Below are 57,396 nucleotides of genomic sequence, written 5' to 3'. Positions count from 1 at the left end.
CTGGCGGCCTTCCCACCAGCGGTCATACGCACTATTGGTCCGGAATACCAGCAAAATGGACAGCACAATGCCCAATAGGGAAAACACGCTGCTATCAATTTTCCAAGGGGGAAGTTGGAGAACATCTAAGGTGAGAAAGGCAATGACGGCCGTGATAGCACCCATGACCAGCGTGTGCTGCATGATGCGTTTCATGGTGTAACTCACCGATAGGTGCCGGACATCCCGCAGCCAGCTTTTATTCGCCTCATAAACAATCATAAGGCAGGCATGAACAACTGATCCTCGTAGCACCAGGCCCAGCTCTCGCCGGGTTGCGCCGAGGTGATGACGGGGTGCTTCGTTTCCAGGTAGTGTTTGGTGGCGTGCCGGTTGGGAGAGGAGTCGCAGCAGTGGGTTTCACCACAGGTCTGGCAGAGGCGTAGGTGCACCCAGGTGCTACCCATGGCCACGCATTTGGCGCATACGTGAGAATTGGCCGGCTTCAGGTTCTCCGGGGAAGGCAGGTGCTCACAAACTTTGGTTTCCATCATCAGAATGAATCTTAGGTTTCGGCGAGGTATTCGTGCACGTACTTGATGGCCATGGCGCCTTCGCCTACCGCCGAGGCCACGCGGTTCATGGCGCCCGCCCGTACATCGCCGGCGGCGAAAATACCGGGCACACAGGTCTCCAGCAGGTACGGGTCGCGGGGCAGTTTCCAGGTCTTCTGGAAAAGCGGGTACTTCTGCAGGTCGCGGCCGGTTTCCACGCAGCCTTTGGAGTTTTTGATGATGTCCAGCTTGATCCAGTCGGTGAAGGGTTTGGATCCGATGAAGATGAACAGGGCATCGGCGGGAACGGTCTTCGTGGTGTTATCCTGGTCGTTGCGCAGCACCAGGCAGGTCAGCCGTTGGTCGCCGCGGGCCTCCGCTACCTCAGTGAAAGGCAGCAATTGGATGTTGGCCGTCCCCTTAATCTGGTCTATGAGGTACTGCGACATGGTGGAGCTCAGATCTGGTTTCCGGATGATGATGTACACCTGGGCCGCGTACTTGGACAGATACATGGCGGCCTGCCCCGCCGAGTTTCCGCCGCCCACAATGTAGACCTGTTTCCCTTTGAACGCGTGGGCCTCACTCATGGCGGCGCCGTAATAAATACCCGCCCCTGTGAATTCCTCTACGCCCGGGGCCTCCAGTTTTCGGTAATCCACCCCGGTGGTAATGATGATGCTTCGGCTGCTGATCTCGCTGCCGTTGGACAGCCGTACAATCTTGTACTGGTCCTGTAACCGGATCTCCACCACCTCCTGCGGCGACAGGAACTCGGTGCCCAGGCGGGTGGCCTGCACAATGGCCCGGTGCGCCAGATCACTGCCGCTGAGGCCGTTGGGGAAACCTAGGTAATTCTCAATGCGGGAGCTGGTGCCTGCCTGCCCGCCGGGTGCTTTTTTGTCTATCAGCAAGGTCTTTAGGCCCTCCGAGGCGCCGTATACCGCGCCCGCCAATCCGGCCGGACCGGCCCCAATCAAGACCACATCATACAGAGAGTTCGTCGCGTTGGATTTCAGGCCCAGTTTCTGCGCGATAGACGGAATCTCGGGCTGGCAGAGGTAGGAGCCGTCCTCAAAGAAAACCACCGGTAGCTGGCTCTCATTCAGGTTGTTTAGGCGCAGCAGCTCCATGGCCTGGTTTGGTTCGTCCACGTTCAGCCACTGGAAGGGGAACAGGTTGGCGCCCAGAAAATCCTTGAGTTGGTGCGATTTGGGTGACCATTGATTACCGATGACCCGCAGGCCGGTATACTCGGGAATAAAGGTGGCCTGCCACTCGTCCAGCAAATCTTGAATGACCGGGTACAGCCTTTCTTCGGGCGGGTCCCAGGGTTTGAGCAGGTAGTAGTGGAGGCCCACCGCGTTGATGGCCTTGATGGCGGCCTCGGTGTCTGAGTAGGCGGTGAGCAGCACGCGCTTGGCATCCGGGAAGATCTTGATGGCCTGCTCCATGAAATCTACGCCGGGCATCTCGGGCATGCGCTGGTCGCAGATGAAAAGGGCGATGGTCTCGCTTTGGTTTTTGAGCGTTTTCAGGCTTTCCAGGGCTTCCAGGGCCGAGGTGGTGCTCAGGACTTTGTACTCTTTCCGGAACTGTTGCCGGACATCGCGCACCAGGGCCTTGAGCACCTGCGGATCATCGTCTAACGCGAAAATGATGGGCTGTTTCATGAATGGTTTCTGAAAAGGAGGATGAAAACGGAGGGCCTTACAGTGGCAGTTGCACGGTGAAGGTGGTCTGGCCGGGAACCGAGGTCACGGTGATCTCCGCCCCGTGGTGTTGGATGATCTTGCGCACGATGTCCAGGCCTAAGCCGCTGCCTTTGCCCATGGGCTTGGTGGTGAAGAACGGGTCAAAGATGCGGCCCATGATGTCCGGGGCTATGCCGGGGCCGTTGTCCGTGATGCTTACTTTGACGGTTTTCCCCTCGGGCCAGGCCTTGATTTCTATGATCCCCTGGTCTGGGGCGGCGTCAATGGCGTTGTCCAGCAGATTGGTCCAGACCTGGTTCAACTCGCCGGCGTAGACCGTGACTTTGGGCAGGTCCGGGGCATAGGTTTCCTGCACCTGGATGCGCTTTTCCTTGAGCTTGTGGCCCAGCATGGTGAGGGTGCTCTGGATTTCCTTGGGCAAGGTGACCGGCTGTTTGTCCTGCGCCTGGTCCATGTGCGAGTAGGTTTTCACGGCGCTCACCAGGTCAAAGATCCGTTTGGAGGCTACCTGGATATCATTGATCACGCGCTCGGTGGTTAGGGCGTTGGCCACCCATTCTAGGACCTCGTCCAGGTGCTTCCCGTCTAGGATCTTTTCCACCAGGTTCAGGTCGTCCAGATCCAGGCCGGTCTCCACGAAAATATCGGCCAGGGGGTAGGGGTCTTCCAACTGACGGTTTTCCATCCATTCCAGCAACTCGTCTTCCTGCCGGCTTTTTTCCAGCATGGTGTGGGTGCTCAGTTTGCAGTTCTGAATTTTGGCGAAGGTGAATTCCACTACCTGGTCCACTTGCTCGGGCGTGAGCTGCATCATCATCACGCGCTTGAATTTCTGGGGAACGTTGTGGTGGATGCGCAGCAGCTCGGCGGAGCTCCGCACGATGGCCGCCGACGGGTTGTTGAGTTCGTGGGCCAGGCCCGCCGAGAGCTTGCCCAGGGCCAAAAGCTTCTCGTTGAACTGCTGCATCTGCGTGAAATCGCGCACCCTGTCGGCCATGAGGCTGACCAGCACCTGCAGCAGATCGGGGTTGTTTCGCTCCAGCTCGGGAAAGTGGCGCTTGTGCAGCACCAGCAGGAGGGTAGGCTTCACTGCCTGGCCCACGCCCTTGGTATGGGTAAGCCGGGAAAAAGGCATCACACCGGTGATTTCCCCTTTATGGAAGGTAAAGACCTGTTTTAAGAGCCCGCTTTCCTCCAGCCGCACGTCTATCTGGCCTTCCAGCACCACGTACATGTTCTCGGCGGGTTCTCCCTTCTGGAAAAGCGTTTGGCCGGGCATAAGCTCCAGAAAAGTGGAATGCTCCAGCATCCAGGAGAGTTGCTCCAAAGGAACCTGTTTGAAAAGGGCCAGGTCCTGAAGTTCGGCGGCTTCGGTTGTTTTCATGGCTCAGGTGTATGGATGATCCTGATTCAATTTAAAGAAAATCAGGATGTAATGGCTTTTCTTCTATATTAAATTTAGATGTCCTCTTTGGAAGTACACGAAGAACAAGCAGTCTTTGAATTGAAGAAGTACATCCTTTCCGTCATTTCGATATGAAAGCAAAACCCTGCAAAACAAAACGCCCCGCTACCAAAAGGCAACGGGGCGTTTTAGGGCCGTTATTTAGAAAACAGGCTTAAAGCACCACTTTGCTGTCTTTGTCCTTGAACACGCTGAGGGCCGCCGACTGCACTTTCTGCTTGTAGCCAGCCCATACGGTGGAGAAGAAGGTGTTCACCTTGCCTACCGCTTCCTGGGTGAGGGTCTCTGCCTGCTCTACCAATTGCGTCTCAGTTTGGGTGATAGGCTCAGAGCGGCCCGTCACGTAAGAGCGGGCTTCCTGCAGTTTGGAAACTGCCGTAAGCTGGGCCGGACGGCCGTACCCCTGGCGGGAGAGGCCCTGCCCCTGGATCATCTCGCGGTAAGTCTTGATAGAGTCCTGCATGGCCTTGGTGGAGCGCTGCAACTCAGCTTTTTCTTTGCCGCTGGCCAGTTTCAGTTGGGTGTTGATGGCCTCAGTGGCCTCAGAGGCTTCCTGCAGGCGGTCCAGCACCTCGGTGAGTTGCTGGGTCTGCTTGTTCAGGCGCTCGCCCAGCTGCCGGCGGGCGATCACGTTCTCCTTCTGGAACGGGAAGCGCGGGTCTGCTTTCACGGTCACGAACGTGGAGTCTTTGCTGCCGGCATATTGCATCACCAGCTTGTAAGTGCCGGGCAACACCGGGTTCCCCGATGGCTCTCCGCCGCCGCCCCGCTGGCCACGGCCACCGCTAGGCTGCCGGATACCGCGCTCGGTCAGGTTCCAGGTCATCCGCTGGAAACCTAAGGTAGAGTCTGGCTTCTGGCGAAGGGTTCTGATGAGCTTGTTGTCGGCGTCGAAGATGCGGAGCTGCAGGGAGTCTGCCTTCACGCGGGCCACGGCCGGCACCGAGGCGCTGTCGCGGGCGGGCAGGGAAGTGGCCATGCGTTCGCCGGTTTCCTTGTTCAGCTCCGTGGCGGGCTTCTTCTTTTTAGGCGCGACTTTTTTGCCGCTGGCCGGAGCTGGGGTATTAGCTTTGGGTTTGATGTAATAGGTTACCGTAGCACCGGCTGGCTTATTGGCCGCCTGGTACAGGTTGTCGGCCTCGGAGCCGTAGCCGGGGGCCGAGGCGTAGGAGGCCAAGTAGGCTTCTGATGGTTCAAACACGGCCAAAGGTTTTTGGAGTGTTTTTCCATTATCAGCCGCTAACTGGCGCAACGGCTTGATGTTGTCCAGCACGTACACGGCGCGCCCGAATGTCCCGATAACTAAGTCTGCTTCGCGCTCCTGAATGGCCAGGTCCATGACCGGAACGGATGGCAAGCCCTGGGTCCACTGGGTCCAGTCTTTGCCCCCGTTGATGCTCACCCACAGGCCGTGCTCGGTGCCGGTGAACATCAGGTTTGGCTGGGTAGGGTCCTGCAAAAAGGAGAGGGCGTAGCCACGCACTTTCTTGTCATCTACCAGGCGCGTCCAGGTTTTCCCGAAATCGGTGGTGCGATACACGTAAGCGCTGAAATCCTTCCCGAAACGGTAATGGTTGGCCACCACAAACGCTTCACCGGCGCGGTGGCGGGAGGCGGTGATCTGCGGAATCCAGGCCTCGGCGGGCAGACCGGGCAGGCGGTCGCGCAGGTTCGTCCAGGTCTTGCCGCCGTCGCGGGTGAGCTGGACGTGGCCGTCATCGGTACCTACCCAGATCACGCCTTTCTCCAGCGTGCTGGGCGCGATGGTGAGGATGGTGTTGTGGTTCTCGGCGGAGGTGATGTCCAGGCTCAGGCCGCCGCTTTCCATCTGTTTCTGCTGGGCGGGGTTGTTGCGGGTAAGGTCCGGCGAGATGGTTTTCCAGCTCAGGCCTTTGTCTGCGGATTGGTGCAGGAATTGGCTCGCGTAGAAAATGCCGCCTTTGTTGAAGGGGTCCAGCGCGATGGCCGCGTTCCAGTTAAAGCGCAGCTTGGTTTTGAGGTCCGGCGAGGTAGGTTTGGCGATGTAGGAGTTGCCGGTTTCTTTGTCGTAGCGCGCCAGGCTGCCGCCCTGCGACATGGCGTAGCCAAAGCGGGCATCCTCGGGGTCTGGCACAACGTCAAAGCCGTCGCCGCCCTGCACGGTTTGCCAGTAGTAATTGCGAAGGCCCCCGCGGGTAAAGGTATAGGCCGGTCCGGTCCAGGAGCCGTTGTCCTGCAGGCCGCCATAAACGTTGTAAGGCACCTCGTTGTCTACGTTGATGTGGTAGAACTGCCCGAAAGGAAGTGCCTCCGGGAAGCTCCAGGTCTTGCCCCGGTCCCGGCTGATGGCCAGGCCGCCGTCGTTCCCGTCCAGAATCAGGTTGGGGTTCTCTGGGTGGATCCAGAATGCCTGGTGGTCGGCGTGCACCGCGTCCATGGAGGCCGTCACGTTGAACGTCTTGCCGCCGTCTTCGCTCACCGACACCGGCTGGTACAGCATGTAAATGCGGTTCTCGTTCTTAGGATCCACGTAGATCTCGTTGAAGTAGAACGCGCGGTTCGTCACGATGGAAGGGTCTTCGGTCACCTTCGTCCATTTCTCGCCGCCATCGTCTGAGCGGTACAGCCCGTTTTTGGTAGCCTCCACCATGGCATAGATGCGGCTAGGCATGCTGCGGCTCTGCGCCAAGCCTAACCGTCCGAAATCCCCGGCCGGCAGCCCATCAGGAGCCCCTTTCTTCTTCCAGGTTTTTCCGCCATCGTAAGTGATGTACAACCCAGAGCCAGGTCCGCCCGAGGTGAAATCCCAGCCCGTGCGGCGGTGTTCCCACATGGCCACGATCAGTTTGTTGGGGTTGCTGGGGTCCATGACCATTTCGGCCACGCCCGATTTCTCATTGGTGAACAGCACGCGCTCCCAAGTCTGGCCGCCATTGGTAGTCTTGTACAAGCCGCGCTCCGGATGGTCCCCGAAAGGCAACCCGATCACCCCCGCGTACACCACGTCTGGGTTGGAAGGGTCAATGATGATGCGGTGGATGTTGAAGGTCTTGTCCAGGCCCATGTGTTTCCAGGTGCGGCCGCCGTCAATGCTTTTGTAGATGCCGTTGCCCATGTTCACCGAGTTGCGCGGGTTACCCTCGCCGGTACCGGCCCACACCACGCTGGGGTTGCTCTGTTGGATAGCCAGTGACCCGATGTTGATGTTGGGCTGCTCATCAAAGACCGGGGTGAAGGTGGTGCCGCCGTTCTCGCTTTTCCAGACGCCGCCCGAGGCCGCGCCCACGTACATGATGTCTGGGTTGCTCACCACCGCGTCAATGGCCGTCACGCGGCCGCTCATCACGCCGGGGCCAATGCTTCGGGCCTTCATCTGGTTGAACTGCGCCATGGTCAACGTTTGCGCCTGCGCCTGCCCCAGAGCCAGTAAAGACAGGCAGAAGAGCTTGGGTAAATGTTTAATCATAAAGGGGAAGTAGTTTGTGTAGGTTGGTTTGTGCCTCTAAATGTAAGGAACTAAGCGCAGGATTGGAAGCAGGGTGGGAAACGTGCCGTTTAGAGCCTGTTTTAAAGAAACCGGCCCCTAAACGTACGGGGCAAAAAGCAGGGGCAGTGGGGTAACTTTCTGTACGGCTGCCTCTTGGCGCAGGATAAACCAAGAGCGGCTAATTTTCCTTATCTTACAGGTCTATTGATTAGACAAAACAACATGAAAAAGCTTTTGATACTTCTGGGTCTCGGCGCCCTGGCCATCACGCAGCCGGCCGTAGCCCAGGTTTATAAACCTCAGGAGCCGCTGGCTCACACCTATTCCATTGTGGCCCGCGACCCTAAAACCGGCGAGATGGCAGTAGCGGTGCAAAGCCATTGGTTCTCCGTGGGCACCTCCGTGAGTTGGGGCGAGGCCGGCGTTGGCGTAGTAGCTACCCAGTCGTTCACAAACAAGTCCTTCGGGTTGCGCGGACTGGCTTTGATGAAACAAGGGAAAACCGCCGAGGAGACCCTGAAACTATTGCTTGCCAATGATCCGGGCCGCGAGGTGCGCCAGGTGGCCATCCTGGATGCCAAAGGCGGCGTGGCTACCCATACCGGTAAAAAATGCATCACCTACGCCGGGCACATTACGGGCAAAGACTTCTCGGTACAGGCTAACATGATGCTGAACGAAACTGTGTGGCCCGCCATGGCCAAAGCCTTTGAGCAGAACTCGCACCTGCCGTTGGCCGAGCGGATGCTGGCCGTGCTGGACGCCGCTGAAGCCCAGGGCGGGGACATCAGGGGGAGGCAATCGGCCGCGCTGTTGGTAGTGCCGGGTAAAAGCAAAAAAGAGCCCTGGAATGAACGCTTGGTGGACCTGCGGGTAGACGACCACGAACTGCCTTTGCGCGAGCTTCGTCGCTTGCTCACCGTGCAGCGCGCCTATGAGCACATGAATAACGGCGACCTTGCCGTGGAGAAAAACGACATGGCGCTGGCTATGAAGGAATACGGCGCCGCCGAAAAACTGCAGCCCAACAACCTGGAGATGCAGTACTGGCACGGCATCACGCTGGCCAACACCGGCAAAGTAGACGAGGCTATCAAAATCCTGGAACCCGTTTTCAAAGCCGAGCCTAACTGGCGCACCCTCACCGAGCGTCTCCCGCCGGTAGGCCTGCTCACCGTTTCAGCCGAGGATTTGAAAAAGATCCTCGGAACGAAGTAAGCTTTAAACTACCTATTTGGTGCTTCCCCTTGCCCTCCTAAAATGAAGGCAAGGGTTGATTCGCTTATGATGAAACAAGCCCTGCTGCTCATTTTTTGTTCTTTCCTGATTAGCTGCTCCAAGACGAGTGAGGCAACATCATCACAAGAAAAAACAGAACCCTCTTCTGTTTCAGCTATTGACACTATCCCCAATACGATGCAGCGAAGGGCCTCATCGGCATCAGGTATTCAAGAAGATGTAGAGGAACCCGAAGTGGAGGAGTGTGTTTTTGATACCAGTACTTATCACTTCACCACAGAAGCGATAAAGAAGTATGACAAAAACCAAGATTTCCATTGGGACAAACAGTCTTCCAGTGCGCTTGTGAAGCTTAATGCCACTGACAGTTTGATTTTAAGCATTGGAGGCTGCAACCATTTTACCTACAGTGCCACCTATGTTACTGACAAGGCAAAATTCAGTGATAGAAAATTTCTAATTCAGAAAGCCAAATGGCTAGCTAAGAGCTTCTTTTCCCAAGGATTTGATGAAAAGTATGTCTACAGTATAGAAAACAACCTTTACCGGTTAGAAGAGACCCAACGGGATGATTTCTTGTGGTACACTATCATTGACAAAGATACCGCCGAGACAAACTACACTTATGAGGGATGGACAATTGAGAAGGTTGGCGGTAAAGTAAGGTTGAACTTAATTGGTTCTATTAATTAGAAATATCGGGGCCGGAGAGGCCCTAAAAATTTTAAGATTATTTCCCAATTATCCATTTCCCTTTCTGACTTCTGCGTTGTAAATCGCAGCTCAGAAAAACACCTACACCAAACAACAAGCATGCTTCGCTCCCTTAAACAGATTACCCTGGCCGCCGCCCTCAGTTTGCCTTTGGCAGCTAGTGCCCAGAACCAAGATTCCGTGCACATCCGCAGGATTTATGATGTGGCGCTTACCCAAGGTCAGAGTTATGACCAACTGCGTTACCTCACCAGCCGCATCGGCGCACGCCTGAGCGGATCTCCGCAGGCCGCCGCTGCCGTGGAGTGGGCCCGCCAGGAGATGGAGAAAATGGGGCTGGACCGGGTGTATTTGCAGGAAGTAATGGTGCCGCATTGGGTTCGGGGCGAGAAGGAATACGCGGCCATCGTGAACTCCAAGATCACGCCTACCCGCGAGGTGAACGTGCTGGCCCTTGGTGGTTCTGTCGCTACCCCCGCTACCGGGCTCACCGCCGAGGTGATAGAGGTAAACGGCCTGGACGAGCTGAAGAAGCTGGGCAAGAAAAAGGTGCAGGGCAAGATTGTGTTCTTCAACCGGGGCTTTGACCAAACGCACATCGTTACCGGACACGCGTACCGGGGCGCGGTGGACCAGCGTTCCAGCGGACCCTCTGAAGCCGGACGCCTGGGTGCCGTGGGGGTGGTAGTGCGTTCTATGGCCTCTAACAACGATGACTTTCCGCATACCGGTGGCCTGCGCTACGCCGAGGACGCCCCCAAAATTCCGGCCGTGGCCATCAGTACCAAAGGCGCTGATTTATTGAGCAAATTGCTCAAAGAAGACCAGAAACTGCAATTCCACCTCCGCATGAACCCGCAGTGGCTGCCCGATGTGCTCAGCTACAACGTCATTGGCGAGATCAAAGGCACCGAGAAACCCGAGGAGATCATTGTAGTAGGCGGCCACCTGGATAGCTGGGACATCGGGGAAGGCGCCCACGATGACGGAACCGGTTGCGTTCAGTCTATGGAAGTGCTGCGCCTGATGCGCGCCATGGGCTACAAACCCAAACGCACCATCAGGGCGGTGATGTACATGAACGAGGAAAACGGCCTGCGCGGCGGCACCAAGTACGCCGAGGTCGCCAAAAAGCAGGGCGAGAAACACCTTGCCGCCATTGAATCAGATGCCGGCGGCTTCACGCCCCGTGGTTTCGGGATTGCGACGACCACCGAGGCGGCTTACCAGAAAGCCTTCGCTTGGCGCCAATTGCTGGCTCCCTACGGTCTGCATGACATTGACCGCGAAGGCGGCGGAGCCGATATCGGTCCGCTGAAAGATGACCGCGTGGCCCTCATCGGTTTCCGGCCAGATTCCCAGCGCTACTTTGACATCCACCACACTGCCAACGACACCTTTGACAAAGTAAACCGCCGCGAACTGGAACTAGGCGGCGCCTCTATGGCCGCATTGGTGTATTTGCTGGATAAATACGGTCTGTAAGAAATTATGCCTTTAGAAGGAAAGCCTGCGGCGAGAGTTGCAGGCTTTTTTGATGTTTTTTCAAAAAAGGGCTCTAAAACAGAATGGCAATGTACTTTATCTAAGGCGCGGATTTACTTCCGTGACATGCAGAAGTAATTAGTGCTCGAATGAACTCGCAGTGTCTTTAAGCTGTGTCTTAGGCGCTGCTTTATGGAAAACCTGGCAATAGAGCATCAGAGTTAAGAAACCTTGCGGAACAATAAAAGGACATTCTATGAATAAAGCCCTACAAGTATTTCTCATCATTGCTTTTGTGGTTACTACTATGGTAAGATCCTATGCATGTAGTTGCTTATCAAAGAATGAAGATAATTGGCTACCTGTTTCTAAAAGTCAGTTGGGACATTATCCTGTTATCATTTTAGGTGAAGTCTTGTCTGTAGATATGGACAAAGACAGCTATTCAGTTTTTGTTTTAGATGCTTTCAAGGGAAATATAAAAGTATATGATTCTCTCATCATTCAGGTCGAAAACAGTTGCTGGATACGGTTTGATTTGGGGATAGGAATTTTCTACGCAGACCTGGATAAGAACGGAACCTTAAACGTAAGTGAATGTAGTATTTCAAGGAATCTTGATTTTTTATCAACTGAAAAGCCTTTAGTTCTTAAAAATGCGATGGGCAAGCCCGCTAAAGAAGAGGAGGAGTTAAAACGCCGAACCCTCCTCCTCAAAAACTGGATGAACGAGTACGCTCTCCTCAACGCTTACCGCAACAGTCACCAGAAAGTAGAGGAGCCTCAAACCAGCAAGTCAGACTATCTATCTTACCTGGCGGTGGCACTTTCAGTGGTTGCCGTTTTGGTGGCCTTTTTCAGAAAACTGGGCTAAAACGGAAGGTGACTAAGACCGCTACTTCCATCCGCGGGAAATCTGCCGCAAGACCTGTACCTTTGCCGATGGGTTAAACTGACTGCGCTTGAAAAAAATCCTCATCATCCGGTTCTCTTCCATTGGCGATATTGTGCTCACTACGCCGGTTATCCGGTGCGTGAAAGAGCAGGTGCCAGGGGCGGAAGTTCATTTCTGCACCAAGGCCTCCTTCCGGAATATCATTGCCAGCAACCCGTATGTAGACAAGGTGTTTTGCCTGGAGAATTCCCTAAAGGATTTGCTGCAACAGTTGAAAGCCGAGCGGTATGACCTCATCCTGGACCTGCACAACAATCTGCGTACCCGCGTACTGAAATCCCGCCTGGGTCGCCCGGCCCGCAGTTTTGATAAGCTCAATTATCAGAAGTGGCTTTTGGTGAAGTTCAAGATCAACCGGATGCCGGATGTGCACATCGTGGACCGTTACCTGGCCACGGCGGCTCCTTTAGGCGTGCAGAACGACGGAAAAGGCCTGGACTATTTTATCCCCGAGAAAGATGAGGTAGACCTGAGCACCTTGCCGGTGACTCACCAGAAAGGCTACTACGCGATAGCCATCGGGGCGCAGCACTATACCAAGCGCCTGCCCGTAGACCGCCTGATTGAACTGTGCGAGAAGATCAACGGCCCCATTGTGCTGCTGGGAGGAAAAGAAGACGTGCCGATTGCACGCATGATTGAGGTCTTTTTCACCTCAGAGCCCTATTTCTCCCGCGAATCTCCAAATCCCGCCAACCGAACCATTATCTACAACGCCTGCGGAAAATACAACCTCAACGGCTCAGCCTCGTTGGTGCGGCAAGCCCAAGCGGTTTTCAGTCACGATACCGGCTTGATGCACATCGCGGCGGCCTTCCAGAAGAAGATCTACAGCATTTGGGGGAACACGGTTCCTGCCTTCGGGATGTACCCGTACACCCAGGACTTTGAGGTGCTGGAAGTGAAAAACCTGTACTGCCGTCCCTGCTCTAAGATAGGTTACACCAAATGCCCCGAGCGCCACTTCCGGTGCATGCGCGAAATCAACTTTGATTTCCAGTTGCCTGTGGTGGAGCGTGCTTTATAGTTTACTTAGCAAAGGGTGTTTTTAGCCTGATTTCCGGAAAAGACGTAGAAAATGGCAAACCAACTCTCTTTGTTATGGCCGCCAAACCCATTCTGTACGGTGCCGATTGGTGCAAGAAAACCATTGCTATCCAAGACTACTTCAAAACGCATGACGTGTCTTATGACTACATCAACGTAGAGCAAAGCGACGAAGCCATGCAAGCCATCAAAGACATGAACCGCGGTAAAGTGCGTTTCCCCATGGTAGTGGTAGGAGAGCAAACCCCCATGAAAAACCCTTCCCCGGAAGAGTTGGATGCTGCTTTGGCGGGTAACGGGTAGAGTGTAGTGGAGATCGTGCAGAGTACAGGACAACCACAAAGGATTGCCCCTACGAAATTTGCCAAGGGAATGAGTGTTCGGCAGGTGTAAACACCCCCTACGCCCCCCTCAAGAGGGGCTACATTTTCTAGTAATAAACCTGTCCTCGTCCAATTGTATCCTCACGGCAGTTGCAAACTGCCGGTCATTTTAGGTCCAAGTCACAGACTTGAACCATGTCAAATATAGAAGACACTCGCAGGACCTCCGGACGCTGCGAGGTCTGAGGCGTTCCTACCATATTCCCAATCCCAGCCTTTCGGTGGAGCGCCTTTGTTTTAGACCTGGTGCCGCAGGCAGGCCAACCGGCCAAGGCTAAAACAGCAGCGCGAGGCCGGAAGGCGGGGCCTCGCGGCCGTGAGCGCTCGGAGCCCAGCGATGCAACAATCAAGCTTATGCACCCACGCAAACAGCGCTGCTACGCCAGCAAAAGCGGACTACGCAATAGAAAATCAGCCTCAAAAAGCTAAGTGGAAAAGCCGCGAAATCAAGTCACACCAACAAGAATAAGGAGCACTTTGCAAACACTTGCACTTTCCATGCACGTTGCTAACATCAGCAAAAGCCTCCTTTCAAACCCCAATAAAATCAAAAAGCATTTCAAACCTGTTTTTCCTAAAACAAGCCTGAAACGCTTTTCAAAATCAAGAAGAAATATCCTCAGGAAGAACTTCTTTATTTGGTGATCATCTCAAATCCGGTGAAAGCCTGCAAGGCTTTCGGTATTCTGATTCCTTCTGGGGTTTGGTTGTTCTCCAGCAGGGCAGCTACAATGCGGGGCAGGGCCAGGGCGCTGCCATTCAACGTGTGCAGCAGCTGAGGTTTACCGCCTTCGGTGCGCTGGCGCAGTTTCAGGCGGTTGGCCTGGTAGGTTTCAAAGTTGGAGACAGAGCTTACTTCCAGCCAGCGGCCCTGGGCAGCGGAATACACTTCCATGTCATAGGTGAGGGCAGAGGTGAAGCCCATGTCGCCGCCGCATAGACGGAGCACGCGGTAAGGCAGTTCCAATTTCTGCAGCAGACCCTGGATGTACTGGCTCATCTCCTCCAGCGCCTGGTAGGATTTTTCCGGTGCCTGAATCTGCACGATCTCCACTTTGTCAAACTGGTGCAGGCGGTTGAGGCCGCGTACATCGGCGCCCCAGGAACCGGCCTCGCGGCGGAAGCAAGGCGTGTAGCCCACGTTCTTGATGGGCAGCTTGCCTTCAGGAATGATCTCATCGCGGTACAGGTTGGTGATGGGCACCTCGGCGGTGGGGATCAGGTAGAGATTGTCGGCGGTGGCGTGGTACATCTGGCCTTCTTTATCAGGAAGTTGGCCGGTGCCGTAGCCCGAGGCTTCGTTCACCACAATAGGAGGCTGTACCTCGGTGTAGCCGGCTTTGAGGGCTTCATCTAAGAAGAAATTGATGAGCGCACGCTGCAGACGGGCTCCCTGGCCTTTGTATACCGGGAAACCGGCTCCGGTAATCTTAATACCCAATTCAAAGTCAATAATGTCATACTGCTTGATCAGGTCCCAGTGCGGCTGAGCGTTCTGGGGCAAAGTTGGGATAGTACCATGTTCCAACACCACCTCATTGTCCTCGGCAGAACGACCGGCGGGCACGCTGCTGTGCGGGATGTTGGGCAGTTTATAAAGCGCCTGCTGCAGGGCCTGCTCCAGGTTCTGTACTTCCTCGTCCAGAGACTTGGTGCGCAGTTTCAGGTCGGCGGTTTCGGTTTTGAGGGCTTCGGCCTGTTCCTTCTGGCCGCTTTTCATAAGACCGCCAATTTCTTTGGCCAGGGCATTGGCGCGGCCCAGGAGCTCATCGCGCTCGGTTTGCAGGGACCGGCGTTTCTGGTCCAGGTCCAGCAAAGCCTGCACTTCCTGGGCGGCATTTGGATAGTTTCTTTTCTGCAAGCCAGCAAGAACAAGATCGGTTTGCTCGCGTAAAACGGGTATCTGTAACATGGTGCGTCTGGTTATCTGTACGCAAAAATAGAATATTTTGGATAGGCTGCGGCAAAGGGCACTTTTTTATGAAAATTTGTGTAACTTTATATATTAATTTTCTCGTACTGCTTGTAAAATAGAACAAGGCTGTCTAACATTGCAGTACATTTTCTGAACGACCGTCATCCGGGTTCTTCATTACCTTACACACCAAGTTTTTTCCTGTTTTTATCCGTCTGCCCGTTGCGCTCTGCAACTGCTATGCATTTAAACCGAATAGCTAATTAATTCAATTTATGTACAACATTGACGAGTTGAAAGATTCTCTTCTTTCAGAACTCAAAGAAATTGCTGAGAACCTCGGCGTCACGAACTTCAAGAAGCTCAGCAAGCAAGATCTGATCTATAAAATCCTGGATCAGCAAGCCGTTACCCCCCTTGAGAATCTCCCCAAAAAATATAAAAAATCTTCGCGCAAGGCAGACGAACTCACCGATGCCCCGGTGGCCGTAGCAGAAGCTGCTGCCCCTGAGGCCCTGGTAGCCGACGCGCCCGCCCCAACGCCTGCCCCTGCGGCAGAGACCCCGGTTTTAGCTGCGGTTGAAGAAGCACCTGCCCCAGCACCTGCCCGCCGCCCGGCCAGAACCGCCCCTGAGCGTCCGGCCAGAGCAGAGCGCGCACCGGCCACGGCCCGGGAAGAGCGTGTGCGCACGCCTAACACCCTGCGGGAAGAGACTCGCGAGCCAGCCGCGCGCCCAGAGCCCCGCGAGAACCGCGATCCGCGTGAGAACAGTGCCTCTAGGGAAAACCGCCCTGAGCCGCGTGAGAGCCGTATGCAGCCCCGTGAGTTCCAGCCGCGCGATGCCCGTGAACAAAGAGAGCCAAGAGAAGGGAGAGAGAACAACGCGCCGCGTGAGCCCCGGGAAAGAGAACAGCGCGAGCCAAGAGAATTCCAGGCCCGCGAGCCAAGGGAAAATACCGCCAGAGAACCACGTGAGCAACGCGAACCTAGAGAGAACGGGAACGTGAGCCGCGAGCCGCGCGAGAACAACAACCGCGACAACAATAACAACAATAATAATCCTAACTGGCAGAACCGCCGCGAGCCGAACCAAAACCAGAACCGGCCGCAGCAGAACAACGCCAATAACCTCAATTACCGCGAGTTTGACGGCGTTATCGCCAACGAAGGCGTGCTGGAGTTGATGCAGGATGGTTATGGTTTCCTGCGCTCAGCGCACTACCACTACCTGGCCAGCCCAGATGATATCTACGTGTCTCCGTCGCAGATCAAGTTATTCGGTCTGAAGACCGGTGACAGCGTGAAAGGTACCGTACGGGCCCCTAAAGAAGGCGAAAAGTATTTCGCGTTGCTGAAGGTGGATTCCGTGAACGGCCGTACCACCGAAGAAATCAGAGACCGGATTCCGTTCCAGCATTTAACGCCTCTTTTCCCGGAAGAGCGTTTAAAACTGACTACCCGCTCCAGCCAGTACTCAACCCGTATCATGGACCTGTTCGCCCCCATCGGGAAAGGACAGCGTGGTTTGATCGTGGCGCAGCCGAAAACCGGTAAAACGGTATTGCTGAAGGAGATCGCGAACGCCATCACTGAGAACCACCCCGAGGTTTACTTGATGATCCTGTTGATTGACGAGCGTCCAGAGGAGGTAACCGATATGGCCCGCAGCGTGAAAGCCGAGGTAATTGCCTCTACCTTTGACGAGCAGGCCGAGCGCCACGTGAAGATCTCCAGCATTGTGTTGGACAAAGCCAAACGCATGGTAGAGTGCGGACACGATGTGGTTATTCTACTGGATTCCATCACTCGTCTGGCCCGGGCTTATAACACCGTGGTTCCGTCTTCCGGTAAAATCCTATCTGGTGGGGTGGATGCCAACGCGTTGCACAAACCTAAGCGTTTCTTCGGGGCGGCCCGTAACGTGGAGAACGGCGGCTCACTGACCATCATCGCTACCGCTTTGATTGACACCGGCTCTAAAATGGACGAGGTGATCTTTGAAGAATTCAAAGGAACCGGTAACATGGAACTCCAGCTGGACCGCAAGCTTGCCAACAAGCGGGTGTACCCAGCCATCGACGTGCCGGCTTCCGGTACCCGCCGCGAGGACCTGCTCATGGACCGCGACGAACTCAGCCGTGTTTGGATCCTGCGCAAGTTTATGTCAGACATGAATTCCGTGGAGGCCATGGAGTTCCTGAAAGACCGCATGAAAGGCACCAAAGACAACGACGAGTTCCTGATCTCCATGAACAGCTAGGCTTAAGCATATTTTATAACAGGAAGGCCCCGCAGATTTCTCTGCGGGGCCTTCCTGTTTTTAAGTGTTTTCAGAGAAATGGGCCTTAAAACAGCTAATGGCGCAGACGCTCGCAGGACCTCCGGACGCCGCGAGGTCTTTTGAGCAAAAGGTATAGCGCAGGCATCCAGAAACTCCCCTCCTGACTCAGGAGGGGTGCCCGCCGGGCGGGGTGGTCAACAACCCTCCGGCTTACCCACCGAAACTGCCGTAACGCACGGCTTTCTTCTGGGCGGAGTCATAGACCAGCAGGCGGCCGTCTTCTTTGCCCAGCATGTACTTAAACCCGATGGCTTTGGGGTTGGCCTGGATGCGTTTCCAGGTGGTTTCGTTCACAAAAGAGGCTTGTACCGGAGCATTGGGCGCTATGGCGGGCTCCACGAAGTCAGCGTTTTCTACAAAGCCTTCCATGCGTTTGATGATGTAGTCCTCGCGCTCGGCCTGGGTGGCAGAGGAGTTTTCCATTTCATAGACCATGCTGGCCTCCAGATCGGCTGCGGGGAAATTCTCCTCGTAAATGGTGGTGCCGTCTTGGGTAGTGATGGTGAATTCCACTTCGCCTTTGGCGATGGAGTTGCCGTGCAGGGCCAGTCGGAAGTAGTCTGGCTTCTCTGGAGAAGAGAACGGATGGGTGCGCTGTACAATATGTTGCACCGGTTGCGCGGAATCGCTGGTGGCGGATTTCTTTGCAGGGGTGCCGGAAGGGCCAGTTGAGGTGGAAGTGGCAGTTTCTTCTGATGGTGAAGATTGGCAACTGAACATAAAGGCCAGTACCGCTACCCAATAGATTTTCAGCATGATTTCAGAGATTTGGCCTAAAAACGATGTACGTGCCGCGCAGGCCATAGTTCCCTTCATTTAGCCTCGCCAGAGCTGCCAGAGCAAAATAATGAAGAAAGAGAAGCTCATGCACAGAGAAGATACTTTGTTCATGCGCATGGTGTTCTCAAAGTTGGCCGCCGCGGGGTTCTGCCTCACTTGCCATAGCCACCGGCTGAAAACCATCAATACCGGTCCCGTGCCCAAGAGGAAAAACAGAATGTGCCAGGTTTCCTCACGGCGCCAATACGTGTAGAAGAGCACCCCCGAGGCCACTAGCAGGCTGACGGCCGCAAAGATGAAAGTGCCCCACAAACCCAGTTTCAGACTCAGGGTCTCATCGCCACGGCAGGCGTCTTCCTCGTGCTGGTACACTTGCGTGAGGGGGTAAGAGCCGCAAAGAAACAGGGAGCTAACCAGCGCCAGCAGCAGATTGTTTGTGCTTAAAATCTGTTCATCAGCTACGCCGCTGCCTACCTGCACCATGGCAAACGTAAAGGCCCCTTGGAAAACCACTACCACTAGCGTGCTTAGGATTGGATATTTTTTGAGCCGGATACCTTCATAACTATAGGCTTTAGACACCAATAGGTACACAAGCACCATGGCGGCAAAAAGCCAGGAAAGCAGCGCGGAGAAGGCTACCGCCAGCGCATCGAAGATCAGCACGAGCCAGTACAGCGTCTGCGTGACTTTAGGCGGGTGTTTCAGGCCGCCGATGCTGCCCTCATCCCGGTCATAGTAGGAATTGTAGCCGTTGCTGGCCGGATATACCAACAGGTGCAGGATAAGGAAGACGGCCACCGCCCGTATTGCAGACACCTCCGGCACGGCGCTCAGCGCGAACCAGAAAATAGGCATCAGGAACAAAGAAAACGGGATGCGGAGGAGACGCCAGGCATCGGACCAGGAGGAGTTCATACGGGTAGTTTACGATGGATAGCCAACTAAATACAAGACGCCGGTGCCACTCCAGTGCCGGGCCCTCCCGATGTGCCAGGTATAGTGTGGCGCGTGGATGGAGGCCACCATCTTCTCCAGGTGTGCCGGCGTGTACAGGCGCAGCAAAGAAACCGTGCCGTCCCAGATGGTGCCCAGCGGAATCAACGGGATGATGTAGGTGAAGAAAAGGCGGCGCCAGGTAAATGGCCGGATAAAGGGCGTAAAGAGCAGAATGGCCCAGGGAAACACAAACCAAACTAGCAGCATCTCATGCCAGCGCTTGCCCGCTCCCTCAAATACGCCAATTCCCTGGTTCTGCCGCACTGCATCCGCTAGAATAGCCCTGGCTGTTTCAGGCCTGAAATGGTGGAAAGCCGAGAAAACCGTCCGGAAACCTGCCAATGAGGCGGGAACGGCAGTGGCGTCTACCGGCTGCGGCTCAAAGCGCAGGCCGCCATCGGTTTGGGCCGCCAGAAAGGCGTAGGCCTCCAGGTTGGGGTATTTGTCGGTGAGGGTGATGGTGAACCGCTGCCCGGCTTGCTTCTCCAGTTCCTCCCAGACTTGTTGGATGCCGCCGCCCGCGCCAGAGCACAGGTCCACCAGTTGGGTTTGCCCAGTGTGGGCTAGGGCTTTTCGCAGCAGCGGCACCACGGGTTTGTAGATGCCAAGCGCCGTGATCATGAACCGCAGCACGTCCATCATGCCCTGGCGTACCACATGCGGAAACCAGCTTTGGTCTTCCAGTTCAAACAGGTGCAGGCGGAATTTCATGTAGGGCAGCGTTGGCGTCTGGGTTCTTGCGTTAATGATACGTTTTTGAAAATTGGGGCGCAAATCAGCTTAGAGAATTCCCAGGCTTTGGCTTACCAAGAGGCAAAAAAGAGCCCGCCCAAACGCATTTGGGCGGGCAGGAACTATAAACCGAAAAGCTTTATTCAGCTTTCAAGGTAAGCGTGGAGCCATCGGGGGCCTGGAGTTTCATGTCATCGTCGTCCAGCTCAGCCACAGTGAAGTTCTCGCTTACGTTGTTGTTGGCGTAAGTCAGGCTCAGGGTCTTGTTAGGCGCGCTGTAGGTCCAGGTACCGTTCGCCGACTGGCTTTCTGAGGTCTGGGTGAAGTTGCCGTTGGCGAAGAACTGGATCTGCTCCTGTTTCTCAGCGGAGGTGAGTTTGTCTTTATCGCCGGAGGCGGTGGTTTCTTTGCTGGCTTTCCAGATTTTGCTGGTGGTGCCCGAGATCATCTGAGAGTTGCCGCCTTCGGCCTCCTTTTTGTTACAGCTAAAGGAGAAAGCGCTAAGCCAGACCAGGCAAACCAGAGTGAACAGGCGGGTAGCCGAAGAAGTGATTGTCATTTTCATAGTTTTAAGTTTAGGTTCAGGGTTATACGTATTTGCCGTGGGGCAAACACGTTTTTCATACGTGCGTTTTTGTACACAGTTCTATGAAAATAAACAAACCAATCTAAATATGGTCCGTAAGAATTAGCCTGTATACCAGTTGGATACCGTAAATAGAATCTGACCACAAATCGAAAAATACAACTATGGGACTGTTTGATTTTCTTAAAAAAGGGGAGGAGAAGCCGGTACAAAAGCCAGTTGCTCAGCCTGCTGCCCGGCCAGTTGCTCCGGCGGCCCCTGCCGCTGCACAACCTGCTGCGGCTGCCCAACCTGCATTTGATACCTACACGGTGAAAAGCGGGGACTCTCTCTCAAAAATCGCCAAGAACTTCTACGGCGATGCTTCCCAGTGGCATAAAATACACCAGGCTAACTTAGATAAGATCAAAGACCCTAACCTCATTGACGTGGGCTGGACCTTGAAAATACCTAAATCCTGAGCAAAGATCTAAGGTTTGTTTGTAGAGAGAAGAGTCTGTGCCCCGGCACAGGCTCTTTTTCATTTACGGGCTGTTTCAGGTAAAACAGGCCACAAACAGAAACGGCAAGCCTTGCGCTTGCCGTTTCTGTTTGTACCAAATGGTGTATATGCAGGGCCGCCAAAGTAAACGGCGGCAGCGTGGAAATTACAGCGGATTCCTTTCCAGGTATTTGGCCACCGCCGGACAGGAGGCGCGAACCTGCAGGCCTTTGGACACCGCGTAGTCAATGCCGTGCTTGATGAGTTTATCGGCGTAGCCTTTATTCCTATGTTCTTCCTCAATGTAGGTGTGCTGGAAGTCAATGGTCTCAGCATCGGGAAGGGCATAGGCCAACTCCCCAATGTCTTCTTTTTCCAGCAGAGCGGTGAATTGCTGGCCTTCTTTATCGTGTTGGATATCTAAGCTCATGGTTTCTCTTGTTAGTTTTCAAGCAAGGGCTCTACAGCAAAGCCCCTTTTCATTACCCCATCCCCGGGTAAAAGGTTGAGGCTATATGCTTTCCCTCGGAAACAACGCTGTAGCGTATTTGTTTTCAAGCCGATTTTCATAAAACAGACCTAAAGCGGCGGACATAAAAAAGGGGGCTATAAAGCCCCCTGGATAATCTCGTCTACCACCGGTGGGTCCAGCAACGTGCTGGTATCACCTAAGTTGGAGGTATCGCCCTCGGCCACTTTCCTGAGGATGCGGCGCATGATCTTGCCAGACCGGGTTTTGGGCAGGCCGCTCACGATCTGGATCTTGTCTGGCTTCGCGATTTTGCCTATCTGTTCCACCACCGTTTCAATGACCTCGGCGCGGAGGTGCTCCGGACTGGTTGGCGCTTCCTCGCCGCACACCACAAACGCGTAAATGCCCTGTCCTTTCACGTCGTGCGGGTAGCCCACCACGGCGCTCTCCACAATGTGCCTGTTCTGGTTGATGGCGTTCTCAATCTCGGCGGTGCCGAAACGGTGCCCCGATACGTTGATCACGTCATCTACTCGCCCAATGATGCGCCAGAGGCCGTTGGCATCACGCTTAGCGCCGTCGCCGGTGAAATAGAGGCCCTTGTAGGCACTGAAATAGCTTTGGCGGCAGCGTTCGTGGTCGCCGTAGGTGGTTCTGATGATGCCGGGCCACGGGAATTTCATGCAGAGGTAGCCTTCCACCTCGTTCTCGGTGATCTCCTCGCCGTGCTGGTCCAGCAGCAAAGGCTGCACGCCCGGCATAGGAAAGCCCGCGTGGCTCGGTTTCATGGGCGTCACGCCGGCCAGCGACGAGAGCATGATGCCAGCCGTCTCGGTTTGCCACCAGGTGTCTACCACCGGACAGCGCTCTTTGCCCACGTGGATGTGATACCAGTGCCAGGCTTCCTCGTTGATAGGTTCCCCCACCGATCCCAGCACCCTTAGGGAATCCAGGCTGTAAGAAAGTACGTGGTCCAGGCCAGCGGCCATGAGCGAGCGGATGGCGGTAGGCGCGGTATAGAAAATGTTCACCCCGAATTTGTCAATCACCTGCCAGAAACGGCCCGGATCCGGGAACGAAGGCACGCCCTCGAACATCAGTGTGGTGGCACCGGACAAAAGCGGACCATACAACAGATAGGAGTGACCCGTAATCCAGCCGATGTCCGCGGTGCACCAGTAGATGTCGCTCTCGTCGTACTGGAACACGTTCCGGAAGGTATAATCGGTGTAGACCATGTAGCCTCCTATGGTGTGCACCACGCCTTTGGGTTGGCCGGTAGAGCCGGAGGTGTAGAGGATGAAGAGCATGTCTTCGGCGTCCATTTCCTCGGCGGGGCAGGTTTTGTCTACGTGCTGCAGTTCCTCGTGGTACCACACATCGCGGCCTTCTACCATGTTTACGGCCCAGCCAACCCTGTCCACCACCACCACTTTCTGTACGCTGGGGCAGGTTTCCAAAGCCTCGTCTACCACGCGTTTCACGGGGATCTGCTTGGGGCCGCGGTTCAATCCATCAGACGTGAGTACCACTTTGGCCTGGGCATCGTTGATGCGGTCGGCCATGGCGGTGTGCGAGAAGCCCGCGAAGATCACCGAATGCACTGCCCCGATGCGGGCGCAGGCCAGCACGCTGAAGGCCAGCTCGGGAATCATGGGCATGTAGATGCAGACGCGGTCGCCTTTCTGCACGCCGTTGCGCTTGAGGATGTTGGCCATCTGGCAGACCTTCTCGTGCAGCTCGCGGTAAGTGAACCGGATGTAGCGCTCCTTAGGGTCATTGGGCTCCCAGATGAGGGCCAGTTTATTGCCTCTTTTCTCCAAGTGGCGGTCCAGGCAGTTCTCGGTGATGTTGAGTTTGCCGTTCACAAACCACTTCACGTTGGGCTCCTCAAAATTCCAGTCCAGTACTTTGTCCCACTTTTTGCGCCAGGTAAAATTCTCGGCAATGCCGGCCCAGAACTCCTCGGGCTGCTCCACGCTTTTCCGGTAAGTTTCCTGGTACTCTTCAAAAGATTTTATGCGGTAATCCATTTGTTTGTGTCGTTCGGTTTGAGGTCTTAAAGTTAGAATTTCTGCCGAGGGAGCCAAGAAAAGCCTCCCTTTGTGGTCAGAAGCAGGTGTTTTAGGCCCGTTTTATGAAAAACAGCGCCAAAGCAGCGGTGCGCCTGAAAATGGCCAGCCATACGTTTTGAGGCCGTTTTCAGGAAACCAGCCTTAAAACGCCAGGAGTAAGAGATAAACTATTCAGCGCCCACGCCCAGGTACGTCCTGAGCTTCTCCGACTCAAACTTGAGCGCGGCAGATTCCTCCGGCTGAAGCAGGGAAACAATAATCCCCATCAGGAAAGCGCCGGACATAGACACCAGCGCCGGGTTCTTCAAAGGGAAAATCGCCTCGTCATAACCCATGATGTCTACCATGATGGTGGGGCTCAGCACGATCAGCACAAGAGAAAGGATGGCGCCCGTGGCGATGCTCCAGACAGCGCCTTTGGTGGTGAACCGTTTCCAGATGATGGACATGAGCAAGGCCGGGAAGTTGGCGCTGGCCGCGATGGAGAACGCCAGACCCACCATGAACGCCACGTTCTGTCCTTTGAATACCAGGCCTAACACAATAGACAGAATTCCCAAGGCCACTGTAGCGCGCCGGGCCACTTTCATCTCGCCCTTCTCATCAGAGACGCCGTGTTTGAACACGTGCACGTACAGGTCATGCGAGATGCTGGATGCCCCGGATAACGTCAATCCTGCCACCACGGCCAGAATGGTCGCGAAAGCCACTGCTGCAATGAAGCCCAGGAAAGCCGTTCCGCCGGTTTGTTCCGCTAAAAGCAGGGCCGCCATGTTGCCGCCTTTGTCTATGCCCTCTATGGCGGGCTTGCCCACCAACGCCATCGCCGAGAAGCCTATCAAAAAGGTCAACAAATAGAAATACCCGATGAACCCCGTCGCCACGAACACCGATTTACGGGCGGCTTTGGCATCGGGCACGGTGTAGAAACGCATGAGAATGTGCGGTAGTCCAGCGGTGCCCAGCATTAATGCCAAGCCCAGCGAAAGCGCATCAAACGGATTGGTGATGTAGCCGCCCGGCGCCAGCATTTCCTGGCCGTACTGTGTGCTCACACTTTCCAGCAAATTAGCCGGGCTGAACCCGAATTTGGCCAGCGACAGCAATACCAGCACGGTGGCACCGCTTAACAGCAACACCGCCTTGATGATCTGCACCCAGGTAGTGGCAATCATACCACCAAACAACACGTACAGCGTCATCACGCAGCCCACCACTACCACGGCAATCTCATAATCCAGCCCGAAAAGCGTTTTGATCAATCCGCCGGCGCCCACCATCTGGGCAATGAGGTAAAAGGCAATGGTCAGGAGCGAACCTACGGAAGAAACGATGCGGATGGGACGCTGCCGAAGCCGGAAAGCCACCACATCAGCGAAGGTGTACTTGCCCAGGTTACGCAGCGGCTCGGCAATCAGGAACATGATGAGCGGCCAGCCCACCAGAAACCCGATGGAGTAGATGAGGCCGTCGTAGCCTTTAGTGGCCACCATGCCGGCAATGCCCAGGAAAGAGGCGGCGCTCATGTAATCACCGGCCAGGGCCAGACCGTTCTGGAAACCCGAGATGTTGCGGCCCGCGGCGTAGAACTCAGAGCCGGTTTTGGTTTTCTTAGCGGCCCAATAGGTGATATAAAGCGTCACCGCCACGAACAGGAAGAACATGGCAATGGAAACTGGGTTGGCCGTGCCTAGCGTGGAGGTGCTGGGGGCCTGTAACAGTAGCAGAAGTGAGGAGGACATGGTGCTTTTGAGTGTCAGTTTGGGGTTGGGACGGCTATTGGATTTTGTCTTTCAGGTTCTGCACCGAGGTATCATAGTCGCTGTTGGCCCAGAAGACATAGACGCCCGTGAGCACCCAGGCAAACAGGATAATGCCCAGCCCGATGGGAATAGCCAAGGTGGTATACTCCCCGATTCTGGTGGCCAGCACCTCTTTGTTGAACGCCACGGTGAGCAGAAACCCGAAGTACACCAGCAGCATGGTAAAGGTGAGCACCAGCGAGACCGACCAGCGTTTCTTGACTAGTTTTTTGAAATCGGGGCTTTCCAGTATCTCGTGCGGGTGCTGGGTTTCAGGAGTCATCATTTGCATGTTTGTTTGGGTTGGTGAGGGCTGGGAAAAGAAGCCTTGAACGCATGTTAGCCAGAGACTTCCCATGTATTAGACCGCTTAATTTAATGAGATATATCTAAAAGGAGCTATACATTCCGCGAATTATTTGCCTCCTTTGCCTGTTTTGTATTGAGAATTGATAAAAACGTCTTAAAATGCTGATTGCAAATCATAGCGGTAAATTGCTGGAGGTAGGCCTGGATGAAGCCGGGCGCGGCTGCCTGGCCGGACCCGTGGTGGCCGGGGCCGTGGTGCTGCCGCTGGATTATTCCCACCCTTTGCTCACCGACTCAAAATTGCTCACGGCCAAACAGCGGGAACAACTGCGGGAGGAGATCTGCCGCGAAGCCATTTACTGGGCCGTGGCCGAGGTGAGTCCGCAGGAGATAGACGAGATCAACATCCTGAACGCCTCTTTCCTGGCCATGCACCGCGCCACCGATCTGCTGAACATTGCGCCGGAGTATCTGCTGGTGGACGGAAATCGGTTCAACCCTTACAAGGAAGTGCCGCACGCCTGCATGGTCAAAGGCGACAGCCGGTTCTACAACATCGCGGCGGCCTCTATCCTGGCCAAAACCCACCGAGATGACCTCATGTGCGCGTTAGCCGCCACGTACCCGCAATACAAATGGGAACAGAACGCCGGTTATCCTACCAAAGCGCACAGAAACGCCATCAGGGAACATGGTACCACGCCGCACCACCGCCTTTCCTTCAAGCTGCTGCCCGATGCAGAAGTTTCCATATTAGAGGAAATCCTGTAAGGTCTACTATCCTGTAGATTCTCCTATAACTCTGGTTCAAGTTATCAACTTGGACCTACCTTGGGCTGAAGTTTGCAACTTCAGTGAGGCGACAGCCTCAGGAAAAATCAGGAAATAAATTATTTCTTTTTTGCCAGATAGAACTGCAATAGGCTACAAAAGAAGATGAGGGGTAGAGGTAGGTTCCTTCTGCCGCGAAACTTACTGCTAAATCCTCAGCAAAGCCACAGTGAGGCTTTCAGCCTCACTGAAGGTGCAAACTTCAGCCCATAATAGGTCCAAGTTGAAAACTTGAACCAGAGACATTCCAAAGACATTATGGATGCTAAGACCTTAAGTGTTCACTTCTAAGAGGAACCTCGGGAGCAGTATATAAAAAAAGCCGCGGGGCGTTTGGGAGCCGTTTCTGAGGAAACGGCTCCCAAACGCCCCGCGGCTTTTCCGGGGGATAAAAAAGGTTATTGGGGTTTCAGTTTGAGTAAATCCAGGAAAAGGCTGAAGCTGTCCAGGCTGGAGGCGCCGTCGTTGAAGGTGTCAAAGGTGAGGGGTTTTACAATGTAACCGTTCACGCGCAGGTTCTGGGCGGCAAACCGGTCTGAGTCTTCGTTGGAAGTGGTCATGATGAACACGCTCATGTCTGAGAGGTACGGATCGTTGCGGAGCTCTTCCAGAAACTCAATCCCGTTCATCTTAGGCATGTTGATGTCCAGCAGAATAAGGTTGGGCAATGGGTTTAACTTAGGTGTACCAGGCTCCCCCCGTAGCAAGGCCAGGGCCTCGCGTCCGTTCTTGGCTTTGTGTAGCGGCACCATTACCTTGATTTTCCGCAATTCACGCTCCACGCTCATGGCATCAAGGTAATCGTCTTCCACTAACAAAATACTTGGTTGCAATTCACTCATAGTTACTCTTTTGGTATTGGTAATTCTTCAAATATAAGGGTAATCAGGCTTCCTCCAAAACGCGGGTAGGCCAGGTGAAGGTAAAAGCCGACCCTTTCCCCAGAGTAGATGTGACCTTAATGGTACCTCCGCGCCGCTCAATGATCTTTTTTACGATGGCCAGACCCACGCCGGTACTTTCCACGGCATCACGCTCCTGTAAGGTCTGGAACAGCACAAATATGCGGTCGTGGTACTCTTCCTCAATGCCGGGGCCATCGTCAATCACCGAGAACTCATGGGCATCTTCCAACTGCTGGTGCGTGACGGTCACGTTGCCGTGTTCCTGGTGGTGGTACTTGATGGCATTGCTGAGCAGGTTGGAGAATACCTGCTGCAGTTCCACCTTGGCGCCCTGCACCACCGGTAGCCTTTCTGGTAAATGCACCTTAAAGCCTTGGGGTGGGTTAAGCATGTCAATGACCTCAAACAGCAGCGCCTGCACATCTACCATGCCTTCCTCCAGGTGGGACCGCCCAATGCGGGCCAGCGCCAGAATACCGTTGATGAGGTTTTCCATGCGGTGCACCCGCACGCGCATCATCAAAAGGTACTCCTGGATGTGGGAGGGAAGTTCCTTGCCCATGTCTTCCTCCACCCAGCGCGAGGCGTTCTCTATGCCGCGCAAAGGGGCTTTCAAGTCATGGGATACCACGTAGGCAAACTGATCCAGTTCCTTGTTTTTGCTGTCCAGCTCCGTGAAGGTGTTGTCAATGGTAGAGGCCATCCGGTTCAGGGACTCAGAGAGGCGGGTGAGTTCGTCATTGGCATCGTCCTCAATCTGGGTTTTGTATTCGCCGTGCGAGATCCGGTCGGCTAGGTTCACCATCTTTAAAATCCGGCGCGAGATAAGGCGGGTAATATAGTAGGCCCAGACCAAGCCCAGCATCACCGAGATCACCGTCAAAGTGGTGGAGATCCGGCGCGTATCCGCGATACTTTCAGCCAGGCGGGCATTGCGGGCTTCGCGCACCTTGTACTCAATGCTGTTAAAGTCCTTGAAATAAATCCGCATCTGGTCAGTGATGCGTTTCCCTTCCTCGTTGAGCACTAGAAAGCCGTGTTCCAGTTTCTGAATGCCGCGGTAGAGGTCCGAGGTTTTGTTTTCCTTGTCTTTCTCCTCAATCAGCAGCACGGCAAATTCATCGCGCCATTTCCGGTGCAGGTCTTCAATCTCCTTCACTCTTTTCAGCTGATCTGGGTTGTCCTTCATCAGTTTTTTGAGCAGGTCAAACTGGCCGGGGATAAGGGCCGCCGCCGAGAAATAAGGATCCAGGAAGGTGCGGTTGCCGGTAAGCAGATAGCCACGCATACCGGTCTCCATGTCAATGATGCTTCTCTGCAGCGAGGCCGACGTACGGGTGATGTTCTGGGAGTCTGACACGAAGGCCGAGTTGGAAATCACATCCTCAGAAAGGCGGTAATTGACAATGGCCACCGTGGTGAAGAGAAAGGAGATTAGAACGAAGCCGGCGAAGAGCTTGGTTGTTAGATTCATGTAATGTGTGCTAGGAGAGATGGAGACCACCTCCCAAGATAAATACAGAAACAGCCGCGCCTTCCTCTGCTGGAATGCCGGCTGTACAAAAGTAGATTTTTTGCGGTACTTACCCTCTCAAAGAAACCTGGGTGTATGGTTCAATCTACCCTGCCCAACTATCTGAGTCATCTTGATAATTGCTGCCAACCAGAACCTGATGGCATAAAAGTTATGGGTAATGACACCGGTGAACCTGGAACAGGGTTACTGAATAAAGAAGCAATACGGCTACAAGTATACCGGGTTTTGTACGATCAGGGAAAGTACTATAAGTATGAAAAGAAATTGCTTTCTGTTTTGGCCTTGTTTTCAGCAAATCAGGCCAGAAGCGGTACCATCCTGGGGTTGCTGTTGCAAAGGCAAAGGCGGCGGCTTGGTTTAGAAACCCGCCTTTATTTTTATACTTTTGCCTTTCCTTAACCGATTCTTCCTAAACAACCCATACATGGAATTAAAGAAAATTGCCCTGAATGATGTGCACGAGGCCCTGGGCGCCAAGATGGTGCCCTTTGCGGGTTACAACATGCCGGTTCGTTACAGCTCTGACCTGGAAGAGCACCACACCGTGCGCAAGGCTGTGGGGATCTTTGACGTGTCGCACATGGGCGAGTTCCTGGTTTCTGGTCCCCAGGCCCTGGACCTGATCCAGCGCGTGACCACCAACGATGCCTCCAAACTGACGCCAGGCAAAATTCAGTATTCCTGCCTGCCCAACCAGGAAGGCGGCATTGTGGACGATTTGCTCGTGTACTGCCTGGCCCCCGAGGAATACATGCTGGTGGTAAACGCCTCCAACATTGAGAAAGACTGGAACTGGATCAATCAATTCAACACCAACGGCGCCGAGCTGAAGAATATCTCCGATGAGATGTCTCTGTTCGCGGTGCAGGGCCCCAAAGCCGCTGACGCACTGCAAAGCCTCACCCCGGTAGACCTGAAGAACATGGTGTACTACACCTTTGACAAAGGCACCTTCGCCGGACAACCCGACGTGATCATCTCGGCCACGGGTTACACCGGCGCCGGCGGATTTGAGATCTACGTGCCCAACGAGAGCGCCAAAGAGGTTTTCCAGAAGATCATGGAAGCCGGCGCCGAGTTCGGTATCAAGCCGATTGGTTTGGGGGCCCGCGATACCCTGCGCCTGGAGATGGGCTACTGCCTCTACGGCAACGACATCACCGATTCTACCTCGCCGCTGGAAGCCGGCCTGGGCTGGATCACCAAATTCAACAAAGACTTCACCAACGCGCAGAACCTCAAAATCCAGAAAGAACAAGGCGTGAGCCGCAAGCTTATAGGCTTTGAGATGATGGAGCAGGGCATTCCGCGCAGCCACTACGAGATCGTGAACGCCGAGGGCGCCACCATCGGCGAGGTGACCTCAGGCACTATGTCGCCGTCGTTGGGCAAAGGCGTGGGCCTGGGCTACGTTCAGAATGAGTTCACCGCCCCCGGCAGCGAAATCTTCATCAAAGTGCGTAACAAGCAGCTCAAAGCCCAGGTGGTGAAACTACCTTTCTACAAACCAACTCTGTAAGTTCTGAAAGTTCTGAGTCTTGAGTCATGAGTCCTGAGTCAATTGATGTTTTAGGCTCAAGACCCAGAACCTTCCTTTGGCGTTTAGCGGCTGTTTTTCCAAGAACAGCTCCTAAACGCCAAATTTTTTAAAGACTCAGGACTCAGAACTCAAGACTCAGAACTCTTTTCCCATGCCTTCTTTAGATGTCTGTTTCAGCCCCGAGCTGTTGCACCTGTATAATTTAACCGGCAAGATTGCCGTAGTAGTGGATGTGCTGCGGGCCACTTCCAGCATGGTGACTGCGCTGTCGCACGGCGTCGCCCACATTACGCCCGTGAGCGAACTGGAGGCTTGTTTAGCTTACCGCGACCAAGGCTATCTGGTGGCCGCCGAGCGCGAAGGCCTCAAAGCCGATGGATTTGATCTGGGCAATTCTCCCTTCCATTACCTGGAGGAAGACCGCACCGGCCGTTTCCTGGCCATCACCACTACCAACGGCACCAAAGCCATGCGCCTGTCCAGCTCCGCCGATGAAGTGCTGGCCGGGGCTTTCCTCAACGTGGGCGCCATCGCCGACTACGTGCGCAGAGCCGGAAAAGACGTGGTCGTAGTCTGCGCCGGATGGAAAGGTATTTTCAACCTGGAAGATACCCTGTTTGCCGGCGCCCTAGCCGATCGTCTGCAAGGCGAATTCACCTTTGACCACGATGCCACCCAGGCCGCCTGGCACCTCTACACTACCGCCAAACCAGACATGATGGGCTTCTTGGCCAATGCCTCGCACGTGCAGCGCATGAAACGCCTGGACATCCTCAAAGACACCGAGTTCTGCCTGCAGGAAGACGTCTACACCGTAGTGCCCGTGTTGAAAGGTGATTTCCTGGTGCCCGCTGAACTGGCGTAATCACCAAGAAAATCGCTCTTGTGCCTTGTCTTTGTTTTCGGGCCTGTTTCTGGAAATCGGCCCGAAAACAGAGACAAGGCATTTTTATTTGAGTGGAAAACGCCAGTCTTAATGCGCAGCATGCTTCCCGAAGGGATCTTGCAACTGCAAATCAAAGGCTAGATAGGAGGTTTTGTGTCCATGTGGCTTAAACTGCTCCATCAGACCCAGGTCCACAATGAGCGGCGAATGTGCGAACACATGCCGGAAATACAGGGATAAGCGGTCCTCGGTGAAATGGTAAGTTGACCAGGTGTTCTCCTGGGTTTTATCTGTCACCGTCAGGACCTCGTTTCCCCCGATCAGGAAATTGCTGTGGGCCTGGTTCAGGGGAATACTGGCCTGCGCCTTCAGCCTGATCCTGATTTCCTCAGGGGTGGAGAGGGGCGTATCAGAAGACTGATAAAACGTGCGCCACTCCGGCCGGAAGGTGTAGGTCATGGCCACCTGCCTCAGATGGTGTTTGTATTGGAGCCGGCTGTAAAAGCGTACTTCCTTCTTATGGGCCGGATTCTCCAATTCAAAAGGAGCCTCCGCAGAATACTCATTCTGCCGCCTGAAACTTCCCGCCACCGAGAGCTGCCAGTGAGAGGTTAGGCCATAGCCGATTTCCTCGTTCAGCACCAGCAATCCCTGCTTCTTGAACAAGGCCCAATTATCTGGGTCGCTTTCCCTGGCCATCCCAACATAGGTACTGGACACCCACCGCGTTCTCAGATGCTGCGTCAACCCAATGGCCCCCCAACTGACGCCCTTGGTGGAACCTACGCCCGGCGGCGAAATCTGGGCCTGCGCCGAGTTGATGAAAAGAATAAACAAAATCGCTGATAATCCCCGGCGGAGATAGGTAAAACGTGCCGAGACACGGCAATAGGAACTAGGGGATGTGTTGGAAGGAGTGGAGGTTCTAAACATAGTTTCTTTCAGTTAAAGGTTATCTCAAGGACCTTGCAAAGTCAGGTCAAAGAGACAGCCCAATACTGGAAGAAATTGGGAAGAGGAAATAGCCTTTAAAATGCGGATTGGCCTTCTATGCCACAAACCCGTTTCAAAGCCGATTCTACAAAATCAGACTTGAACCAGGTTTCCTTTCTTTTAGTAGTTTCTACCGCAGTTTAGGGTTGTTCTGGTGCCGGTCTTTGTCGCGGGAGGTGCGTTTCTCCATGCCTTTGGCAAAGGCCTCAGTGAGGTTCACGCCCGTCTGGTTCGCCAGCGCGATGAGCACGAACAGCACATCGGCCATCTCCGCGCCCAGGTCCACGTCCTCATCGCTTTTCTTGAACGACTGGTCGCCGTAGCGCCGCGCGATGATGCGGGCCACCTCGCCCACTTCCTCAGTGAGGATGGCCAGGTTCGTCAACTCGGAGAAATACCGCACGCCTACGTCTTTGATCCAGGTGTCTACCGCTTGTTGTGCTTCTTCTAAGGTCATGTTTTTAATGTGCTAATTTGGGAATGTGCTGAGGAGTTGATGAAGATTGTTGTGAGGCTATTTTCTGGAAATCAGGTTGAAAATGAAGGCCCAAAAACAATCAACAATAAACAACAAACAGTCTACTTACTCCCGGTTCTGCGAGTCTATGGTAATAGTCACGGGTCCGTCGTTGACCAGGGCCACTTTCATGTCGGCGCCGAAGATGCCGGTGGGGACTTCTTTGCCTAGTTCTTTTTCGAGTACCTGGTGGAACTGCTCGTACAGCGGGATGGCCACGGCAGGCGGGGCGGCGTTGATGTAGGAGGGGCGGTTGCCTTTCTTGGTGAGGGCATACAGCGTGAATTGGCTGATAAGTAAAATGCCGCCGTCTACTTCCTGCACGCTCAGGTTCATCTTGTCCTCGGCATCAGAGAAAATCCGGAGCTGCACAATCTTCTTGGCGGTCCAGGACAGGTCCTCGGGGGTGTCTGAATTGGTGAAGCCAGCCAGCACCAGCAGGCCCTGGGCAATGTGGCCGTTCTTGTTTCCTTCAATGGTGACGGATGCCTCAGACACCCGCTGAATTACTACGCGCATAATCAGTAATTAAGAGGAAGGACAACTGGTTGGTTTCACAAGGTTTTAAGGAAAAGGGGCTAAAAAAACATTCACTCCTTCTCGCAATCACTCCTTCACTCATTCCTAAAAGGGGCAAGTTAAAAAGAAAACCCGCAGCCATCGCGCTCAAGCGCACATTCTTCATTTTATAAGAATAGAAAGCTGAAGCGGACGTTTTTCCATTATTTTTGTGTTCCTAACCCTTCAAGGATGCCGAAAAAGACGATTTACTGGCTGTGCGGTGTGGTGGTGCTGTTGGCGCTGGGCTTCTATGGGTACTCAAAATGGACGGAGGCACGCGAAAAGGTGAGCCTCTGGACGCTGGTACCCGACAATGCCGTTTTTGTGGTGGAAACGAACAACGCCCCCCGGTTCCTGGATCATTTGCGGCAGACAGACCTGTGGGCCACGGTTTCCCAGATGCCCTACGTGCTGCGCCTAGACGATCAGTTGACCCAACTGGACAGTCTTTCTACCGGCCGCTCGCCACTACGTAATTTCCTCACCAATAAGAATGTGTTGGTGTCCATGCACGTGATGGGCCGCACTGAGTATGACCTTGTTTATTACGTGCCGGTGAGCACCGTGGCCCAACACCGCTACATCCGTACGTTGGTGGAGAACATGTCCAAGTCTGGTTTGTACCGGCAGGAGATGAGGGAGTACCAGGGTTTCCAGATCACTGACATCATTCACCAGAACGACAACGACAATCTCTCTTATTTCAGCTACCATAATAACCTGGTCATCAGTCCCAGCCCGGTACTAGTGGAGGAGATCATTAGAAAGATCAACCGCGGGCAACTGGAGTCGCCGGCCAAGGACTACAAGAACACCAACTACCTGAGCCAGCCCGATGTCTACGCCAACGTCTTCATCAACTACCAGCACGTGCCTGATCTGTTGGGCGTTTTCCTCAAGAAAGACCTCCTCGCTGATGTGAACCTGCTCAGCAGCCTTTGCCGCAACAGCATGCTGCAGTTGAAACTGGACAACAACCGGCTGTTCATGAACGGCTTCTCGCGCCCCGAAACCGTGGAAGGTTCTTTGTACAGTCGCATCCAAGGCCATGAGGCCAAGAAATTCAGCCTAAAGGAGGTACTACCAGAGCGGGCGGCTATTGTGCTGCACCTGGGTCTGAACCAGATGAACACCCTCCGGAAAGAACCCGGCAAGCCGGAAGGCTCCTTCCTGGACTCGCTTTCCGGGTCTTTTTCCGGGGAGCTGGGGCTTTGTTACCTGGAAGCCTACGATACCAAGACCAGCCCTGAGAAAATCCTGTTCGCGCAGACGGCCAACCCGGGTGTGACCCAGCAGATGCTCAACCGTCTGCAGCCGGGCCAGACCGCCGGTACCGTGGAAAAGCACGGCCAGCACACCATCAGGTTACTCACCGCCAAAGAACTGCCGCAGCAATTGTTTGGGGACCTGTTCAAGGGCTTTGAGCAGACCTATTACACCACCCTGCAGAACTACATCCTCTTCACCGATGACGTGGCCACCATGCGCGCGCTGCTCAGCGAGGTAGAGGAGGGGAAGGTCTGGAGCAAATCGGCGGCGCTGGAGCCTTTGCTCAACCAGTCGCAGCAGGCAGACAACATTGGGTTGTTCATTAACACGAGCCACGCCTGGAACCTGCTTTTGCGCTCCATGAGCCCCGAGCAGCAGGTGAGTCTGCTCCGTAATAGCGCTATCATCAAGAAATTCAACTATTTCAGTCTGCAGTTCGGCGCTTCTGATAACCAGTACTACACCAGTTTCCTCTTGCGCCACCAGGAAGAGTCAAGGGTGAAGACCGTTTTGGCTAACCAGGGCATCAGGCAGGAAGAGACCTTTGACTTCAACAGCCGCCTTATTTCCACGCCGTTCCTCACGCGGTTTGTGGTAGACAACAGCAGCGAGATTGTGGTGCAGGACTCGGCTCTGGTGCTGTACGGCGTGGGCGCAGACCGCGGCCGCCGCAACTGGAGCGATACGCTCAACTCCCGCATTATGGGGCCGGTGCTCCAACTGCCCTACGGCCAGGACAAGCGCCTGAAGTATTTCTTCGCCACTGCTAACAGCCTGCACTGTATTGACAAAAACGGCACCGAAGAGGAGAACTTCCCCTTCATTCTAGGAGACTCCATCAGGTTGCAGCGCCTCACCGTGTTTGACTACGACAAAACCGGAGATTACCGCCTCGCTGCGGATGATAACCTGGGCAACCTCTTCATCCTGGACATGCAGGGCAACCTCCAGTCTGGTTGGAACCCCATGCGCCTGGACGGCCGCCTGGCTGCGCCGCCGCAGCACGTGAAGGTGAACGGCCGCAACGTGATTATGGTGGCGCTGGAAAACGGCTTCATCTACGCCTTTGGGACGCAGGGCGAGCCTTATCCGGGGTTCCCCATCAACCTGAACGGGAGTCTGCGCTCGGGGCTATTCCCTAAACTGGGCATCTCTTTCCGGCGGTCGCTCTTCACCACGGTAACGCAGGGCGGCGAGATCATCACCTTTGACTTGACCGGCGAGGTAACCCGGCGCGAACAGCTCCTGCGCCCCAGTAGGAGCAGCACGTTCAAAATGATACCCGAAGAAGGAGGGAAGTCGTTTATCATTGCCCGCTCAGACCCGGGCCGCGTGGCCTTGTTTGGGCAGGACGGGAAACTCTTGCTGGACCGCCGCTTCGTGACGTCCTCGGCCAAAGAGGTGCAGTATTTCCATTTCGGGGGAGACCGCAAGCTGTACGTGATCTGGGAAACCGGGCCACGCAAAGCGTACTTGTTTGATGTGCAGGCACAGCCGCTGGGCAATGACCCCATCAATACCAGCTATCCGGTAACGGTGCGCTACAACGAGGTGCAGAACCAGTACATCATCTTCTCTACCTACAACAAACTGCTGCAGAAAACGGTGGTGCAGGGCCGCTAAATTCCTGCTCCTTCATTTTTTCTGCTTTCTGTTTCCGGGCCGTTTTTCCGTTATCGGCCCGGAAATGAAAAAAGATGAAAATATTTTGAACTAAATTGTATGTATATACATTAATTGTCTATACATTTGCAGCACTTAAACACTAAGTCAAAAAGAAATGAAACTGAGAAACACAGTAGTATTGGCGCTGGTAGCGTTAGTAACATTTGCCTTCGCTGGTAAAGGCGTTAATTACAAAGTGGTAACCAACCAGTCTAAAGTGAACTGGAGAGGCACCAAAGTAACCGGTGAGCACTCTGGCGCGATCAACGTAGCCGAAGGTACTCTGAACAGTGATGGAAAAAACATCTATGGTGGCACGTTCACCATTGACATGAACTCCATCACCTGTACTGACATCACCGATGCCAAGATGAACGGTAACCTGGTAGGTCACCTGAAGTCTGATGACTTCTTCGGTACTGCCAAACATCCAAAGGCTACCCTGGTGATCACTAAAGTAACCCCTACTAAAACCAAAGGCCAGTACCTGGTGAATGGTGATTTGACCATCAAAGGCATCAAAAACCCAATTCAATTCCCGGCTACTATCGCTCATGCCGGTAACCAGATCAAAGCCAAAGCCAACATCAAAGTAGACAGAACCAAATATGACATCAAATACGGTTCAGGTTCTTTCTTTGACAACCTGGGCGACAAAGCCATCAGCAACGAATTTGAACTGAACGTTGATTTAGTTGCTCAGAAAGACTTAGTAGCCAAGAAATAAGCTTACCCGTTTTTCATGATTGTTTGCCCCGTGGAAGAGCGAAAGCTCCCCACGGGGCATTTTTCATTTCAGCCCAAGGCATTGATTGGGCTCTCCTCGTTTTCAGGGCCTTTTCTTTATTTCTCCGTCAAACTGTTTTTTCTTCTGAAAACCAAAACAAGGTAGTAACTGTTCTTTTGATGATAGTAAACCTATTATTCCAAATAGTATTTGTATATTTGGCGAGGATTTACGGATACAACTATGAGCGCTACCATTACCATCAAGCTAAATGAGAAGCTGTTTCTGCGAGACCCCGAACAAACCGAGCTGGGCAAAGCCATTGTGAAAGAAAGCATCAGGCTGATTGATGAGCTTGGCTTTGAGCAGTTCACTTTCAAGAAACTGGCCCAGCAGATTACGTCCACGGAGGCGTCGGTGTACCGGTACTTTGAGAACAAGCACAAGCTGTTGCTTTACCTGGTGTCCTGGTATTGGAACTGGCTGGACTACCGCATCAGCTACCATACCCACAATGTGACCGATGCCGCGGAACGACTGCAGGTATTCATCAGGATTCTGGCGGCAGATCCTATGAAAGAGCCGTTGACCACCTTCTTTGACGTGGAAGCGCTGGCCCGCATTGTAGTGGTGGAGGCCTCAAAAGCTTACCTGACCAAGGAGGTGGACAATGACAACCGGGCAGGTTTGTTCCGCGATTATAAAAGCTTGTGCCACAAGATGGCGCTGGTGGTGCTTGAAATAAATCCGCAGTACCCGTACCCGCATGCTTTGATAAGCACTCTTTTTGAAACTACCCGCAAGCACCAGTTTTTCGCCCAACATCTGCCTTCCCTTACCGAGGTGAAACTGGAGCAAGCCGGGTTAAACAGCCTGATCAGCTATTTGAACCACCTGGCTTTCTCGGCTATTGGTACTGCAGTTGTAAATACACAGGCAAATGACTAAAAAGAAAAAGATGAGTGAAATACCTGCAAAAAGAAGTCCCCTGAGCCGTTTCCTGGAGCTCCTGGCCTCAGAGAAAAAAGTGATCGGATTTATTTATCTCTATGCCGTTTTCTCGGGGCTGGTAAACCTTTCCTTGCCCTTGGGTATTCAGAGTCTGATTGGGTTTGTTTCCGGCGGGCAGTTGGTCACGTCGGTTTCGGTCCTGATCATTTTAATTGTGGTGGGCGTGTTGGTGGTGGGAGGGCTGCAGGTGATGCAACTTTCCTTGGTAGAGCACATTCAGCAGCGCCTTTTCGCGACCAAGGCTTTTCAGTTTGCCACTCACCTCACCAAGATCAAAGGAAGCCAATTGGCAACCCAGAACCTGCCCGAACTGATGAACCGGTTCTTTGACGTAGTCTCCCTGCAGAAAGGACTGGCCAAAATGCTGACTGATTTTTCGGCGGCCGCCATCCAGATCCTGTTTGGGCTTATTCTGCTTTCCTTCTACCATTCGTATTTCATTTTCTTCGGGTTAGTGCTGGTTGCCCTATTGGTGTTGGTGCTGCGCCTTACCAGTCCGCGGGGGATGCAGACCAGCCTGGAGGAATCTAAATACAAATACCGGCTGGTGCATTGGCTGGAGGAGATGGCCCACAATATCTCGGTGTTCAAGTCTGCCTCCCATGAGAATCTCTCCCTGGAGAAGACCGATTACTACACCAGCGGCTATCTAAAGGCCCGGAATGCCCACTTTAAGGTGTTGATCACCCAGTACATCAGTTTTGTGGGGTTCAAGACTATCATCACGGCGGGCTTACTGCTCATGGGGAGTTTGCTCCTGATAAACCAGGAAATCAACCTGGGACAATTTGTGGCCTCGGAGATCATCATCATTCTGGTCATCAACGCGGTAGAGAAACTGTTGGTGAAGCTGGATGTGGTGTATGACGTGCTCACCAGTCTGGAGAAACTGGGCGCCGTCACCGATCTGCCCATGGAGGAGGAGAAAGGCCTGGCCAGGGAGACACCTGTCGGCAAACCAGGGGTTTCTTTGAAAGTACAGGAGTTGACCTTCCAGTATGCGGGCTCGCCCAAACCTGCCCTGCAGGATGTGTCCTTTTCCGTGAATGCCGGCGAGAAAGTTTGTCTGATGGGTTCTGAAGAGGCCGGAAGATCTACCTTACTGCAGGTAATAGCCGGCATCTTAACCGACTATGAAGGCACCGTGGCCTGCAATGGTTTGTCGCTGCGGGACTATACCCCGGAGGCCATCCAGAACCAAACGGGCTATTTTCTCTTCCCCAGTCTTTTGTTTGAAGGAACCATTCTGGAGAACATCTCCATGGGGCAGCCAGACGTGAAACTGGAAGATGTGCTCTGGGCGCTGGAGACTGTGGAGTTGACCGACTATGTGCATGCGCAGCCGCAGGGCTTGTATACGCCCATCCGCAGCCATGCACCCAATATTCCGGCGGGAGTGGCCCAGCGCTTGGCCCTGGCCCGCAGCATTGCCCGTCGGTCTAACCTGCTCTTGTTGGATTCCTTCCTGCCCAATGTCAACAAACATCTGAGGGAGCGGATAGGAAATCGGCTGTTAGAGGATAACACTACCTGGACCGTGCTTTTGATCTCTAATGACTCAGCCATCATGCGCCTGTGTAAACGGGTGATTTTACTCAAGAATGGCCGGGTAGAACGAGATGTAGTGGGTGAATTATCTAATGCCGAAGAGTTAACCAGTTTGATGTCATGATAAGGCAAGTAAAAAAATATCAGTTTTCCCAGGAACTAGAGCAGTATGAATCTTTTCGGCTGCTAGGCAAGCCACGGCTGGGCAAAAGCGTAGCGTATTGGTGCGTGGGTCTGTTCAGTCTCATTTTCCTGGCTTCCTGGCTACCCTGGACCCAGAATATCCGCTCCGCGGGCAGCGTCACCACGCTGCAGCCCCAGGACCGTCCGCAAACGGTTCATAGCACCATTGCCGGCCGCATTGAGCAGTGGCGGGTGCAGGAGGGGCAGAAAGTCAAAAAAGGCGATACTTTGGTAGTGCTCTCGGAGGTAAAGGAGAAATACTTTGATCCTCAGTTGTTGCCGCGCATGCAGGAGCAACTGCAGGCCAAGGAAGGCAGCCTCCAGGCCACCCAGGCCAAAGCCGAGGCGCTCACCCAGCAGATTGCCGCCTTGCAGGAGGGGCTTCAGTTCAGTTTGGAGAAAGCCCGGAACAAGGCTCGTCAGGCGTATTTGAAAGTCCAGAGCGACAGCGCCGATCTGGTGGCTATCAGAGCCGAGTATGAGGTGGCGCAGGCGCAGTTCGCCCGGCAGGAGAAACTGTATGCCCAGGGCCTGAAATCCCTGACCGAGCTGGAAAGCCGCAGGCTGAAATTCCAGGAAGTCCGGGCCAAGCTGCAGAGCACCCAGAATAAACTGAGCATCAGCCGCAACGAGCAGCAAAACGCCCGCATAGAACTAGCCTCATTGCAAGCCGAGTACCAGGACAAAATCTCCAAAGCCCAGTCTGACCTGAACGCTACCCGGGCCTACGTGAATGACACCAAAGGCGAGATCTCCAAGGCGAAGAATGAGTATGCCAGCACACAGATCAGGAACTCCTTCTACCAGATCACGGCGCCGCAGGACGGATACGTGGTGCGGGCGCTTAAATCTGGGTTGGGTGAGACCATCAAAGAAGGAGAGGCCGTGTGCAGCATCATGCCGGCTAATCCGCAGTTGGCCGTGCAGCTCTACGTGCATCCCATGGATATTCCGCTGTTGGACGTGGGCCGGCCGGTGCGGCTCCAGTTTGAGGGATGGCCTGCCTTGGTCTTCTCGGGCTGGCCCAACGTTGGTTTCGGGACTTTTGGCGGAAAAGTGGCCGTCATCGATAACATTGACAGCCAAGGCAAATACCGGGTGCTGGTGGTGCCCGAGAACGCAGAAACTCCCTGGCCCGAGGCCATCCGGATCGGGTCTGGGGCTTACGGGTGGGCCATGCTCAATGACGTGCCCATCTGGTATGAGTTGTGGCGCCAGTTGAATGCTTTCCCGCCAGATTTCGTGGGAGCCGTGGACGGGGCACAAAAGGGCAGCGAAAAAGAGACAACACCTAAGGCAGAAGACAAGAAATGAAAGCGAAACTCGTCCTCCTCTTTTTTCTGATGGGGTGTCCGGCGGTATTTTCCCATGCAGCAGCCCAAGAGGCTGACAGCACGGCCGTATTCACCATCCGTGATCTCATGGAGCAGCTGGTGGTGCATCATCCGGTGGCCCGGCAGGCTCAGCAGCTAACCGAGCAGGCCCGGCAGGAAGTCCGCATGGCCCGGGGCGTTTTTGACCCGGTTTTGGCATCTAAGTACTATAACAAGGAACTGAGCGGCAAGAACTATTTCACCCTTTGGGACAACGTGCTGAAGGTTCCGCTCTGGGTAGGGGAACTCAAAGCCGGGTACGAGCGCAACAGCGGGGTCAATGTCAATGGAGAGAACATTACGCCTCCCTCGGGGCTGAGCTATTTTGGGGTATCGATGCCCCTGGGTCAAGGCCTGCTGATAGATGAGCGGCGGGCCACGCTTCTGCAGGCCAGGCAGGCGCAGGACCTCGCCGAGGCTGATCGGGTGAAAATGATCAACAAATTATTGCTGGAAGCCGCCAAAGCCTACTGGGACTGGGCCGCTACCTATGAGCGCTGGCAGTTGCTGGAGCAGGGCTTTCAACTGGCCCAAGTACGATTTCAGGCCGTGAAGGAGCGGGTAATCCAGGGCGATCTGGCAGCCATAGATTCAGTGGAAGCTAAGATTGAGGTTCAGAACCGACTGGCATTGTTGCAGCAGGCCAGAACAGAATACCAGAACGCGGCCCTGGTAGTCTCCAATTTCCTGTGGGGCGAAAACGCTACGCCCTTGGAGATACCAGAGAATATCAGGCCTTCTTTGCTGGGCACAGAGACGGAGCCCCTGACTTCTGATGCTCTCTCTGAATTGCTGGCAACTGCCCGGGAGCAGCACCCCGAGGTTCAGAAACTGGAGATCAAGACCAGGCAGTTGGAGGTGGAGCGCAGATTCACCCAAAACAAACTGCTGCCTAAGCTCAATCTGGAATATAACCTCATCGGGCCTGGGAATTCTCTAAGTGGTCAGTGGCTGGAGGGAGGTTATGCCTCCAATAATTTCAAAGTGGGAGCAAGTTTCAGTGTGCCGATTTTTTTGAGGCAGGAGCGGGGAAAGCTACAGGTAACGCGCCTGAAACTGAATGCCACCCACCTGGAGCTACAGCAAACCACTCGCGAAAACCTGAATCTGGTACAGGCGGCCTACAATGAGCGACAGATGCTGGAAGATCAGATTACCCTTCAGGAGCAGATCATTGCCAACAGCACCCTCATGCGGAACGGCGAGCAGCAACGGTTTGAAAACGGCGAAAGCTCCCTGTTCCTGATCAACACCCGCGAATCAAACCTGATCAACCAGCAAATCAAACTCTACGAACTGAAAGCGAAATACGGCAAAGCCAAATACTACCTGCAGTGGGCTGCCGGTAGCCTGAGCAGCGCCCTGAACCCATCAGCCCGGGTGAAGTAACATCCGCAGAAATGGTCGATATATACCGCTTTATGTGCCATTTGGAGGTAAGACGGCCTTCGGCCTGTTTTGACTTAATCGTTTTTAGGCAATTTTACAGAAACCAGCTTCAAATCGGCTTTGCCTGAGTTCTTCCCCAGAGGAAACCATATGCCATGATGAACCCTAAGTCAGACCGAATTCAAAAGTCTGAATGCATTTACTGGTTCGTGAGCCAGCCTTTGCGGTAGAAGTAATACACCATGCCCGAGACGATGACCGCCATCACGCATAGCAGCGTCACGTAACCGTAGGGGTGGTAGAGCTCCGGCATGTTCAACGGGTTAATGCCGCCTCTGGGGTTCTCGCGGGAGAAGTTCATGCCGTACAGTCCCACAATGAAACTCAACGGAATGAAGATGGTGGAGATGATGGTGAGTACTTTCATTACCTCGTTCATGCGGTTGCTCACGTTAGAGAGGTACAGGTCTGTGAGGCTGCTGGTCGTTTCTTTGTAGTTGTCTACCAGGTCCATGAGCTGCACGGCGTGGTCATAGATGTCCTTGAAGTAGATCTTGAGGTCCTGCGGAATAAGTTGCTCGTCCATGCGCATAATTTCGTTGATCTTGTCGCGCTCAGGCCAGACAATGCGCCTTATTTTCACCACCTCGCGTTTGAGATCCAGGATCTGGCTCAGGAGTTGTTTGCTGGGCTTCTGGAAAAGGCAGTCCTCCAGTTCCTCGGCGTACTCGCCCAGTTGGGCCATGGCCGGAAAATAATGATCCAGCACCACATCCATAATGGCATAGGCCAGGTACATGCTGGATTTCTTCCGGATGGCGCCTTTGCCCGCCTTGATCCGGTCCCGAAGTGGTTCCAGGCAGTCCTCGTAGTCGCTCTGGAAGGTGATCACGTAATTAGGTCCGGTGAAAATGGAGAGCTGGTCATCGTCAATTCTGTGGTCTGGCGTGAACTGAACCATGCGGGACACGATGAACAACCGGTTGTGGTCTTCCTCCACCTTGGGCCGCTGGTAGTCATTGATCACGTCTTCCATCTGCAGCGGATGGATGTGGAAATCTTTCATGATTTGCTCCAGCAGCGCCACGCTGCCGTAGCCGCGCACGTCAATCCAGTGCCGGGCCTCCGGGGTTTGCTTAAACTCCCGCATCAGCGATTCATAATCCGTAAACTCCCGGGCCCCGTGCATCTGCTCATTGAAAGACATCAGGAAAAGCCGGGGCGCCAGGGCATCTGCCGAGATGGTCAGCGAGCCTGGTTTTTGGCCTACGCTTCTTTCCAGAATGCTTTTAGGAGGCAGCTTTGACTTTTTGGACTTTGACTTAGGAAGAATGCGCATGTGGGTTTCTGGGTGTGGTGGTCTTAAGCGGATGCGGTAAATTGGATTTGATACGTAAACCGGCAAGGTACGGATAAGTCTGTTTCCGCGCTGTTTTTGCCGAAACAAGGTGAAAACGACAGGGAAAGCAGGTTTCTTGCGCTAGGCCTCCAGCGTACCGCCGGCCTTCTGCAGAAGCGTTTCAATCTGGGCGGCCAGGCTGGTGCGCACCTCCACCGTAAGGTGGCAATCCAGGTGGAAATCCTGCTGCCGCACCGGCAGGTCGAAGTCTTTGACCACTTTCATGATCTCGTTCATCTGCCCGTACCCAAACTGCACCGTGAGCAGTGCTGTTTCATGGCGTTCTATGACCTGAGCCCCCTCCAGCGCCTCGACGGTGGCCGTTTTGTAGGCATGGATCAACCCGCCCACGCCCAGCTTCACGCCCCCAAAATACCGGATGACCACCACCAGCACGTTGCTCAACCTCAGCGACCTGATCTGTCCCAAAATAGGATCCCCGGCCGAGTGATTAGGCTCCCCGTCATCGTTGGCGCGGAAGGTGGCCCGGTCGGCGCCCAGCAAATACGCATAGCAATGGTGCCGGGCATCGAAGTACTCTTTGCGCAGGCCCGTGAGTATTTCCTTGATTTCTTCCTCAGAGCGCACCGGATACGCCTTGGCGATGAACTTGCTGCCTTTCTCTTTGTACAGTCCCTCCACGGGCGCGGCGATGGTGCGGTAGGTGTCCTCCATGAAGGGCAAAATTACGAAAGGTTTTACAATGGAAGTAACGGCCGTTTCAAGCCCCTTTTCCGGAAAATAGACCTGAAACACCTTATGCAGTGGCGTTCATTTCCGGTCTGGCCCGAGAAGACGGTATCCATTTCCGGGGCTTTGCGTAACTTCGCCGATGATGATTCCAACTGAGCCGTACCTGTTTCCGTTCCTGTGTTTGCCCGATGCCCATGGCACCCTGATTTCCACCCAAGACGAGCAAGGATTGCCTTTCGCTGCCAAGCGAATTTTCTGGGTTTTCGCCTCCAGCCAGGGCGACGAACGCGGCGGGCACGCGCACCGCACCACGCAGGAGATTTTGGTGGTGGTACAGGGCAGCGTGAAAGTGGAAACCGAAACCGCCCAGGGAAAGCAAAGTTTTGAGTTGCAGACGCCCAGCCAGGGACTGTACATTCCACCGTTCTGCTGGATTGCCGTGCACCCTTCCCCCGGGGCCATTCTGTGCTGCATGACCTCCACCGTGTTTGAGGAAGCCGATTACATACGCGATTACGCCGAGTTCAAAAAACTGATTTAACCCCGAAGCGATGCCAGGACCCTTGGGAGCGACCTACGAGGCCAAATGCCTCACCAGCCCGGCGGAGCTTTCTGCCCTGCCTCCCTTTGCGTTTGAGGTGTTTCTGTATCTGCAACCAGCCCACGTGGCCCTGCAAGCCGGACCTAACTGGCAGGTGTTCGTTCTGGTGAACCACTCCACAGGTCAAGTGGTGGGAATAACTCATCTCTTCCGGGAGCAGGATTTTGCCCGTACGCCTTGGCGGGCTCCGTTCGGTGGCATGCAGCTGCACCAGGACGTCCCTGAAGCCGTGGCCCGCACGTTTCTGCAATACGTGCACCTGCATCTGCGGGACCAGGACGTGCGCCGCGTGCAGTGGCTGCAATGTCCCGATGTGTACGCCCCCGGCACCAACGAATGGATGCGCTCCGCCCTGCCCGCCTTCCGGTATTCCCTCCAGCACGACCAACGCAACCACCATATCCCAGTCACCGAGGCACCGTTTCAGGAGATCATTCATCCGTCCTTGAAACGCAGGCTGACCAAATGCCTGAACGCGGAATTCACTTTTCAGCAGGAAACGGTGGCGGAGTTGCCTGAAGCCTATGCGTTTCTCAAGCGTTGCCGCGAAGAGAAGCAAAAACCGCTCTCCTTGTCATTGGAGCAACTGACCCGGTATTTTGAGTTATTTCCGGAGCGCTATTTCCTGTTTACCGTTCGGCATGGGCAGGAGCTGGCCGCCGTGGGAGTGGCTGTAATGATTACCCGGCATCTCCTGAACCATCTATACCCGGCCAGCCCTAGAAGCTTTAATGCCTACAGCCCCACGGTGCTGCTCAATGCCGGGCTCTACCAGTTTTGCCAGACTCGCCACATTTCCATATTGGACTTAGGCGTATCGGCGCCCGTAGACGAAAGCGAGAAGGATTACAGCGGGCTTTTCACCTTCAAGGAACGGCTGGGAGGGGTAGAATCTAGGAAACCCACTTTTTTGATGGAGTGAATGAGTGATGGCTTGAATGAGTGAATTAGGGAAGTAGAAATTGCCAAATTTGACAAGCTGTTTTGGAGCTGTTTTTCTGAAACTGCTCTTAAAAAGGAATTTGCATTCTAACCCCACCACAGGTTTCTTTGCGCCAACATTTTCTCCGTCAATCACTCCATCACTCATTCGCTCATTTTCCCTCTCCATGCAGGTTCCTTTTTTCGCATTCCGAGATTTTCCCGTCGGGTTACAGCAGCGGGTAGAACAGGCGCTGGTAGAGGAATTGCGGAGAAACCAACTAATCTTGGGGCCCACAGTGACGACGTTTGAGCAGGAGTTCAGCCGGTTTTTAGGCAACGGCGAAGTGATTGGCGTAGGCAATGGGTACGATGCTCTGGTTTTGAGTTTAAAGAGCTTGGGAGTGGGACCAGGTGATGAAGTGATTGTGCCGGCCAACGGGTACATCGCCACCATCAACGCCGTGCAGCAGTTGGGTGCTACGCCTGTATTCTCGGAACCAGACCCGCACTCCTTTAACCTGACCGCTGCCACTGCCGCGTCGTTGATTACAAGCAAAACCAAAGTGATTCTGCCCATCCATCTGTACGGCCAGAGCTGCGAAATGGAAGAACTGCTACAGCTTTGCGAGGCAAACGGCCTGCATCTGGTGGAAGATTTCGCGCAGGCGCAAGGGGCCTGGTACAAGGGCAAACCAGTAGGTACGTTCGGGAAGATTAACGCCACCAGCTTTTACCCCACCAAGAACCTGGGCGCCGTCGGAGACGGAGGGGCAGTGGTCACCCAAGACGAAGAGCTAGCTCATTGGGTTCGGCAGCACCACAACTATGGTCAGTCAAAAAGGTATGAGTACGCGCAGGTGGGCGTGAACTCCCGGCTGGATTCTTTGCAGGCCGCCGTCTTGCGGGAGAAACTTGCCTGTTTGAACGAGCTGAACACGGAGCGAAGAAGATTGGCCCAGTGTTACCACCAAGCCTTGGCGAATGTTGGTGATATTACCCTTCCATTGCCTTCCTCCGCCAAGATTGAACACATCTACCATCTGTACGTGATCCAAACGGGGCGCCGGGATGCATTACAGCAGTACCTGGCCCAGGGGCAAATCCAGACGTTGATTCACTACCCCATTCCGCCGCATTACCAGAAAGCGTACCAGCACTTGGGATATAAAAAAGGCGATTTCCCAGTAGCTGAGAAGATGGCCCAAGCTTGCCTCAGTCTGCCGCTCTTCCCCGGAATGACCCATGCGGAGCAGGACTACGTAGTGGAGCAAATTCAAAGATTCTTCGCTTCCTAAGCCACGTGTTCGCATACTGTTTCAAAGCCGTTTTTCTGAAATCAGCGATAAACCAGATTTTGGAAGGTTCGCTTTGGGCAAGGGCGCAGCGCCTGAATTAAAGGAATTTCTTCGTAGTTTGCGAAATGGCTCGAAAGCAGCACGTGCGGCAATTTTTGGGGAATTCAGTTTGGTCGGGGCTTTCCACAGTTGCCCGGGCGGGCAGCTCGCTCCTCATCAATAAGTTGTTCGCCGTTTATTACGGTCCGCACGGCATCACACTGCTGGCCCACTTCCAGAACCTCATTGCGCTGCTCACCACGCTGCCCAACAGCGGAGTCAACGTGGGCCTCATCCTCTACCTGGCCCAACACAAGCCTGATTCCTCAGAATACCGCGCCTATTTCTGGACCGGTCTGTTTCTGAATGCCGTCACCTTTCTGGGGGCTTTGGGGGGCATTCTGCTTTTCCCCGGTTTTTTTCTGGAGCGTTTTGGGGAGGAAATGCTGGCGCAGAGCAGCTCCTTTTCTCTCTGGGCGGTGTTGGGTCTGTTTGTGTTACTGTTGCTGCAGTTGTTCTGGCTCTCGGTGCTGCTGGCTCGCCAGGCGCTGCAGCCTTATGTGTGGTTAAGCTTGTTGACCAGCCTCATCAGCATTGCGGTGACTTGGTGGGCCGTAGGACGTCTGCACCTGACGATGGCGCTGGCCCTGTTCCTAGTGGGGCAATCGGTGAGCGGATTGGTGGGCTTGGGCGTGGTGCTCTATAAAGGATTGGTTCCGAGTTGGCAGGGAGCGTTGCCGAAAAGTGTGCTGCAAGACTTGGGCAAATTCCTGGTGATGGCGCTGTCCACGCTGATAGGTGCCAAGCTGGTGGACTTTGTGGTGCGCGAGATGGCCATTGAGCAGTTTTCTTTGGTGGAAACAGGCCTCTGGCAGGCGGTGGTAAAGATTTCGGATAGCTACACCATGGTCTATATTTCCATCCTGGGCATGGTTTACTACCCCAAGATCGCGGTGCTGCTTCCCCAACCCGAGGCCCTGAAAGAGTACGTGAAAAGCATCTTCTCCCTGTTGGTGCCGGCCGTGGGCTTGGGGCTACTGGTGTTTTGGTGGCAGCGCGACTTCTTTATCCAACTCTTGTTCCACCGGGACTTCCTTGCCGCCCGCGACCTGACGGAATACCAACTGCTGGGTGATTTCCTGAAGATGACCGCCTGGGTGCTCTCTTACATTATTACGGTGCAGGCCCGGGTAAAACTCTACATCTTTACGCAACTCATCTCGGGAGTGGTTTACGTGGCTTTGGTGGCCTTGCTCATGCCGCTTTTAGGCTTGGATGGTTTACCCATGGCACATGCCATCCGTTACGGGTTGTACCTGCTGTTCCACCTGTACCTGTTCCGGTCTTACTTTTCTGCGGAATGACCTCACCTCTGGTTTCCATCATCTGTCTCTGCTTCAACCATGCGGCCTTTTTGCGCGAGGCCTTGGATTCGGTGTTGGCCCAAACGTATCCCAACCTGGATATCCTGGTGGTGGATGACCTGAGTACCGACCACAGCGTGGAGATTATTGAGGAATACGTGCAAAGGTATCCGCAGATCAGGTTTATCCGGCACACCCAGAACCAAGGAAACTGCGCCTCCTTCAATGAAGCGCTGCAGGTAAGCCAGGGCGATTTCATCATCGATTTTGCCACCGATGATGTGCTGCACCCCGAGCGGGTAGCCCGGCAGGTAGAGGCATTTCAACAGCTGCCAGCATCTTACGGCGTGGTTTACACCGATGCCGAACTTATTGACGAGCAGGGCGCCTCACTTAGCTTTTTCTACACCCGTTCCGCTGGCGGGAACTTGTCACCGTTACCTGCCCAAGGGGAGGTGTTCGCCGAAGTCCTAGGCCGTTATTTCATCTGCCCGCCTACCATGATGATCCGCCGGCAGGTGCTGGAAGAACTGCAGGGGTATGACCCCGCGCTAGCCTATGAAGATTTTGATTTTTGGGTAAGGTCGGCTCGTAACTGGCAGTACTATTTCCTGGACCAGTCTTTGTGCCAGCGCCGGATGCATGCGGCCTCTCTTTCCCGCAGGGTGTACCAAAAAGGGGATAAGCAACTGGCCTCCACAATTAAAGTCATCCAGAAGGCGCAAAAGCTGGTAAGAACTCCCCATGAAAAAGAGGCGCTCCGGAAGAGAATCCGGTACGAGGCGCGGCATGCGTATCTCACGGCCAATTACCCCGAGGCCACTCAACTTCTGCGCCTGCTGGAAGAAGAGCAGGGAATGACAGCCTTGTACCGACTTCTGCAAGTGCTTACCCAAAAGCAGATCCCACTGCAGTTTATCCGGCGTTGGTATCACCGCTGGAAGTACGGGCGTACCGCTGCATGAAATTCTGGATCAGCTTGGTGAAAACGGCATCGGTGTCCAAACCAGACCCGCTTTGGATGGAGCCGGTGTTCAAGACGGCGTGTTCTCCAGAAAATTCCGTGAGGGTGATTTCGCCGCCGCCGGTACCATCCCAGCCATAATCGTTTCTCTGGTAGATGTTGGTTTCTTCTGCCGAGGCTTTGTTCAGGCCTTTGGCCAAAACCACGGTATTGGCAGGCGTGCTCCACATCGTTTTATCGGTTTCATCGCCGCAGATGGGAAGCCTATCCAGACCCTTTTCACCAAACAGATCCCCTTTTTTGAGTTGAAGACCTGTGAATAGCCAATGCGCGGCTTGCAGTACCTGGTACGGCGCGAAGGTGCCCATGCCGGGTTCAGTGAACTGGGCGCCCAGCAACTGCGCCTCTGGATGGGGGGTATGGCGCCAGAGAGTACCTCTTTTAAGCTCGTTTTGGAAAAAAGAGCCGTTTTTCCGGCACTCCAGTTGGGTGAAATCCTGGTGCCATCTTACCTGCCAGTAAACCTGGTTTCCACCAAGAGCCAAGAGAGACTTTCTCTGATTCAAAACCAAATCCCTCAGCCCCGCATACATCTTCTCCGAGAAATACTCGGCATGGTAGGCCAGCATCAATACCTCATACTCATGGAAAAGCTCCGGGTGGGCTTCCAGGTAGAAATCGGGGTAAAGGTCTGCGTTGTAGTGGCGGGAAAACCAGTGGAAGATATGTGCCTCTATCCGGAGGTTGTGCTGCAGTGGATTAGAACAGGCGTAGGAAAGGGCCGTGTTAGGGCGCAGAGCCGAGACAAACTGTGTATAGCCTTCGCCCAGGGCATTGCGGTATAATGATTGGCCGCCGTAGGCATTGTACGCGAGCCAGGTGGTCACCGGGGCCAGTACCGCCACTTTAGAAGAAGGAGCGGAGGAACCCACCAGGAAATTGATCTCAGCAGACTTTTCCACGGCAGGATTGGTAAGTAAGGCACGATAATAACCCGGAGTCGTGGAAGAGGGCAATTCAAAAGTCCAGCCGATGGTCCAGTGGCAACCTTCCTGAGCTTCGTTTAGGGCCTCTTTTTGAAGAAGTGAATCAAAAGTAAATTCAGCTGTTTCCTCCCAGGTTTCATCGGCCACGTACCGCTGTAACCTGAGGTGGTTGCCAAGATGAAGGGCTTTGAGGTGGAAGGAAACGGTCTGGCCGGGAATATAGAAATGCTTGTCGGTGTAGCCTTCCAGCGGCTGCGGTACCATATCTGGGGTGACCTCGTCAACGGGCATGGCGGGTTTGGGCCTGAGTCGCCAGGCGAAGTGCTTCAAAGGACCCACCGTTTTAAGCAGGACCGGAGAGAGCGCCGGGAAAAGCTGGCTAACCCTTTTACTTAGCCTCATGGACCTGCGGCGAAGCGACAAAGATGAGTTCTCCCTTACCCAGACCCAGGCGGGCTTGTTCCTCAGGGGAGCGGGAGAGGGCGTACTCCACCGCCTCCACGGCAAAGCCCTGCGCGGCCACCCGCTGGGCAAAGTCCTGGCCGTAGTTCCGGTACCTATCGGCTTGGCCGTAGGCCTGCAGGCGTTGCTGGGGCGTGACAGCCTCAGGCTTTTCCAGGGTGTGGGCGTGTGGGTGCAGGCGGGCCTGGAGCACCAACTGGCCATCGGGCTTTAGCACCCGGCGGAGTTCCTGCAGCGCTTTTTGGTCATCGGGTACGTGGGCCAGCACATGGGAACAGAGAATAAGGTCAAAGGTATTGTCTGAGTAGGGCAGGGCCTGGATGTCTACGTGGTCCATGGCCACCGGTGAGGTAAGGTCGGCGCTTCGGTAACGGAGGTTCAACAGGCTTTTCAGGCGCGTCTGCAACATCGGCTCCGGAGCCATGTGCAGCACCTCCAAGGACCTTTCCCTGATTTTGACCTTTTCCTGCAAAAACAGCCACAGAAGGCGGTGCCGCTCCACGGTGTGGCACTGGGGGCAAAGGGCCTGCGCCCGGCGCTCACTCCCGAAGGGCAGAAACGTGCGGAAGGAGCCTTCGCAGATGGGGCAGTACACCTTGCTACCGGCATAAAGCCAGCCCCTGGAAAGCCAGTAAAGCTTTCTTAACGTAAGCCGGGCTTGGGCGGGTAGCATTTTCTTTAACAGGGGCACAGGCATAGGCGCAGATTGGTATATTCAAAGATAAAAAAAACGGGCTGTTTTTCCAGTTAGAAGCAAATCCTGACACCCTGTCTCTGGTTTTACGTAAGAAATAGTTTTAAAAGGCGATCTGGGTGGGCCGTAGATAAAGGAGCACTGCCCGGCAATTCTGTGAAAAAGTAATATATTTGTTCTTCCATATCTAACTAGTGTATGATTTCAAAGGCCTTAGCCACCCGTTCAGAGGTGATGATATATGTGGAGAAATTCCTGGACACCGCCTTACCAGAGTTCCTCAAAAGCGTGGAAGACAGCTGGCAACCTGCGGATTTTCTGCCAGACGCCCGTTTTGATTCTTTCTTTGACGAAGTGCGGGAACTGAAAGAGCGTGCCCGCGAATTGTCCTATGACCTGCTGGCGGTGCTTATTGGCGATACCATCACCGAGGAAGCCCTGCCTACCTACGAGAGCTGGATCATGAGCATACAAGAGGTGAACCGTGACCCCAATTCTTCCTGGATGAAGTGGAACCGCGGCTGGACCTCTGAGGAAAACCGCCACGGCGATTTGCTCAACCGCTACCTGTACCTCACCGGGCGCATTGACATGCGCCAGATGGAAGCCTCTACCCAGTACCTCATCGCCGACGGCATGGATATCCAGACCGATGATGACCCGTACCGCAGCTTTGTGTATACCTCGTTCCAGGAAACGGCTACCAACGTGTCTCACCGCCGTGTGGGCGCATTGGCCAAGAAAGCCGGCGAAACCACGCTGTCCCGCATCTGTAACTTCATCGCCGCTGATGAAGGACGCCACGCCAAGGCCTACAAAACCTTCGTGAAGAAGATCTTCGAGGTGGATCCGTCTGAGATGATGATCGCCTTTGAGGACATGATGCGCAAGAAGATTGTGATGCCGGCCCACTACCTGCGCGAGTTGGGTATTGACCAGGGACAGACCTTCGGGCACTTCACCGATGCCGCCCAGCGCATTGGCGTGTACACCTCCTCAGACTACGTGGAGATCATGGAAACTCTTATCAGGGAGTGGAAAATCTCCAGCATGACCGGGCTGAACGAAGCCGGGGAACGCGCCCGTGACTATTTAATGGCCCTGCCTAACCGCCTGCGCCGCGTGGCAGACCGCCTGAAAGTACCGGAACTGCAGTACAAGTTCAAGTGGATTGACAGCTAAGGAGCGCCGTTTCAGGCCTCTTTCCATAAAACAAAACAAGAACGCCCTGCATCTCTGCGGGGCGTTCTTGTTTTCCATTCACCGTCAGGTAAAAGGGAATAAGAGATAGGATCAGGTGTGGGGCGGTTAGTTGTTGCCTACTACTTGTACGCCTTTCCAGAAAGCAATGAAACCTCCAATGTTTTTGGCTTTGTCATTGGGTTGCGGGTAAGTCCAGGCCGCGTCTGGGTTCTCAAAGTGTCCTACCTGCACGGAGTAGTAAGAAGCCTCTCCTTTCCAGGAGCAAACAGAGTGCCGGGTGCTGGGTTTGAAGTACTCCCAATGCAGGGAAGAAGGCGGAAAATAGTGGTTGCCTTCTACCTCTATAGTCGTATCGCTTTCCGCCAGAATCGTATTTTTCCAGATAGCACGCATAAGGGTAATTGAAAATGGTATTATAAGTATATTCTCATTGTATTAATTATTCATGTTTACTCCTTTCTTTTTAGAAGGTTACCTTAAATAAGAAACATTTTCGTTTACACGTTGTTAAAGAAAGTATACTTTAGAAGCACATGGCAGCCGGATATAGATTTTCTGATTTCGTTCCGGAGGAACCCAAGGACAAGGGGTTTGAATCCCTGCTCCAGATTTTCCTCCAATTGATTACCCTTACCGCCGGCGACGTAGCCGAGGCGATGTCCTGGATGAGCGAACTGGACAAACGCTACAAACTCACCGATGATTCTTACGGCTTAGGCGATTTCTTTGAGGATCTCAAAAAGAAAGGCTACATAGATGACAAAGGCCCCGATGGGCAGTTCAAGCTACAGGCCAAAGGCGAGCAGAAGATCAGGAAGAGCGCCCTGGAGGAGATCTTTGGGAAACTGAAGAAAGGTGGCAAAGGCAATCACACCACCCCCAAGACCGGCATCGGCGACGAACCCTCCGCTGACCGGCGCGAGTTCCGTTTCGGGGATGCGCCCGAGCAGATCGAACTCACTGAGTCCATCCGCAACGCCCAGATCGAGCACGGCATAGGCGATGATTTCTTTCTCACCGAGCAGGATCTGGAGGTGACTGAGCGCGAGCACAAGAGCCTTACCAGCACCGTGCTCATGATTGATATCTCGCACTCCATGATTCTGTACGGTGAGGACCGGATTACGCCCGCGAAGAAAGTAGCCATGGCCCTGGCCGAGCTGGTGAAACTCAAATACCCTAAAGACAATCTGGATATTATCGTGTTTGGCAACGATGCCTGGCAGATCACGGTGAAAGACCTGCCTTACCTCATGGTGGGGCCGTACCACACCAATACCGTGGCTGGTCTGGAACTGGCCATGGACCTGCTGCGTCGCCGCAAAACCGCCAACAAGCAGATCTTCATGATCACCGACGGCAAGCCCACCTGTCTCAAAGAAGGCCTCAAGTACTACAAGAACAGTTTCGGGCTGGACCGGAAAGTGGTGAACAAAACCCTGAACCTGGCGGCTCAGTGCCGAAGGATTGGCATTCCTATCACCACGTTCATGATTGCCTCAGACCCGTACCTGCAGCAGTTTGTGGAGGAGTTTACCCAGGTGAACAACGGCCAGGCGTACTACAGCAGCCTCAAAGGCCTGGGCGATTTGGTGTTCCGGGACTACGGCCGCAACAAAAAGAAAAGGCTGTAAAACCGCGCTTGGGTCAAGGGTTCTATCAGTTTGTTTTGGGTCAGTTTCTAAGAAAACAGACCTAAAACAAATTGGCAGCGTATTTACCTTATTTTCGGTTCAGGTCTTTGTGGCGCATCACGTTGCCAATGGTGCCCAGGACAATACAGACGCCAATCAATCCATAGAAATAAGGGCGGTTCAATACATGCGTAATCCGCAGCACGGCACCAATAACCGCCAGCAAAGCGCTGAGCGCATAAACAAGGGAAGAAGTTTTCACAAGCAATACAGTTAAAAGATAAACCTACACATAAACTTTCTGTTTTGCGGCTGTTTTTCTCAAGATCGGCCCAAAGCAGCCAACCATCCCAAACCACCAGCAATTTAACCCATGCTTTATTCAGATATACCTGCAGAGCAACTGCAAAAGATTAAGACCCTGGGCCAACTCAAGGCCGCCGGCTATGAGCCGCAGAGCGTGAAAGAAGAACTGCGCGCCAACCTTATCAAGAAGCTGAGCAGCGGCGAGGAAGTGTTTCCCGGTATCTTCGGGTACGAAGAGACCGTGATTCCGGACCTCCAGCGCGCTATCCTCAGCCGTCACCATATCAACCTGCTGGGCTTGCGCGGACAGGCCAAAACCAGAATAGCGCGTCTGTTGGTGCAGCTCCTGAACGAGTACGTGCCCGTGGTGGCCGGCTCTGAGCTGAACGACGATCCCCTGCAGCCGCTCTCGCGCTACGCCCTGGATCAGATTGCCCACCACGGCGATGAGACCGCCATTTCTTGGATGCACCGGGACGAGCGCTACACCGAGAAACTGGCTACCCCGGATGTATCCGTAGCGGACCTCATCGGCGACGCCGACCCAATCAAAGCGGCCACTCTCAAATTACCGTACTCAGACGAACGTGTGATTCACTTCGGGTTGATTCCGAGGGCGCACCGCGGCATCTTTGTAATTAACGAGTTGCCCGATTTGCAAGCGCGCATCCAGGTATCGCTGTTCAACATCCTGCAGGAGGGCGATATCCAGATCAGGGGTTTCAAAATCAGGCTACCGCTGGACATTCAGTTTGTGTTCACCGCCAACCCAGAAGACTACACCAACCGCGGTTCCATTGTGACGCCGCTCAAAGACCGGATTGATTCCCAGATCATCACGCACTATCCTAAGTCAATTGAGATAGGCAAGAGCATCACCAAGCAGGAGGCCCGCATCACTGAGGTGCAGCAAGAGCGTGTGAAAGGCCACGAACTTATCCATGACCTAGTGGAGCAGATCGCTTTTGAGGCCCGCGAGAGCGAATACGTAGACGCCAAAAGCGGCGTATCTGCGCGCCTTACCATCTCGGCCTACGAGAGCGTGGTGAGTGCCGCCGAGCGCCGGGTGCTGCTCAACGCTGAGTCTTCCACGCACGTGCGTATCGCTGATTTCCTGGCCGCCGTGCCTGCCGTGACAGGCAAGGTGGAGTTGGTGTACGAGGGAGAGCAGGAGGGAGCCGGCGGCGTGGCCTATCGCCTCATGGGCAAGGCCATCCGGACGCAGTTCCTCAACTACTTCCCAGACCCCGATAAGTTCAAGAAGCAGAAAGACAAAGACCCGTACAAAAAGGTATCGGCGTGGTTCTCAGATGGCCATACCCTGGACCTGCTCAACGATGCCTCAGACGCCGAGTACAAACGCGTGCTGAACCAGGTACCGGGTCTTTCTGAGGTGGTGAACAAATTCCAGCCCACGCCCAAAAGCGAAGCCGAGCACCTGTTCTGGATGGAGTTCTGTTTGCATGGCTTAGCCGAGTACAGCCTGATTTCCCGCAACCGCCTTACCGCCGGCCTGCAGTTCAAAGACCTGCTCAGCAGCATGTTCTCAGGGGGCAGCTTCTCTCTCTCAGATGACGACGATGATGACAATGACCGTTATTAAGCCGTTTTCCTGAAAACTGGCCGTAAACGATAAACCAAAAAGCCGGAGCAGTACATGCTTCGGCTTTTTGGTTTTTAGGAGATTTGGTTCAGTGTTGATTGATCCGTTTCTCCACCACCAAATTGTTTAGGAGGTCCTCTTTTCAACCATCCGGTAGCTTGCCCGTACGAAGCTTAGTCTGCCCTGGTAGAGGCGGCACTTATTAAGCTAAACAGGAAGATTATGCCAATCTGGTTACAGGCAACCTTGTGGGGTTTGCTGGGTGGTGGGGCTTTGCTCATAGGCGCTGTCATAGGGTACTTTTCGAAGGTCTCGGTGCGGGATTCTTCCAGCGTCATGGCGTTTGGGGCAGGGGTATTGATCTCGGCGCTGGCGTTTGACCTCATGGACGAGGCCTTTGAGCAGGGCGGTTTCGATGCAGCGGCCATTGGGTTTCTGACGGGGGCGGTGGTGTACACGGCCGCGAACTGGCTCCTGAAAAAACAGGGTGCGCACAACAGGAAACGCTCCGGAGACCAGCAGGTGTCTGAGGCCGAGGATGAAGGCAGTGGCCTGGCTTTGGCCATTGGGGTGCTCATTGACGGGGTGCCGGAGTCCATCGCCATCGGCATCAGTATGATCTCGGGCAGTAAGGTGAGTTTTGCGGTAGTGGCGGCGGTTTTCCTGTCTAACGTGCCCGAGGGGCTTTCCAGCGCAGTGGGCATGAAGAAGGCCCAACGGTCTAAAGCCTACATCTTCGGGGTGTGGGGCGGCATCGCTTTGATCTCAGGAGTGGCGGCTTTGCTGGGCTACACCGTCT

Annotated in this window: 52 protein-coding genes (2 of these 52 running past the window's edge); 27 read left to right on the top strand and 25 right to left on the bottom strand. The window is 54.3% G+C overall.

From position 1 onward, the window contains the following. The 5 genes from J3P34_RS07375 to J3P34_RS07355 form a co-directional block, all read right to left on the bottom strand. On the bottom strand, positions 1-261 hold the beginning of the coding sequence (locus tag J3P34_RS07375) for a bestrophin family protein (protein WP_210487542.1). 666 nt of this gene lie to the left of the window's left edge; the window shows 261 of its 927 coding nt (coding positions 1-261); its start codon is at positions 259-261; the stop codon falls past the left edge of the window. Further along, the gene (locus J3P34_RS07370) at positions 258-533 is read right to left on the bottom strand and encodes a UBP-type zinc finger domain-containing protein (RefSeq protein ID WP_210487541.1); all 276 of its coding nucleotides are present in this window, start codon (positions 531-533) and stop codon (positions 258-260) included. Before J3P34_RS07370 ends, J3P34_RS07375 begins: the two co-directional genes overlap by 4 nt. A gap of 11 nt (positions 534-544) precedes the next feature. Continuing rightward, a complete protein-coding gene (locus J3P34_RS07365; protein ID WP_210487539.1) occupies positions 545-2,206 on the bottom strand; it encodes an FAD-dependent oxidoreductase in 1,662 nt (553 codons plus the stop codon). Between the two features lie 37 nt (positions 2,207-2,243). Beyond that, positions 2,244-3,632, bottom strand: a complete 1,389-nt coding sequence (locus J3P34_RS07360) for an ATP-binding protein (protein WP_210487536.1) — start codon at positions 3,630-3,632, stop codon at positions 2,244-2,246. Between the two features lie 235 nt (positions 3,633-3,867). After that, positions 3,868-7,158 (bottom strand): VPS10 domain-containing protein, encoded by a 3,291-nt coding sequence (locus tag J3P34_RS07355; RefSeq protein ID WP_210487534.1) that lies wholly within the window; start codon positions 7,156-7,158, stop codon positions 3,868-3,870. 243 nt (positions 7,159-7,401) lie between these two features. On the opposite strand from J3P34_RS07355, the gene J3P34_RS07350 reads away from it, so the two are divergent. The 6 genes from J3P34_RS07350 (at position 7,402) to J3P34_RS07325 (ending at position 12,922) form a co-directional block, all read left to right on the top strand. Continuing rightward, entirely contained in the window at positions 7,402-8,397 is a 996-nt protein-coding gene (locus J3P34_RS07350) for a DUF1028 domain-containing protein (protein WP_210487531.1), read from the top strand. Between the two features lie 66 nt (positions 8,398-8,463). After that, positions 8,464-9,111: a hypothetical protein gene (locus J3P34_RS07345; protein ID WP_210487530.1), complete on the top strand. Its 648-nt coding sequence runs from the start codon at positions 8,464-8,466 to the stop codon at positions 9,109-9,111. 120 nt (positions 9,112-9,231) lie between these two features. After that, positions 9,232-10,617: a M28 family peptidase gene (locus tag J3P34_RS07340; protein ID WP_210487529.1), complete on the top strand. Its 1,386-nt coding sequence runs from the start codon at positions 9,232-9,234 to the stop codon at positions 10,615-10,617. 256 nt (positions 10,618-10,873) lie between these two features. After that, positions 10,874-11,491: a hypothetical protein gene (locus J3P34_RS07335; protein ID WP_210487528.1), complete on the top strand. Its 618-nt coding sequence runs from the start codon at positions 10,874-10,876 to the stop codon at positions 11,489-11,491. An 88-nt stretch (positions 11,492-11,579) separates the two neighbouring features. Further along, entirely contained in the window at positions 11,580-12,599 is a 1,020-nt protein-coding gene (locus tag J3P34_RS07330; protein WP_210487527.1) for a glycosyltransferase family 9 protein, read from the top strand. Positions 12,600-12,673: 74 nt separating this feature from the next. Next, positions 12,674-12,922: a glutaredoxin family protein gene (locus J3P34_RS07325; RefSeq protein ID WP_210487526.1), complete on the top strand. Its 249-nt coding sequence runs from the start codon at positions 12,674-12,676 to the stop codon at positions 12,920-12,922. A gap of 714 nt (positions 12,923-13,636) precedes the next feature. Here the strand turns inward: J3P34_RS07325 and serS are convergent. After that, on the bottom strand, positions 13,637-14,914 hold the full coding sequence (serS, locus tag J3P34_RS07320; protein ID WP_210487525.1) for a serine--tRNA ligase: 1,278 nt from the start codon (positions 14,912-14,914) through the stop codon (positions 13,637-13,639). A 278-nt stretch (positions 14,915-15,192) separates the two neighbouring features. Between serS and rho the strand changes: the two genes are divergently transcribed. Beyond that, the gene (gene rho / locus J3P34_RS07315) at positions 15,193-17,178 is read left to right on the top strand and encodes a transcription termination factor Rho (protein WP_210487524.1); all 1,986 of its coding nucleotides are present in this window, start codon (positions 15,193-15,195) and stop codon (positions 17,176-17,178) included. Between the two features lie 231 nt (positions 17,179-17,409). Here rho and J3P34_RS07310 read toward each other — a convergent pair whose 3' ends face one another. The 4 genes from J3P34_RS07310 to J3P34_RS07295 form a co-directional block, all read right to left on the bottom strand. Beyond that, positions 17,410-18,015, bottom strand: coding sequence for a hypothetical protein (locus tag J3P34_RS07310; protein WP_210487523.1), 606 nt, complete (start codon positions 18,013-18,015; stop codon positions 17,410-17,412). A gap of 60 nt (positions 18,016-18,075) precedes the next feature. Then, complete coding sequence (locus tag J3P34_RS07305; protein WP_210487521.1) at positions 18,076-18,957, bottom strand: UbiA family prenyltransferase; 882 nt, start codon at positions 18,955-18,957, stop codon at positions 18,076-18,078. Between the two features lie 9 nt (positions 18,958-18,966). Next, positions 18,967-19,749, bottom strand: a complete 783-nt coding sequence (locus J3P34_RS07300; RefSeq protein ID WP_210487519.1) for a class I SAM-dependent methyltransferase — start codon at positions 19,747-19,749, stop codon at positions 18,967-18,969. A 160-nt stretch (positions 19,750-19,909) separates the two neighbouring features. Then, positions 19,910-20,335, bottom strand: a complete 426-nt coding sequence (locus tag J3P34_RS07295) for a lipocalin family protein (RefSeq protein ID WP_210487517.1) — start codon at positions 20,333-20,335, stop codon at positions 19,910-19,912. A 185-nt stretch (positions 20,336-20,520) separates the two neighbouring features. Here J3P34_RS07295 and J3P34_RS07290 point away from each other — a divergent pair, with 185 nt between their 5' ends. After that, positions 20,521-20,817 (top strand): LysM peptidoglycan-binding domain-containing protein, encoded by a 297-nt coding sequence (locus J3P34_RS07290; protein WP_210487515.1) that lies wholly within the window; start codon positions 20,521-20,523, stop codon positions 20,815-20,817. A gap of 186 nt (positions 20,818-21,003) precedes the next feature. Here J3P34_RS07290 and J3P34_RS07285 read toward each other — a convergent pair whose 3' ends face one another. From J3P34_RS07285 to J3P34_RS07270, 4 genes are all read right to left on the bottom strand, one after another. Further along, complete coding sequence (locus tag J3P34_RS07285; RefSeq protein WP_210487513.1) at positions 21,004-21,267, bottom strand: GNAT family N-acetyltransferase; 264 nt, start codon at positions 21,265-21,267, stop codon at positions 21,004-21,006. Between the two features lie 176 nt (positions 21,268-21,443). Beyond that, positions 21,444-23,342, bottom strand: a complete 1,899-nt coding sequence (gene acs / locus J3P34_RS07280) for an acetate--CoA ligase (RefSeq protein WP_210487511.1) — start codon at positions 23,340-23,342, stop codon at positions 21,444-21,446. A 209-nt stretch (positions 23,343-23,551) separates the two neighbouring features. Beyond that, positions 23,552-25,126 (bottom strand): sodium:solute symporter family transporter, encoded by a 1,575-nt coding sequence (locus tag J3P34_RS07275; protein ID WP_210463720.1) that lies wholly within the window; start codon positions 25,124-25,126, stop codon positions 23,552-23,554. Positions 25,127-25,160: 34 nt separating this feature from the next. Continuing rightward, a complete protein-coding gene (locus J3P34_RS07270) occupies positions 25,161-25,472 on the bottom strand; it encodes a DUF485 domain-containing protein (protein WP_210487509.1) in 312 nt (103 codons plus the stop codon). 182 nt (positions 25,473-25,654) lie between these two features. Here J3P34_RS07270 and J3P34_RS07265 point away from each other — a divergent pair, with 182 nt between their 5' ends. Then, positions 25,655-26,266 (top strand): ribonuclease HII, encoded by a 612-nt coding sequence (locus J3P34_RS07265; RefSeq protein WP_210487507.1) that lies wholly within the window; start codon positions 25,655-25,657, stop codon positions 26,264-26,266. Between the two features lie 458 nt (positions 26,267-26,724). Here the strand turns inward: J3P34_RS07265 and J3P34_RS07260 are convergent, their stop codons facing one another. Together J3P34_RS07260 and J3P34_RS07255 are read right to left on the bottom strand one after the other, a co-directional pair. Then, positions 26,725-27,168 (bottom strand): response regulator, encoded by a 444-nt coding sequence (locus tag J3P34_RS07260; protein WP_210487505.1) that lies wholly within the window; start codon positions 27,166-27,168, stop codon positions 26,725-26,727. Positions 27,169-27,211: 43 nt separating this feature from the next. Next, the gene (locus J3P34_RS07255; RefSeq protein ID WP_210487502.1) at positions 27,212-28,705 is read right to left on the bottom strand and encodes a sensor histidine kinase; all 1,494 of its coding nucleotides are present in this window, start codon (positions 28,703-28,705) and stop codon (positions 27,212-27,214) included. Between the two features lie 135 nt (positions 28,706-28,840). Here J3P34_RS07255 and J3P34_RS07250 point away from each other — a divergent pair, with 135 nt between their 5' ends. From J3P34_RS07250 to J3P34_RS07240, 3 genes are all read left to right on the top strand, one after another. After that, a complete protein-coding gene (locus tag J3P34_RS07250) occupies positions 28,841-29,167 on the top strand; it encodes a hypothetical protein (protein ID WP_210487500.1) in 327 nt (108 codons plus the stop codon). Between the two features lie 25 nt (positions 29,168-29,192). After that, positions 29,193-30,287: a glycine cleavage system aminomethyltransferase GcvT gene (gene gcvT, locus J3P34_RS07245; protein ID WP_210487498.1), complete on the top strand. Its 1,095-nt coding sequence runs from the start codon at positions 29,193-29,195 to the stop codon at positions 30,285-30,287. 172 nt (positions 30,288-30,459) lie between these two features. Beyond that, the gene (locus J3P34_RS07240; RefSeq protein ID WP_210487496.1) at positions 30,460-31,173 is read left to right on the top strand and encodes a 2-phosphosulfolactate phosphatase; all 714 of its coding nucleotides are present in this window, start codon (positions 30,460-30,462) and stop codon (positions 31,171-31,173) included. Positions 31,174-31,281: 108 nt separating this feature from the next. Here the strand turns inward: J3P34_RS07240 and J3P34_RS07235 are convergent, their stop codons facing one another. The 3 genes from J3P34_RS07235 to dtd all read right to left on the bottom strand — a co-directional run bounded on the left by J3P34_RS07235 (position 31,282) and on the right by dtd (position 33,223). Continuing rightward, entirely contained in the window at positions 31,282-32,031 is a 750-nt protein-coding gene (locus tag J3P34_RS07235; protein ID WP_210487494.1) for a DUF2490 domain-containing protein, read from the bottom strand. 286 nt (positions 32,032-32,317) lie between these two features. Next, positions 32,318-32,644, bottom strand: a complete 327-nt coding sequence (locus J3P34_RS07230; RefSeq protein WP_207435594.1) for a nucleotide pyrophosphohydrolase — start codon at positions 32,642-32,644, stop codon at positions 32,318-32,320. A gap of 126 nt (positions 32,645-32,770) precedes the next feature. Continuing rightward, a complete protein-coding gene (gene dtd, locus J3P34_RS07225) occupies positions 32,771-33,223 on the bottom strand; it encodes a D-aminoacyl-tRNA deacylase (RefSeq protein ID WP_210487492.1) in 453 nt (150 codons plus the stop codon). Positions 33,224-33,454: 231 nt separating this feature from the next. Between dtd and J3P34_RS07220 the strand changes: the two genes are divergently transcribed. The 6 genes from J3P34_RS07220 to J3P34_RS07195 all read left to right on the top strand — a co-directional run bounded on the left by J3P34_RS07220 (position 33,455) and on the right by J3P34_RS07195 (position 42,430). Next, the gene (locus J3P34_RS07220) at positions 33,455-36,157 is read left to right on the top strand and encodes a hypothetical protein (RefSeq protein WP_210487490.1); all 2,703 of its coding nucleotides are present in this window, start codon (positions 33,455-33,457) and stop codon (positions 36,155-36,157) included. A 157-nt stretch (positions 36,158-36,314) separates the two neighbouring features. Beyond that, positions 36,315-36,926 (top strand): YceI family protein, encoded by a 612-nt coding sequence (locus J3P34_RS07215; RefSeq protein WP_210487488.1) that lies wholly within the window; start codon positions 36,315-36,317, stop codon positions 36,924-36,926. Positions 36,927-37,169: 243 nt separating this feature from the next. Beyond that, positions 37,170-37,874, top strand: a complete 705-nt coding sequence (locus tag J3P34_RS07210) for a TetR/AcrR family transcriptional regulator (RefSeq protein ID WP_210487486.1) — start codon at positions 37,170-37,172, stop codon at positions 37,872-37,874. Positions 37,875-37,884: 10 nt separating this feature from the next. Further along, on the top strand, positions 37,885-39,609 hold the full coding sequence (locus J3P34_RS07205) for a peptidase domain-containing ABC transporter (RefSeq protein ID WP_210487484.1): 1,725 nt from the start codon (positions 37,885-37,887) through the stop codon (positions 39,607-39,609). Then, a complete protein-coding gene (locus J3P34_RS07200) occupies positions 39,606-40,982 on the top strand; it encodes an HlyD family secretion protein (protein WP_210487482.1) in 1,377 nt (458 codons plus the stop codon). Before J3P34_RS07205 ends, J3P34_RS07200 begins: the two co-directional genes overlap by 4 nt. Further along, complete coding sequence (locus tag J3P34_RS07195) at positions 40,979-42,430, top strand: TolC family protein (protein WP_210487480.1); 1,452 nt, start codon at positions 40,979-40,981, stop codon at positions 42,428-42,430. The genes J3P34_RS07200 and J3P34_RS07195 overlap by 4 nt, the downstream gene beginning before the upstream one ends. A gap of 199 nt (positions 42,431-42,629) precedes the next feature. Here the strand turns inward: J3P34_RS07195 and corA are convergent, their stop codons facing one another. Together corA and J3P34_RS07185 are read right to left on the bottom strand one after the other, a co-directional pair. Next, on the bottom strand, positions 42,630-43,769 hold the full coding sequence (corA, locus tag J3P34_RS07190) for a magnesium/cobalt transporter CorA (RefSeq protein WP_210487478.1): 1,140 nt from the start codon (positions 43,767-43,769) through the stop codon (positions 42,630-42,632). 141 nt (positions 43,770-43,910) lie between these two features. Beyond that, complete coding sequence (locus tag J3P34_RS07185) at positions 43,911-44,504, bottom strand: IMPACT family protein (protein WP_210487476.1); 594 nt, start codon at positions 44,502-44,504, stop codon at positions 43,911-43,913. 157 nt (positions 44,505-44,661) lie between these two features. Here J3P34_RS07185 and J3P34_RS07180 point away from each other — a divergent pair, with 157 nt between their 5' ends. The 5 genes from J3P34_RS07180 to J3P34_RS07160 all read left to right on the top strand — a co-directional run bounded on the left by J3P34_RS07180 (position 44,662) and on the right by J3P34_RS07160 (position 49,710). Then, positions 44,662-45,063, top strand: coding sequence for a sugar 3,4-ketoisomerase (locus J3P34_RS07180; RefSeq protein ID WP_210487474.1), 402 nt, complete (start codon positions 44,662-44,664; stop codon positions 45,061-45,063). A gap of 10 nt (positions 45,064-45,073) precedes the next feature. Then, the gene (locus J3P34_RS07175) at positions 45,074-46,045 is read left to right on the top strand and encodes a GNAT family N-acetyltransferase (RefSeq protein WP_210487472.1); all 972 of its coding nucleotides are present in this window, start codon (positions 45,074-45,076) and stop codon (positions 46,043-46,045) included. 187 nt (positions 46,046-46,232) lie between these two features. Next, positions 46,233-47,342 carry a DegT/DnrJ/EryC1/StrS family aminotransferase gene (locus J3P34_RS07170; protein WP_210487470.1) on the top strand — a complete coding sequence of 370 codons (1,110 nt, stop codon included), beginning with the start codon at positions 46,233-46,235 and terminating at the stop codon, positions 47,340-47,342. Positions 47,343-47,467: 125 nt separating this feature from the next. Continuing rightward, on the top strand, positions 47,468-48,745 hold the full coding sequence (locus tag J3P34_RS07165; RefSeq protein WP_210487467.1) for an MATE family efflux transporter: 1,278 nt from the start codon (positions 47,468-47,470) through the stop codon (positions 48,743-48,745). After that, entirely contained in the window at positions 48,742-49,710 is a 969-nt protein-coding gene (locus J3P34_RS07160; RefSeq protein WP_210487465.1) for a glycosyltransferase family 2 protein, read from the top strand. The genes J3P34_RS07165 and J3P34_RS07160 overlap by 4 nt, the downstream gene beginning before the upstream one ends. Here the strand turns inward: J3P34_RS07160 and J3P34_RS07155 are convergent. Then, complete coding sequence (locus J3P34_RS07155) at positions 49,661-51,097, bottom strand: N,N-dimethylformamidase beta subunit family domain-containing protein (protein ID WP_210487463.1); 1,437 nt, start codon at positions 51,095-51,097, stop codon at positions 49,661-49,663. The two genes, J3P34_RS07160 and J3P34_RS07155, sit on opposite strands and share 50 nt — an antisense overlap. Beyond that, positions 51,084-51,830 carry a class I SAM-dependent methyltransferase gene (locus J3P34_RS07150; RefSeq protein WP_210487460.1) on the bottom strand — a complete coding sequence of 249 codons (747 nt, stop codon included), beginning with the start codon at positions 51,828-51,830 and terminating at the stop codon, positions 51,084-51,086. Before J3P34_RS07150 ends, J3P34_RS07155 begins: the two co-directional genes overlap by 14 nt. Before the next feature lie 219 nt (positions 51,831-52,049). Between J3P34_RS07150 and J3P34_RS07145 the strand changes: the two genes are divergently transcribed. Beyond that, a complete protein-coding gene (locus J3P34_RS07145; protein ID WP_210487458.1) occupies positions 52,050-53,033 on the top strand; it encodes an acyl-ACP desaturase in 984 nt (327 codons plus the stop codon). A gap of 126 nt (positions 53,034-53,159) precedes the next feature. Here J3P34_RS07145 and J3P34_RS07140 read toward each other — a convergent pair whose 3' ends face one another. Further along, the gene (locus J3P34_RS07140; RefSeq protein ID WP_210463745.1) at positions 53,160-53,447 is read right to left on the bottom strand and encodes a DUF427 domain-containing protein; all 288 of its coding nucleotides are present in this window, start codon (positions 53,445-53,447) and stop codon (positions 53,160-53,162) included. 140 nt (positions 53,448-53,587) lie between these two features. Here J3P34_RS07140 and J3P34_RS07135 point away from each other — a divergent pair, with 140 nt between their 5' ends. Beyond that, entirely contained in the window at positions 53,588-54,688 is a 1,101-nt protein-coding gene (locus tag J3P34_RS07135) for a vWA domain-containing protein (protein WP_210487456.1), read from the top strand. Between the two features lie 88 nt (positions 54,689-54,776). Here J3P34_RS07135 and J3P34_RS07130 read toward each other — a convergent pair whose 3' ends face one another. Beyond that, a complete protein-coding gene (locus J3P34_RS07130; protein ID WP_210487454.1) occupies positions 54,777-54,950 on the bottom strand; it encodes a hypothetical protein in 174 nt (57 codons plus the stop codon). Between the two features lie 111 nt (positions 54,951-55,061). Between J3P34_RS07130 and J3P34_RS07125 the strand changes: the two genes are divergently transcribed. Both J3P34_RS07125 and J3P34_RS07120 read left to right on the top strand, forming a co-directional pair. Continuing rightward, positions 55,062-56,597 (top strand): sigma 54-interacting transcriptional regulator, encoded by a 1,536-nt coding sequence (locus tag J3P34_RS07125; RefSeq protein WP_210487452.1) that lies wholly within the window; start codon positions 55,062-55,064, stop codon positions 56,595-56,597. Positions 56,598-56,819: 222 nt separating this feature from the next. Then, positions 56,820-57,396: the 5' portion of a ZIP family metal transporter gene (locus J3P34_RS07120; protein ID WP_246853585.1), read on the top strand. 179 nt of this gene lie beyond the right edge of the window; the window shows 577 of its 756 coding nt (coding positions 1-577); its start codon is at positions 56,820-56,822; its stop codon lies beyond the right edge, outside the window.

Source organism: Rufibacter aurantiacus, from assembly GCF_017916345.1.
GTDB lineage: Bacteria > Bacteroidota > Bacteroidia > Cytophagales > Hymenobacteraceae > Nibribacter > Nibribacter roseolus.
This window is presented reverse-complemented; position numbering and strand designations above follow the sequence as displayed.

Coding starts and splice junctions, on each gene's coding strand:
- J3P34_RS07370 (WP_210487541.1), bottom strand. CDS start 533: ATGATGGAAACCAAAGTTTGTGAGCACCTGCCTTCCCCGGAGAACCTG.
- J3P34_RS07365 (WP_210487539.1), bottom strand. CDS start 2,206: ATGAAACAGCCCATCATTTTCGCGTTAGACGATGATCCGCAGGTGCTC.
- J3P34_RS07360 (WP_210487536.1), bottom strand. CDS start 3,632: ATGAAAACAACCGAAGCCGCCGAACTTCAGGACCTGGCCCTTTTCAAA.
- J3P34_RS07355 (WP_210487534.1), bottom strand. CDS start 7,158: ATGATTAAACATTTACCCAAGCTCTTCTGCCTGTCTTTACTGGCTCTG.
- J3P34_RS07350 (WP_210487531.1), top strand. CDS start 7,402: ATGAAAAAGCTTTTGATACTTCTGGGTCTCGGCGCCCTGGCCATCACG.
- J3P34_RS07345 (WP_210487530.1), top strand. CDS start 8,464: ATGATGAAACAAGCCCTGCTGCTCATTTTTTGTTCTTTCCTGATTAGC.
- J3P34_RS07340 (WP_210487529.1), top strand. CDS start 9,232: ATGCTTCGCTCCCTTAAACAGATTACCCTGGCCGCCGCCCTCAGTTTG.
- J3P34_RS07335 (WP_210487528.1), top strand. CDS start 10,874: ATGAATAAAGCCCTACAAGTATTTCTCATCATTGCTTTTGTGGTTACT.
- J3P34_RS07325 (WP_210487526.1), top strand. CDS start 12,674: ATGGCCGCCAAACCCATTCTGTACGGTGCCGATTGGTGCAAGAAAACC.
- serS (WP_210487525.1), bottom strand. CDS start 14,914: ATGTTACAGATACCCGTTTTACGCGAGCAAACCGATCTTGTTCTTGCT.
- rho (WP_210487524.1), top strand. CDS start 15,193: ATGTACAACATTGACGAGTTGAAAGATTCTCTTCTTTCAGAACTCAAA.
- J3P34_RS07310 (WP_210487523.1), bottom strand. CDS start 18,015: ATGCTGAAAATCTATTGGGTAGCGGTACTGGCCTTTATGTTCAGTTGC.
- J3P34_RS07305 (WP_210487521.1), bottom strand. CDS start 18,957: ATGAACTCCTCCTGGTCCGATGCCTGGCGTCTCCTCCGCATCCCGTTT.
- J3P34_RS07300 (WP_210487519.1), bottom strand. CDS start 19,749: ATGAAATTCCGCCTGCACCTGTTTGAACTGGAAGACCAAAGCTGGTTT.
- J3P34_RS07295 (WP_210487517.1), bottom strand. CDS start 20,335: ATGAAAATGACAATCACTTCTTCGGCTACCCGCCTGTTCACTCTGGTT.
- J3P34_RS07290 (WP_210487515.1), top strand. CDS start 20,521: ATGGGACTGTTTGATTTTCTTAAAAAAGGGGAGGAGAAGCCGGTACAA.
- J3P34_RS07285 (WP_210487513.1), bottom strand. CDS start 21,267: ATGAGCTTAGATATCCAACACGATAAAGAAGGCCAGCAATTCACCGCT.
- acs (WP_210487511.1), bottom strand. CDS start 23,342: ATGGATTACCGCATAAAATCTTTTGAAGAGTACCAGGAAACTTACCGG.
- J3P34_RS07275 (WP_210463720.1), bottom strand. CDS start 25,126: ATGTCCTCCTCACTTCTGCTACTGTTACAGGCCCCCAGCACCTCCACG.
- J3P34_RS07270 (WP_210487509.1), bottom strand. CDS start 25,472: ATGATGACTCCTGAAACCCAGCACCCGCACGAGATACTGGAAAGCCCC.
- J3P34_RS07265 (WP_210487507.1), top strand. CDS start 25,655: ATGCTGATTGCAAATCATAGCGGTAAATTGCTGGAGGTAGGCCTGGAT.
- J3P34_RS07260 (WP_210487505.1), bottom strand. CDS start 27,168: ATGAGTGAATTGCAACCAAGTATTTTGTTAGTGGAAGACGATTACCTT.
- J3P34_RS07255 (WP_210487502.1), bottom strand. CDS start 28,705: ATGAATCTAACAACCAAGCTCTTCGCCGGCTTCGTTCTAATCTCCTTT.
- J3P34_RS07250 (WP_210487500.1), top strand. CDS start 28,841: ATGGTTCAATCTACCCTGCCCAACTATCTGAGTCATCTTGATAATTGC.
- gcvT (WP_210487498.1), top strand. CDS start 29,193: ATGGAATTAAAGAAAATTGCCCTGAATGATGTGCACGAGGCCCTGGGC.
- J3P34_RS07240 (WP_210487496.1), top strand. CDS start 30,460: ATGCCTTCTTTAGATGTCTGTTTCAGCCCCGAGCTGTTGCACCTGTAT.
- J3P34_RS07230 (WP_207435594.1), bottom strand. CDS start 32,644: ATGACCTTAGAAGAAGCACAACAAGCGGTAGACACCTGGATCAAAGAC.
- dtd (WP_210487492.1), bottom strand. CDS start 33,223: ATGCGCGTAGTAATTCAGCGGGTGTCTGAGGCATCCGTCACCATTGAA.
- J3P34_RS07220 (WP_210487490.1), top strand. CDS start 33,455: ATGCCGAAAAAGACGATTTACTGGCTGTGCGGTGTGGTGGTGCTGTTG.
- J3P34_RS07215 (WP_210487488.1), top strand. CDS start 36,315: ATGAAACTGAGAAACACAGTAGTATTGGCGCTGGTAGCGTTAGTAACA.
- J3P34_RS07210 (WP_210487486.1), top strand. CDS start 37,170: ATGAGCGCTACCATTACCATCAAGCTAAATGAGAAGCTGTTTCTGCGA.
- J3P34_RS07205 (WP_210487484.1), top strand. CDS start 37,885: ATGAGTGAAATACCTGCAAAAAGAAGTCCCCTGAGCCGTTTCCTGGAG.
- J3P34_RS07200 (WP_210487482.1), top strand. CDS start 39,606: ATGATAAGGCAAGTAAAAAAATATCAGTTTTCCCAGGAACTAGAGCAG.
- J3P34_RS07195 (WP_210487480.1), top strand. CDS start 40,979: ATGAAAGCGAAACTCGTCCTCCTCTTTTTTCTGATGGGGTGTCCGGCG.
- corA (WP_210487478.1), bottom strand. CDS start 43,769: ATGCGCATTCTTCCTAAGTCAAAGTCCAAAAAGTCAAAGCTGCCTCCT.
- J3P34_RS07185 (WP_210487476.1), bottom strand. CDS start 44,504: ATGGAGGACACCTACCGCACCATCGCCGCGCCCGTGGAGGGACTGTAC.
- J3P34_RS07180 (WP_210487474.1), top strand. CDS start 44,662: ATGATGATTCCAACTGAGCCGTACCTGTTTCCGTTCCTGTGTTTGCCC.
- J3P34_RS07175 (WP_210487472.1), top strand. CDS start 45,074: ATGCCAGGACCCTTGGGAGCGACCTACGAGGCCAAATGCCTCACCAGC.
- J3P34_RS07170 (WP_210487470.1), top strand. CDS start 46,233: ATGCAGGTTCCTTTTTTCGCATTCCGAGATTTTCCCGTCGGGTTACAG.
- J3P34_RS07165 (WP_210487467.1), top strand. CDS start 47,468: ATGGCTCGAAAGCAGCACGTGCGGCAATTTTTGGGGAATTCAGTTTGG.
- J3P34_RS07160 (WP_210487465.1), top strand. CDS start 48,742: ATGACCTCACCTCTGGTTTCCATCATCTGTCTCTGCTTCAACCATGCG.
- J3P34_RS07155 (WP_210487463.1), bottom strand. CDS start 51,097: ATGAGGCTAAGTAAAAGGGTTAGCCAGCTTTTCCCGGCGCTCTCTCCG.
- J3P34_RS07150 (WP_210487460.1), bottom strand. CDS start 51,830: ATGCTACCCGCCCAAGCCCGGCTTACGTTAAGAAAGCTTTACTGGCTT.
- J3P34_RS07145 (WP_210487458.1), top strand. CDS start 52,050: ATGATTTCAAAGGCCTTAGCCACCCGTTCAGAGGTGATGATATATGTG.
- J3P34_RS07140 (WP_210463745.1), bottom strand. CDS start 53,447: ATGCGTGCTATCTGGAAAAATACGATTCTGGCGGAAAGCGATACGACT.
- J3P34_RS07135 (WP_210487456.1), top strand. CDS start 53,588: ATGGCAGCCGGATATAGATTTTCTGATTTCGTTCCGGAGGAACCCAAG.
- J3P34_RS07125 (WP_210487452.1), top strand. CDS start 55,062: ATGCTTTATTCAGATATACCTGCAGAGCAACTGCAAAAGATTAAGACC.